Here is a 57,671-nt window from a genome sequence, read left to right on the forward strand (position 1 = left end):
CAGGCCTGCAAGTCGGCTTCGTGATTCGAAACCATCCGGTAGCCCAGAGTGAGCACCGGATTAAATGGATGTCCCCTACAGGACGGGATGACAACAGATATTCAGGCAAGACAGGTGGGTGTCTGTTAACAACAATTGAAATCCAGCTCGCCCAGAGGACGCTGAAGAAACTTGTCATACAAAAATACCAGAGCTCGCTGGCTATTCTATGACGCATGCTGGCGATGACACATGCTGGCCAGATGCCAGGTATTCCAGAAAACCCATGACCTCAACAGGCCCTCAGATCCGGCTGTTGGCATTGCTGAAAGCGTATGTAGGCTTTGATCCAATAGAGGTAAGTTTTTTCTGTTCGAAGGCTGTATCCATTCAGCCGCATGAAACGAGAGATCTGGTTCAAAAACGGACTTTTACCCATGGTCCTACTTCTCGCGAAATGACTGTATGGATAAACAGCACAATAAAATCGAAGATAAAATCCATGCTCGTATCTCCAGAGAAGTTGCGCATTTTTTCGGTTGCTGTTAGCGTAACCTTATGACGTTCAATGGTTTTGCGCTTTTGGCGTAGAATTAATGCGTACGTTAAAACAGAAAAACGCGCATGCGCATAAATAAACTGTTAGCTTTTCAAAGGGATAGCCTAGTAAATGAGCAGGTTCTCTATAACTATTGGGAATAATGTGTTTCCATCAAAGACAGCTGCTTTAAAGTTCTACAAACAAATATTTGACAAGTATAGTTTTGGCGAAAGCCTTAATGATGAGGATGCTAAGCATATAATTTCTTTAGCATTTAAAGATACAGGATCGTCAGATGAAGTAGATGAGTTTGCAGAGGGTGTTGTATCAGGCCTTGGTATTTTTCCTGATGAATTAAATGAAAATAAAATTTTAAATGTAATGGTAGTTCGTCACCCAGAGTTCAGAACTACAAAATGCTTTTGTTTTGTTGGTCAGCTTGATGGGGAAAAACATGAACAACTTTTCAGTTATAGGATGGCAATTAGTGGTGTGCCTTCAGATTTACGTTATTTTTCCAGTGTTTGTAGATTTTCTGTACGTAAAAGAACTAGGAATTTTAAAATTGAACAGTTTAAAAACAGACCTGTTCAATGTGCGGTGTCAGGTAATATTGTTGAGTGGGAGGAATGCCAAGTAGACCATAAAGCACCACTGACTTTTTCAGTTATTGTTAAGGCATTTATAGCAGCTAATGACTTAGATGTTTCTAGTATTGATTACGCATTTGAAAACTCAATGGGAGTTTTTTCTGACCCTGCTCTTACAGAAAAATTTGATGAGTTTCACAAGAAAATGGCAGTTTTAAGAATTATATCCATTAATGAAAACCTAAAGTTATCAAGCTCTGCTAGAGTTAAGCCAACTAGAAAAGACGGTACTTTAAATAATTAAGCTAACAAGTTGCTGCACGCGGAAAAACTACTCGCTGCACTCCCAGTTTTCCTGCGAGCAAGGCGTTATGTCGCTCACTTTTTCATTCCGCGATAAACCGTATAGAATGGAATCTAAGCCGTTTAAAGGAGTCAATCAGTCAATGCCTGTCATTAGTCGATTCTATGGAGTTATTATCGCAATGTATTTTAACGATCATAATCCTCCTCACTTTCATGCTAAATATTCTGGTTACGAGGCACTTTTTGCCTTTGACGGCTCAATACTTGAAGGGGAGCTTCCTAATAGAGCCACGAAATTCGTTCAGGAATGGCTTTCAGAGCATCGCGCCGAACTAGAGGAAAATTGGCATAAGGCTCAGAATGGCGAACCACTAAACTACATTGCCCCATTGGAGTAAAACCATGCTTCACGTTAGAAACGCAAAATATCTGGACGGCTTTAAACTGTGGGTAACATTTGACGACGGTACAGCTGGAGAAGTCAATCTAGAAAACAAGCTATCTGGCAGTGTCTTTGAACCTCTCAAGGACTCTTCGTTTTTTTCTAAAGTTGCAGTAGACCCAGAATTAGAGACAGTAGTTTGGCCGAATGGTGCCGATTTAGCACCTGAGTTCTTAAAACGTCACATAACAAAGCGCTAAAGTTCACTCCCTTGGCTTAAAGTTAAAGTGCGCACCTACGGATAACGTCGGCATCAGAGATGCCTTCTTCTCGGGAGACTTCCGGCACCGAGCGATGATGAGGTGATGTAATCCCCCCATTTTTAATCGCTCGTTTGAGTAGAGGGTTAAGCTACCTTTCGTAGCCTGGCTGGAGGTGTACGCATTCTGAGTGGGCTTGCCCGGCTGAATGTAGATCAGAGTAATCCGGTTTCTGTTGGCCCAGTCTATCAGCGACTGTGAGATATATTCTGGGGGGATTACATACCGACCCATTGGCAGGAGAAAAGCACTTTGTGCTGCACGGCATGGGAACCGGCCTGCGCTACCCATTATTTCCCAACCTCAACGCCCAGATCAGTTATGGCTGGCAACTGCGCGACAGCGGCAGTAACGACTCCGGCGACCATGGCCGCCTGCATGTTTCGCTGCAAGCGAGTTATTAGAATAACCCAACGGAACGGATGCAGCAGACAGCGGGAGCTTCCGCTTTCTGCTGGGTTTCGAGAAAAAGAACGTCATGTTTGCCGTATCGTTCACAGGGAACGGCGCTGTCCGTATCCCTGTGTTACAAACCGCCACAGAGGGCGTCCCTACTACACTTCTACACTTCGGTTGCCTTGCGGTAATTCCCCTGATAATCAAAGATCTGCACCTGCCAGCAGTGTTTTTGTTTGCGGGCTATAACAAGGTCCGGTGCCGATCAACCTTGAGGCAATGGGATAGCTGGCCAAGGTCTCCCCTACGAATAATCGCTATCAGGTATTCGGTAGAATATGGCATAAAGCGCCGGTACAAATACCAGCGTGGCCACGGTGCCCAGTGAAACGCCACCAATAAGAACGTAAGCCAGGGGGCCCCAGAAGCTATCGATGGTCAGTGGTACAAACGCCAACACCGCAGCCAGAGCGGTCAGAATAACGGGCCGGGATCTCTGCACACCCGCTTCAATGACGGCACTTCGAATCAGCATGCCCTCTTTCATATTATCTGAAATTTGCTGGGTCAGGATTAGGGTGTTACGCATCAGAATACCGGCGAGACCAATAATCCCCAACGTTGCCACAAAGCCAAATGGCTGGTTAAAGATCAGCAGCGCGGCCACAGCACCAATCAAACCCAGTGGGGCCGTCAATATCACCACCAGCGTACCTTTGAAGGAGCGCATCTGCAGCATCACAAAAACAAGCATCAACACGATCATAAGGGGTTGTAGCACTTGAATGGAGTGCTCGCCTTTCGAGGATTGCTCAACTGAACCACCGATTTGCAAAGAATAGCCAACGGGCATTTGTGCGCGCAGCTCCGCTAGCGCTGCCCATACGTCGGCCGTAACATCTTTGGCCTGTGCTCCTCGAACATCAGCATTAACCGCCACAAACGGTTCCCGGTTATAACGCCGGATGACGGGTTCTTCGTAGACGACCTCCGCTTTGCCAACCTGGTTAAATGAAATGCGTCGCCCCTCTTCACTGACAATTTCAAGATTCTGAATCTGTGTAATATCTTCTGCCTTGGCCCGACCAACCACCGGGGTCAATCGAATACCATCCCTTAACGTTGTAATGGCCAACCCGGATAGTTGAAATTGCAGCTGATAAGCAACTTCTTCTGGCGTCAAGCCAAACAACCGGAGCCGGTCTTTGTCGAAGCGAATATCGATACCAGGTGTGCGTTCATCCCATTCCAGATGACTGTTTTCAGTGTTGGCATGGCTCGCGATAATATCCCTCACCTTTTTACCAATAGTACGCAGCTGATTGGCCTCTGGCCCCATCACTCGAATACTGACTGGCCAGTCAACCGGTGGGCCGTAAAGGAGTGTTTCAGCTCTGACTCGTGACTCCGGAAAATCACCGGCCGCTACCCGGTTACGAATCAATCGGATCAAGCCGTCTCGGGCTGCGATGTCTTCTGCCACGATAACCAGCTTGGCGAAAGCACTGTTCGGCTGCTCCGGGCTGGCAGAGATAAAAAACCGGGGAGCCCCTGCTCCAATATAAGCCGACATGGACTTGATGCCGCTGGTGCCCTCCATCAGTCGTTCTATTTTTTGGACGGTAGCGTCGGTGGCTTCAATCGAAGTGCCTTGTGGATGATAAATGCTGACCAGCACCTCAAGACGATCAGAGACGGGGAAAAACTGCTTCTGGACCGGACCAATCATGCCCACTATAGATATAAACAATAATGCAAACGTACTCAGAACAACGATTTTTCGATGCGCCAGGGTGCCGATAATAAGCTTCCTGAGCATACGGTAGGGACGTGAGGAATAGGCTTCCTTGTTGCTATGAGAGCTGTGATACAGGTTATCTGGCAAGATTTTCACCCCCAGATAAGGAGTAAACACAACGGCAACCACCCAGGAAAGTAACAACGCAATGGCCAATACCCAGAAAATGTTGCCTGCGTACTCACCGACACTGGAGCGGGCAAATCCTATAGGTACAAAACCGGCAACCGTTACCAGAGTCCCGTAGAGCATTGGAGCGGCGGTCACATTCCAGGCATGAGACGCCGCCAGTAGCTTGTCCCATCCTTCTTCCAGTTTCACAATCATCATCTCGATGGCAATGATGGCATCATCAACCAACAGCCCCAGTGCAATAATGAGCGCCCCGAGTGTAATACGATCAAGATTAATGCCCATTGCGAGCATCACAATAAATGAGAGTCCAAGAGTGACTGGAATAGCAATTCCCACCACGATCCCGGCCCGCAGGCCAACCGCCAGCATTGTAACGGCCATCACCACGAGCACGGCAACCAGAAACTTAACCTGGAAAAGGTTGACCGCACCGATAATGGCTTCTTCCTGGTTTGTCAGCAGGTCAAGCTCCATTCCCAGAGGCAGCATTACTCTTTCGTTTTCCCAGAATGCTCTCAACCGTTTACCAAACGCCAGGCCATTCTCTCCACGCCGCATGACCACACCAATCAGTAGAGCGTCCTCTCCGGATGAGCGAATGAGATAGCTGGGAGGATCTTCGTACCCTCTGGATATAGTGGCAATATCACCCAGTCTGATCAGATGTTCATCAATTCGGACAGGTACCTCTTGCAAAGCCTCCAGGTTCGATAAATCATCGTCCAGGCGGAGGTAGACTTTAGGGCCTGCCGTGGAAATATGGCCCGCAGGCAAGAGTCGGTTATTGGCTTGAATAGCCTCGATAATATCGGTAAGAGACACTCCTAACCCTTGTAACTTCGTCATGTCGAAATCAACAAATACCTGTTCTGATCGCTCACCTAAAATCTCGGCTTTTTCAACTCCCTGAACGCGCTGTACCCTGTCCCGAATCGCCTCGGCATCCTGGATCAATTCTCGCTGCGCGACACCTGATGCCGTCAGCGCAACCAGGGTGAAATACACATCACCGAAGTCTTCATTTACGATAGGCCCGATAACCCCGTCCGGTAACTGGGATGCTTCATCCTGCATGCGACGCCGGACCTGATAAAAGCGATCGGGGACATGCTTGGCGTCGGTGTAATCCTGGAACTCAACCTGCAAGTCGGCCCGCCCCGCCCGCACCGTTGTCTCAATTTTGTACAAATCCTCCACTTCCTGAATGCGTTTTTCCAACCGATCAACCACACTATCTTGTAATTCATCAGCGGCAGCACCCGGCCACAGAACAGTCACCATCATGACTCTTACCGTAAAATCAGGATCTTCGGCCCGACCCAAAGACGTAAAGGCGTAAAGGCCTGCAACCAAGGAAAGCGTAATAAAAAAGAGCGTAACCGAGCTTTCTCGCACAGCGATTCTGGAGAGATTGGGAAAAGCCATCACGCCCCCCTGGCATCAAGTGATTGCACTGCCATGCCGGGCTTGAGCAGGTGTGTACCGCTAGAAATAACAATCAGCCCCTCTTCCAGAGTTGAACCAGTGACCCAGGCATGATCTTTGTCGATACGCTGGATATCAACGTTGAGCGGCACTGCTTCGCCATCCACTATTGTCCAGATAAAGGGGGTCTCACCACGTTCATCCAGGGCAGAAATGGCCATTTTATAAAGTGGTATTGAATCGTTGCTGACCAGGAACCGTGTTCTGACAAGCTGGCCATACCTTAGGTCTGACAGTGGTTGATCTATCGTGTAGCGTGTTTTCCAGGTACGGCTTTCCGGGTCGGCCGCCCCGGCCATCTCTCTCCGCGTCAGTGCTATGGCCTCTCCGTCATGCAGTAACCCTCCTTGCTCTGGAGGATATGCGCCAGAAGGGTAATCCACCTCAACTTCCCGCTCTCCCGATTTAGCCAGTTTTGCAACTGGCCGCCCCACACTGACCACCTCTCCCGGTTCGATAAACACATCCAGTATAATGCCGTCGCTCTCTGCTCTGAGTACCCCATATTCCAACATATTCAAGGCCTGGGACAGCTGGGCCTCAGCAACATCACGACGCGCTTGCGTCTCTTCCTGGGTCAGTAACGCCCTCTCGTATTCCTGCCGACTGGTATAGCCCTGATCTACCAATTGATAGTCACGCTCCAGATCTTTTTCAGCAAGTTTCAGCGTTGCTTCTGCTGCCCTCAGGTTGGCACGTGCAGTCACAACAGACTCGCGCAGGTCTCGCAGATCGAGAGTGAACAGCACCTCCCCTTTTTTAACAGACTGCCCAGCATCGACCAGCCGCTGATCAACCTTGCCTCCAACCTGAAAAGCCAACTCGACCTCGTGGCGCGCTTTGACTGTCCCGGTCAACTCATGGCCGGGTTTTGTAGCCTCGACCAGGTTTTCTATTTTTACCCAGCGAGCAGCATCAGAGGCTGCCTCGACCGTGCTCTCGGTAGACTGTGAGCACCCAGACAAAACATAAGTGGTTATCAGAATAGTAAAAAAACGATTCATTAATATTTCCTCAGCAAGCAGTTTGGGCAGGCGTCACAGCAACCAGGGCTGTCCAGCCTGGATTACAACTCACTCGAATTCCCTTTTGCAGAGTAAGTTAATCTACAGCAGAAAGATGACAGCATGCTGTCATTGTGACTATTATTAGTCTCAAGAACAACGTCAAATTGTATGCCTCCCCAAAAAATCGAGGCTTAAGGCAGAAGTTTTTTATCATGCTAGACCAAGGGATCTCCCACGAAACCATCGCAATTCACCAACCGATCAGTATCAGTGCCCATCCTCAAGTAGAATAAGAGCGGTGTACTGGTACAGAGAACCTGGCGTCAGTACTATCCGCGGCGCTCCGAATACAGTGGCATTACAAAATCGTAAAGGAAATCAACCAATGACTCAGCGCGTGAAGCGTAGTGAAGTACTTACCGATCTTATTCTTGAAATCTTCCGATTTAATGGCACATTGCGCGAAACAGGTGACAACCTGGTACGCGGTTTGGAATTAACAAGCGCTCGGTGGCAAGTGCTTGGCGCAATCACAATGGAAGAACACAACCCCACTGTTGCCAGCATTGCTCGCCGAATGGGTCTGGCAAGACAGTCCGTACAACGGGTCGTAAACGATCTGGTCAAAGAGGGTCTTTTAATATGCAAAGACAACCCGGATCACAAAAGAGCAAAACTGATTGTCATGACAGAAGCAGGTAGCGAAAAATACCGGCTGGCGGGTGTACGGCAACACCACTGGGTTGAGGCCTTATCCGACAACCTGACGGCACAAGAGCTGCAACAAGCGCTTGATTTGATTCGACAGTTAGATCAACGCTGCCGCAAAGACCTGGGCAAGTAACCAATCACCATCTTCAATCTGCAGCGAGCTTCTTGAATTATATAGCCAGACACCGGCATCCTTGCGCTTTTATCTGTTCCAGGATATTGCCACGGCGCTGTCCGTATCCCTGCGTTACAAACCGCCACAGAGGGCGTCCCTACACTTCGTTTGCCTTGCGGTAATTCCCCTGATAATCAAAGATCCGCTCCTGCACCTGCCAGTAGTGTTTTTGTTTGCGGGCTATAACAAAGTCCGGTGCCGGTAGCTGGGCCTGCACCTCAAGCACTTCTTCGATCCGGCTGAACTCTTTCGGGGTCTGACTATTGCCGCAACGCCGACCAAACAATCGGTTAAAGACGTGGCGTTGTGCTGGCTTGCTGAAATCGAAGGACTCGCCCAACTCCTCCCCGTCTTCACCGTGGTAGGTGATCTTCAGCTTGCTATCGGGTTTGTCTCTGTGGCTGCTCAGGGTGATCCCGGCACAGCGGATCACCATGGCATTTTTCAGTTTCAGGGCGTCCCTGAGCTGATCATCCGGGTCGATAATGGCTTGTTTACACTGGTGGCAGTTACGGGCGGCGATGTCATTCTCGCTACCGCAATGAGGGCACTCCTTGAAGCGGAAGCGGTAATCACACTGCTGCGGACGCTCGTACTGCGCTCCCGGCCCATCCTCTTCCTCAGGTTCCAGCAACCCCTGACAACGACGCCCGTAGTGTTCAATCACATGGCCGTGACCATCGGTTTTGCCCCAGAAAATATTGGCAAACCCACAGGCCGGGCAGAACACCTGCACCGGCTCACTATCCGGATTGGGTTTCTTCTCCCCCACTTCCGGGTGGTACAGATTGACCCGGTTGCCAGCGTAATCAATCACCAGGCAATCCTGCTTGCCTTCATCCAGCCGCAGACCCCGGCCCACAATCTGCTGATACAGGCTCACCGACTGGGTCGGACGCAGAATGGCAATAACGTCCACATGAGGTGCGTCAAAGCCAGTGGTGAGTACGGATACATTCACCAGATACTTCAGCTGCCGCTGCTTGAAGCGCAGGATCAAGGAGTCCCGCTCATTCTGCTCGGTAGCGCCGGTAATCAAGGCAGTTTGCTGTTCCGGCAGATAGCCGGTGATCTCTTTGGCATGATCGACCGTGGCAGCAAAGATCATCACCGCCTGGCGCTCAGCAGCCAGTTCCATCACCTGTTCGATAATGGCCCGGGTCACACGCGGGTGCTTGCCTAACAGCTGGTTTACGTCTTTTTCGGCGTATTCACCAAAGCGGTTTTGCGTCAAGGCGGAGAAATCGTATTGCGCCACAGCGGCGTCCACCAGTTCCGGGCGGGTGAGGTAGCCGTTGTTAATCATGTACCTTAACGGCAGCTCATAAATGCAGTGGACAAAGGGTTTGTTCTGCTCGCTGCGAACAAAGCCCCGGTAGTGATAACGGTAGATCCAGCCCATGCCTAAACGGTAGGGCGTGGCGGTCAGCCCAAGTACCTTGAGAGCGCGGTTCCGTTGCCGTAGCTGATCGATGATTTTTTGATACTGACTGGTTTCCTCACCACTGACCCGGTGACATTCGTCGATAATCAGCAGGGAATATTCATCCCCGAACTGATCAAGGTTGGCGGAGACGGACTGCACGCTGGCGAAAGTGACCTGGTGCCGATTCTCCTTGCGTTTTAACCCGGCGGAGAAAATGCCAGCCGTCACCCCGTAGCTCTGGTATTTGGCGTGGTTCTGCTCAACCAGCTCTTTGACGTGGGCCAGCACCAGAATCTTGCGCCGAGCCAGGCGGGTCAGCTCGGCAATGACCAGACTCTTCCCGGCACCAGTGGGCAACACAATAACCGCCGAATCGTCGGTTTTTCGGAAGTGTCTCAAGGTGGCATCGACGGCTTCCTGCTGGTAGGGGCGGAGCTGAAAAGGGGTTTTCATATATAGAGCTTGATCGCTGTCAGTGGATGTCTCTCAAACTTCGGTTTGATAAACAGCTTAATGGATAGCCGGTAGTTGGAAAACAGCACAATCAGTGGGCTGGGCACTTGGATTGGGGAATATGCCCTGAACAGGGGGGAAGTCGTATTGCCAGCCCGGTCGTCTCTGACATCGCACGCGCACGGATGAAGTGCCTTTCACCCTTCCGCACACCAGATCACATCAGCGCTGATATACCAACAACCCTCTCTATATTCTCCGAGGGCGGCACCGATACCTCGCTGTTGGTGAAAGTAAACATGGAGTCGCGACTATTTTTGGCATCAATTCGACAGGCTAGTCTTTGCCGGGTCACGTTAACCCAATCAATTTATACAGGATGCCCCCATGATTACTGATATCGACAAGACTCATCTTGAGCGCACTGTCGTACTGGCAGAAACGGCCTTGAGCAAAGGCAATGAGCCTTTCGGCTCTGTATTAGTATCGGAAACAGGTGAAGTGCTGTTTGAAGATCACAACCACATCGGCACCGGTGACGATACTCTGCACCCTGAGTTTGCAGTTGCCCGCTGGGCGGCCAGCAACATGACAGAAAGCGAGCGTGCAACAGCAACCGTGTATACCTCTGGCGAACATTGCCCGATGTGTGCTGCCGCTCATGGCCTGGTTGGTCTGGGACGGATTGTCTACGCCAGCTCTGCAGAGCAATACGGCAAATGGCTGATCGAAATGGGGGTTCCTACTCCTACGGTAAATCCAATGCCAATCAACGCTATCTCTCCATTCATTCCGGTCGAAGGCCCAGTGCCTGAGCTGGCTGAGCGGGTTCGGGGTTTGCTGCAAACGTTGTATACATCACGCGGCCTGTAATGTCCTTGTTCGTCTGACCAGAGATCGGAAGCCAGAAGCTCCGAGGTATCTCCCTTGGCGGGTTGCGCGATGACCCGCCAGGGAAGCTGGCACAAACGGAATGACCATCTACACTCATGCCCACTAAGACAGTATTTTTCTTATAGTCACTTTCATTTCCCAGTCTTTTCCAGGCTTGTGGTCGCGATATTGCTTCGTCCTCTTGCGATTCTGTTTACCGAGAGCTGAGCATGAACCTTTCTGATATTGACCTTCGACTACTACGAGTATTTCAAGCCGTTGTAGAAACCAAAGGATTTCACAGCGCTCAGGAAGAGCTGAACATCAGTACATCCACCATTAGCAACCATATGAACCAATTGGAAGCACGGGTTGGATTCCGCCTCTGCCAGCGTGGCCGTAGTGGCTTTCGCTTGACGCAAAAAGGTGAAGTTTTTCATCAGACCATGGTGGAGTTTTTCGCCGCCGTAAAAAGTTTTCAAGCCAAAACGCAGCAGCTGCGCAACAGCCAGAAGGATGCCATTCATCTTGGCATTATCGATAACCTGGCAACGGATGACACCTGCCCATTACACCGGGCATTATCCTGGTTTTACAGTACCTACCAGCCAGACAAGCCCACCAATTTGACAATCGAAGTGCTTTCGCCCGAAGCCATCGAAAAAGGCTTGATCAACAATAGTCTGGATATTGGCATTGGTATCTTTGATCAACACCACAGTGATCTCACTTATGAACCGCTGTATTTCGAGCGGGATGTGCTGGTATGTCGGCCAGATCACCGACTGGCAGGAGTGAAAGATCGTCGGGAACTTGCCAACACGATTGTTAATGAGAAAAAAGTGGTGCGCCATTTTATGCAGAAGCGCGAATTCGCCTTTATTGCCCAAGATCATGAGAGTGTGATTGCGACGGTCTGCAATGTGGAAGAATCCGCGATGATGATCCTGCACGGGCCGTTTATTGGCTTCCTTCCCGAGCACTATGCCCGCCCCTGGCTGGAGGAAGGACGACTGGTTGCGCTGATGCCAGAGCATTTTGTGCATTATTCTCAGGTGTTCATGGCCTACCGAAAAGATAACCTCGAACAAAAATCGGCGGCTAGAATGCTGGCCGACCGCACTAATAAAGAGCGCTTGATTACAGACTCGCTCTCGATTGAGGCGTAAGTATTTAAATCCCGCCTATACCCTCCAGTTCGTGAAAGTAAACATGGATTCACGACTATTTTTAGACCCTATCCGGTGGACTAGTCTTAATTGGTAACTTCAACCCGATTCATACTTAGTAAACCGGAGAAATATTATGGTTATTCGAAGCACTATTACCGCGCTGGCCACTGCCATTGCATTAAGCACCGCGTTACCAGCCAACGCAGAGTCGAACCTGACTCCCGTAACGGTCGGACATTTGGTGGCTCTGGATATGGCTCCGTTGTTTGTCGGTGTTGAGAGTGGTTGTTTTGAGCAGCAAGGTCTGGCGGTCGATACCCGTTTTTTTGCCAACCCTGGCGATAACAATGCCGCGCTGGCTGGTGGCTCTCTGGATTTCAATATCAACCCTTTCACGTTGCCATTCTTTGCCGCCAGCAGTGGTGTACCGATCCGAGTGGTGGCTGCCGCTGGCGGTTGGGGTGTGATGGAAGTCATCGCCCAGAGCGGGCTTGATCTGAACTCAATGGAAGATCTGAAAAAACATGTGGATTCCGGCGGCAAGAAACTGAAAATTGCCGTGCTGCAGGGCGATACCCTGGAGCTGATCATGATTACCGAGCTACAACGTGTCGGCTTGTCGGCCGACGATGTCGAGTTCATTTACTTCGATGACCTGCTAGCCATGGTGCAAGCCTTCCGCAGCGGCGTCGATATTCTCAGTCACATCAAACCATACACCTCCGAGATGATCGAAAAGGGCACTGCGACCCGCCTGACTGACAACGCCACCGCCTGGGCTGAGAGAGCTCCGAATACTGTAGTCAGCGTGCTGCAATCGACCCTGGATGAAAAACCTGAAGTCGTGGAAGCCTTGCTCAAAGGAATGATCTGCGCAGCCGATATCATCAACACCGACGTCGACAAAGCCATGTCTCTACTGCAGGGCGGCAATTACTATCGCGTGCCAGATGCAGTACTGAAAACAGCCTTTAACAGCGCGCCGTCACCTATTTCGTTCTCGCCGGATGTTGAGTCCATACAGTACGTTGTCGATGAAATGTCCAAGCTGGGTTATATCGACGGCAAGATTGCCGCAACCGATATTTTCCGCACAGGCATGATTGAATCTCTGGAGCAGTGAGCATGAAGTCCATTGCCTGGGAACGAGTGGCCCCTTGGGGGGTTGGCACTCTGTTTTTCTGCCTGATCATTGTGCTCTGGGAAGTGGCTGGCCATAACGAACTCACGTTCACCACCGTTATGCCGCCCCCCAGCGAGTTTCTCTCAATGGTTGTGGAAAGTGGTTTCCGGATTGGCCTGGGTTCCCAGGCTGCCTCTCTGGATGAAGCGATTCTGGCTACCTTCGGGCGTGTGTTTGCGGGTATGGCGCTGGCGTTTGTCGCGGCACTGATTACCGGCATGCTGATTGGCCTGTCTCGCTTCGTTACCTGGTGCATCTCACCGCTGCTGTATGTGCTGGCACCGATTGCACCGATCGCCTGGATCCCTTTGGCTATTGTCGTCTTTGGGATCAACAACGGCACCGCGGTATTCATCGTCTTTATGGGGGTCTATTTCATCCTCACCATTGGTACGCTGGCAGAGATTCGCCGGGTGCCGGAAGAATACATCACCGTGTCTGGCAACCTTGGAGCCAGCAAGTGGCAGCGCTGGGTCTGGGTTGTTTTTCCCGCCATTCTACCGGGGGTATTTACCTTACTGCGCACCAACTTTATTGCCGCCTGGATGGCAGTCCTGGTTGCAGAGATGGTTGGCATGCGAGATGGCCTCGGGGCAATCATCATGATGGGACGTAACCTGTTCAACAACGAACTGATCATGTTCGGCATGTTGATTATCGGCGTATCCGGATTTCTGGTTGACCGCATTCTGGCCTTTATTGGCAAGCGTATCTTGTGGTGGAGAGTGTAATGAACAGCTTCAATACTGAGCCTCGTCAGGTGTTTTCGCTGGACAATTTGACGGTGAATTTTCCAACCCGAAAGGGTTCTGTCCCCAGCCCCCTGCAAAACATGAACCTGAAGATCGATGCCGGGCGTATTACCACGATTCTGGGTCGTTCCGGTTGTGGCAAAAGTACATTACTGAGAACGCTGGGCGGGTTTATCCAACCCGAGGATACCGGCGGTGTGTTGTACAAGCAGCGCTTTATGAATGGCCCGACGCCAGAGATCGTCATGATCTTTCAGGAGAACAACCTGTTCCCCTGGCTGACGGTTGAAGGCAACGTCAAGTTTGGCCTGCGGTTTCGCAAGGATGACACCCGCGACCAGGTAACAGCCGTGAAGGAAATTCTAGCCAGCGTCGGACTGACTGACGCTGCAAAACAGTATCCACACGAGCTTTCTGGCGGCATGAAGCAACGCACAGCCATCGCTCGGGCGCTGATTACTCGGCCCAAAGTGCTGCTGCTTGATGAGCCCTTCAGTGCTCTGGATATCAGCCTCAAACGCCATATGCACACCCTGATCCGAGAACTGCAAGCAGACACTGGCACCTCTATGGTGATGGTGACTCACGATGTGGAAGAAGCCATTACCGTGGGAGACCGGGTACTGGTTCTGGGCGGCAATCCGGCCGATTTTCTGATTGATGCAAACACAACAGCGTCGGCCATGCTCGACCGTTATTCATACGACTACCTCGAACTGCAAAAAAAGGTCGAGCGCGTCATTTACTAACAGGAGCACTTGATGAACGGCATTCATGATATGGGCGGTTTACATGGCTTTGGTCTGGTGAACGTTGACCCTAACGAACCGGTATTCACCACCGAATGGGGCAGTCGTATTTTCTGCATGGTACAGGTGATTGACGGGCTAGGCGTCTGGAATCTGGATGAGCATCGGCACGAAATCGAGCTGATGCAACCGGAAGACTACATCAGCCACACCTACTATGGGCGCTGGATGTTTGCCATGGAGCGGATTCTCTATCGGCGTAATATTCTGAGTTTGAACGAAGTGGAACAGCGAGTCGCCGAAATCGCTGCCGACAAGCGCGAGTTTGCACCACTCCATTCCGAAGGCCGCAACTGGCCGCTGGCGGAAGCCGACAAAATCCCCTGGGGCGCCTGGCGCAAAGAAGTCACCGTTGAACCGATTTTTGCGGAAGGGCAATGGGTACGGGTGCGCAATATCCATCCACCCGGCCATACCCGGGTGACGGGGTACACCCGAGGCAAGTCAGGGCAGGTGTTCCGAGTAAATGATCAGGCCTGGGTGTTACCAGATACCCGCGCGCATCATCAGGGTGAGAACCTGCAGGCGGTCTATACGGTGCGGTTTGAAGCACAAGTGCTCTGGGGAGAAGCCCATGCCGAACCCAATTCATACGTTTATATCGACCTCAGTGAAGACCATCTGGAACCAGAGCAGGAGAAGCAACAATGAGCCATAACCACGAACATCCGAAAAAAGCCTGGCAGGCCATTCGGACTGAAGCGATCGAGAGCCTGTTGAATGAAATCAACGTGCTGTCGTCAGACGACGTGGACCAGGTAGTCAAGCACTACGAAGAAAATGTTGGCCCCAAAACCGGGGCCAGCGTCATTGCTCGCGCCTGGGTCGATCCCGCCTTCAAACAGCGACTGCTGGCCAATGGTCTGGATGCCTGTAATGAACTGGGCATCGGTGGCCCGGAGACCGAGATGCTGCATGTGGTGGAAAACACACCCACAGTACATAACGTGGTGGTATGTACGCTCTGCTCCTGCTACCCCTGGCCGATTCTGGGATTACCGCCGGTGTGGTACAAATCAAGCGCTTACCGTTCCCGCTTGGTGCGCGAGCCACGCAAGGTGCTGACCGAAATGGGGGTCACGCTGACCGACGATATCGAAGTCCGGGTTTGGGATAGCGTGTCTGAAATTCGTTATCTGGTCATGCCCGAACGCCCGGCCGAGACAGAACACCTGAGTGAAGAGGAACTGATCGAGCTGATCAGCCGTGATCATATGATCGGGGTTTCCCGCACCATCGCCATTTCACCCAACAGCCAGGACAATTAAGATGCAATCAGACTCTCTGGTAACGGCCCTGCGCCAGTCTGGTTTTGAAAACCTGACCTTTAACACCCCTTGGTCCGCACGTCTGTTTGGCATGACGCTGGCGGCCAGTAAAAAACAACTGTTCACCCTTCCACAATTCCAGCAGTCATTAATCGAACGTATCCAACGGCAAGAGAAAGGCGGTTGCATAACCACCGATGACGACTACTACAGCTGCTGGCTGGAAGCTCTGCAAAGCCTGCTGGAAGCGCGCAATTTATGGCAGCCAGAGCAGCTCAGTGCGCGAGAAGTTGAAGTCTTCGAAGCCGGTGAACATCGACAGGAACTGCAACGTCAGGCCCACTCCCATACCCACTCCCACACATCCGTTCGGCCGGAGGTGGTGCAATGATGATTCCAGGTGATCCATACGATTTCCCGATTGAAGGGCCGTTACTGCCAGGCAAAACCGCCTTGATAATTATCGATATGCAGCGGGATTTCTGCGCCCCTTCCGGCTACATGGATACTCGCGGCGGCGACCTGCGACCTGCTCGGGCGGTTATTCCTCACATCCAGGCAGTCCGTAAAGCTTGCCAACAGATCGGCATCGAAGTGGTTTACACCCGCGAAGGGCACCGCCCCAACCTGTCTGACTTACCCCGTTGCAAGCGAATGAAAACCGCCCTGGCGGGTGCCGAAATAGGCAGTGACGGCCCGCTGGGACGGCTATTGGTACGCGGCGAGCACGGTTGGGATTTTATCGACGAACTGCAACCCGGTGCCGACGAAGTCATCATAGACAAAGCAGGAACCGGCGCATTTCATGGCACCGACCTGCACGACATTCTTCGCCACAAAAAAATTGAGAACCTGGTCATCACCGGCGTAACTACGGGCGTTTGCGTTAGCTCCACCGTACGAGAAGCTGCCGATCGGGGCTATAACGTACTGGTACTGGAAGATTGTTGCGCCGAGCCGGACAAGCACACTCATGACATTGCCATTGAGCTGCTGAAGATCGAGGGTGGTTATCTGTCGACGATCTCTGATGCTGCGCAATTTCTGACAACTATCACGTCAATAGCTACCCAAGTGAACACTCAGAACACTCTACTTTCGGAGATGCCAAAATGAAATATCTACCGCTCAAACTGATGTTGCTAGTATTGCCATTATCTGCGCAAGCTCACCACCCCATGGGAGGACAGACCCCGGAAACGGCCGTACAGGGGCTGTTATCCGGGATCGGGCACCCAATCATCGAGCTGGATCATTTCCTGTTTGTGGTCGGCTTTGCCGCGCTGCTGGCGTTTTGTAGCCGCCATGTATTTTCTCAGGTGAGTCTGTTCCTGGGGTTGGCGATTATCGGCACCCTGAGCCGGATGGCAGTGCCTGAAATCCACTTTTTTGAAATTGGCATTGTTGCCACCAGTGCACTGGTCGGAGTGTTTATGATCGTGCAGAAACTGGACCGCACCCAATTGCTATGGGCTTTGGCGACCGTTGCCGGGCTGTTGCATGGCTACGCCTACGGTGAAGCGATTGTCGGTGCCGAAGCCACGCCGGTGCTCTCTTATCTGGTGGGTTACTGCCTGATTCAGGCAGCTCTGATACTGGGTATTGTCTTCGGCCTGAAGCATCTGGCAGGCGATCGCCTTGCCACCATCGCCGCAAACTATCGCACCGCCGCTGGCTCTCTTTTAATCGGACTAGCACTGATCGTCTAGGTCGTACCTGACCTGGATCAACGATCCAACAAAGGCGCTGAATCAGCGCCACAACCATCTGCGCGACGCGACTGGGCTCATGAAGATTGGCATGCACAGCGGTTGCTCGCGCCAGCAATCTGACAATATTGAGTGGCCGTGTCTCAACACGTGCCCTGTTTTTTTACGCCCGTCGTAATGATAGTGCCACGGGCGATATGACTCGGAGAAAAACATGAGTGGACTTGGTGGCTTGAACAAATCACCGTCAGGAGTGGTTATTGGTTTGGTGCAACTGCAGTTGCCAGACGTGTCGACGCCAGCGCAACTGGCAAAACAGACCCAGCGAGTGTGTGAACTGGTCGGCAAGGCTCGGCGCCAGTCGGCCGTAATGGACTTGGTCGTGTTCCCGGAATACTGTCTGCACGGACTGTCGATGGATACCAACCCCGAGATCATGTGCAATCGGGACGGGCCAGAAATGGCCGCCTTCCGGACAGCCTGCCGGGAGCATGATATCTGGGGCTGCTTCTCCATTATGGAATTCAACCCCGAAGGTAATCCGTACAATACCGGCGTGATTATTGACAACGAAGGTGAAATCAAACTCTTCTATCGCAAGCTGCATCCCTGGGTGCCGGTCGAACCTTGGGAACCGGGCAATCTGGGTATCCCTGTGTGTGCAGGACCCAACGGCAGTACACTGTCACTGGCGATCTGCCACGACGGCATGTTCCCTGAGGTGGCCCGAGAATGTGCCTACAAAGGTGCCAACATCATGCTACGGACAGCAGGCTATACGGCACCGATTCGCCATTCCTGGAAAATCACCAACCAGGCCAACGCCTTCTGTAACCTGATGGTAACGGCAAGTGTTTGTCTGGCTGGCAGTGAAGGCACCTTCAACTCCATGGGCGAAGGTATGTTCGTGAATTTTGATGGAGTTCCCATAGTGGAAGGCAACGGCCTGACGGACGAGATTATCAGCGCAGAAGTACGTCCTGATCTGGTCGACGAAGCCCGCATTCACTGGGGTGTCGAAAATAACATCTACCAGTTTGGCCACCGGGGTTACGTCGCGGTCAAAGGGGGCGCACAGGATTGCCCTTATACCTTTATGCAAGACATGGTTAACCACCGTTACCAACTGCCTTGGGAAAACGATGTGCGGGTGACTGACGGCCGGGATTTCAGCTTCCCGATCCCAGAACGAACGTACCAGCCATAAGCCTTGGCAAATCGTGACGCGAGTGTTGTCAGTACAGGTCTCACATGACTGAACGCTCGTCAGGCGGCTCGTACCGAATCCAGGCTAGCCGCCGATCCTCTATAAAGCCCATTCCGTTTGGTTTTTCAACGCCTCGTACCCGCTGCCGCTGCGGATAGACGCCTTGATCCTGATCCATTACAAATGGTCATCAGGATCATGGTCAGCCTTTCTGTTCCTGTTGAGAGGCCAAATACTGCTCGCTGATTTTGAAAGGGCCAAAGAGTCCCTGATCGCCGACGGAAAAACACGCCATTTTTTCGCTCCCGAACAGCAGAGACTTTATCCACTGAATAAATAGAGTAACGGTCAATATCACGCCAAAGATAATCTCCCTGCAACGGTGTTATTTGAAGCCGACCCCACCACACCAGCCAGGCACGATGAATTTTCGCCTCTCATTATAGTCAGATGCCTCGTCGCCTCCGCCTGTATCCATCATCTGTCGTACACATATCGTCGTACATTCATCGTAGCGTTTTATTCGTAGACAAGGCGACCACCTCTGGTACAAGGCCTGCGGTCCTATTCTGAGACATCGGGATCATTGCCCACATGAACAACAACAGACTATGGTACGTCCGTTAGGCTCCACCTTTTCCCGACCCGTTTTTCACCTTTTTACCTTTTCACAGGAGCGGACATGAACACAAACAACACCCACCCCCCCAGCAACAGCTTGCAGCATATCGTCATCGTTGGCGGGGGTGCCGGAGGGCTGGAACTGGCCACGCAACTGGGCCACACCCTCGGGCGCAAGGGCAAGGCCCGTATTACCCTGCTCGACCGCAATCGCATCCATATCTGGAAACCTCTGTTACACGAGGTGGCCACAGGCACGCTGGATACCGGCACCGAGAGCGTGTCGTACCACGCCCATGGCGCGCGTCACGGCTATCAGTTTGAACTGGGCGAGTTGACCAATGTGAATCTGGCCAGCAAGACGCTGACGCTGGCACCTCGTCGTAACGCGGAGGGAGAAACCCTGATGCCACCGCGCAGCCTTGAGTACGATACGCTGGTGTTGGCGGTTGGCAGTATCAGCAACGATTTCGGTACACCGGGCATTCAGACCCACTGTTATATGCTCGATTCCCACAAGCAGGCGGGACGCTTTCATACCGCGCTGATCGATCAGTTCACCGATATTCACCAGAACCGTCCGGGAGACAGTTTGCGCATTGCCATCGTCGGTGCCGGAGCAACGGGTGTTGAGTTGTCTGCCGAGTTGCATCGGGTAACTGAGTTATTGCGCTCTTACGGAATGGCGGGCATGTCGCGGCATCAGCTGGAGGTAACGCTGGTCGAGGCCGGGCCACGGGTACTGCCTGCTCTGCCGGAGCGTATATCCACCGCCGTCACTCGGGAGTTGCGCGAGCTGGGGGTGTCTATCCAGACTGCGGTGATGGTCAGTGCCGCCGATGAACAGGGGCTGCAAACCAAGGACGGCAGCCGTATCGATGCCGACCTGATGGTCTGGGCCGCGGGCGTGAAGGCACCAGATTTTATCCGTCAGATTGAAGGACTTGGGCTGAACCGCGCCAATCAGATTATTGTGAACGATTTTTTGCAGGCCAATAATCCGGATGGCGAACCACTCAAGGATGTTTGGGTGATCGGCGACTGCTGTGCGTTCACCATGGAAGACGGCAGTCAGGTGCCACCCCGCGCCCAGTCTGCCCATCAGATGGCCAGCTGCGTCTATAAAAATATTCTTAACGAACGCGAGAACAAGCCGCTGAAGGGGTTCAAATACCACGACCATGGTTCCTTGGTGAGCCTCAGCCGTTACAGCGCCGTCGGTAATTTGATGGGCAACCTCAGCAGCAAGTCCATGTTTGTTGAGGGTAACCTCGCCCGCCTGTTTTATGTGTCGTTATATCGCATGCACCAGCTGGCGATTCACGGCAAATTCCGGGGAGCCATTATTGTGGTTCTGGACTGGCTGACCCGGGTGATCAAGCCGAAGATGAAATTGCATTAGCCGCCATGGATACCGGGTTTTATTGCGGATAATTGCGTAAGGCCCGGCTCCGGCCGTATGGTGGGTGTCCGCGTTGGCTCCTACAAATCCCCGCCTACAAATCCCCAAACAGGTTTTTCAGCCCGGCCAGGGTTTCTTGGCCGCGCTGTTTTTGCTGTTCCGGGGTGGTTTCGGTTTTGCCTTCCCATTCAATATCGTCCGGCGGCAGTTCGTCGAGGAAACGGGAGTGGGTGGTATCGGAGACATCGCCATACTGGCGGCGCTTACCGGCGTAGGTGAGGGTTAACGAACGTTTGGCGCGGGTGATGCCTACGTACATCAGGCGGCGTTCTTCTTCGATGGTGTCGGCTTCGATGGCGTTGCGGTGCGGCATCAGTTCTTCTTCCATGCCGACGATGTAAACGTGGGGGTACTCCAGACCTTTGGAAGCGTGCAGGGTCATCAGCTGCACCTGATCGGAGTCGTCGTCGTTTTCCTGCTGTTCCAGCATGTCACGCAAGATCAGTTTGCCAACGGCGTCTTCGATGGTGACTTCGTCACCGACTTCTTCGGCTTTGTCGATCATTTTCTGGATGGAGTCCACCAGAAACCAGACGTTTTTCATCCGCCGTTCTGCCTGGTTTGGCGTTGCGGAGCTTTGCGCCAGATGGCCTTCGTAATCGATGTCTTCGATCATTTCCTTGATGGCAGCAATGGCGTCGTCACTGTAGGCATTACGGGTGATGCCTGCCAGCCAATGACCAAAACGGCGCAACCGATCCACGGCTTTGGGAGTCAGCAGTTGCTCAAGGCCCATTTCAGTGGTGGCCGACAGCATGCTGGTGCCACGCTTCATGGCGTATTCGCTGAGCTTTTCGATAGTGGTCGGGCCGATTTCCCGGCGCGGGGTGTTGATGATGCGCAGGAAGGCGGCGTCATCGCTGGGGTTAATCAGCAGCCGCAGATAGCCCATGATGTCTTTGATTTCGTTGCGACCAAAAAACGACTGGCCACCACTGATCTTGTACGGCACCTGAAACCCTTGCAGTTTCATTTCCATCATCCGGCTTTGGTGGTTGCCGCGATAGAGAATGGCGAAGTCTTTGTAGCCTGCGCCGTACCGCAGCCGCCGTTCGACAATTTCAGAAGCAATACGCTCGGCTTCGATTTCGTCGTTGCGGCATTTGAGAATACGGATCGGGTCGCCGTAGCCCATATCGGACCAGAGCCGCTTCTGGAACTCGTGGGGGTTATTGTCGATCACGCGGTTGGCGGCGTTCAGAATCAGGCCGGTGGAGCGGTAGTTTTGCTCCAGCTTGACGACCTTCAGGGTCGGAAAATCCTGTTTCAGCAACGACAGGTTTTCCGGCCGTGCACCACGCCAGGCATAAATCGATTGGTCGTCGTCGCCAACCACGGTCAGCCCGGTGCGATGCCCCACCAGCGACTTGACCATTTCGTACTGGGAGGTGTTGGTGTCCTGGTATTCGTCCACCAGCAGGTAGCGGATTTTTTTCTGCCAGCGCGTTAGTACATCAGGAAAATCGCGGAACAGCAGCGTTGGCACCATGATCAGGTCGTCAAAATCCACCGCGTTGTAGGCTTTCAGCATGCGCTGGTAAATCGAGTAGGTCTGGGCAATCAGCATTTCTTGCTGGCTTTGTGCCTGCTGGATGGCGTCGGCCGGAGCGATCAGGTCGTTCTTGAGGTTGGAAATGGTGCTTTGCACCAGCTCGACCATATCGCCGTCATCACCGTGTTCGCGTTGCATCACGTCACGGATAATACCCCTGCAGTCGTCCTGGTCGAGGATGGAAAAGCCAGCCTTGTAGCCCGAAGCGGCCAGCTCCTGGCGGATAATATTGAGGCCCAGGTTGTGGAAGGTCGAGACCGTTAATCCGCGCGCGCCACCTTTGCCGGTCAGGGCGGTGACCCGCTCTTTCATTTCGCGGGCGGCCTTGTTGGTAAAGGTCACGGCGGCAATATGGTGAGACTTGATGCCACAGGCATCGATCAGGTAGGCGATCTTGCGGGTGATCACACTGGTTTTGCCGGAACCGGCGCCTGCGAGTACCAGTAGCGGGCCGTCGATGTATTTGGCGGCTTCGCGTTGGCGGGGATTGAGTTGGGTTAAATCGACCACGACATGTCCTCTGAATCAGGCCTGCATTCTAGCTCAGAGACACGACAAAATCAGGCTTCGCTGTCGGCTTTGCGTACCGCTCGCGGGAGGCGGGGTTGCGCCCACCGCTACCGGCGATGACCGCCGGGCAAACTTTTTTATGCCTGGGCAGGCACCGACTGCTGTTCTGGCTCCAGCCAGTGCGTCAGCAGTAACAGCGCGATGCCCATCGCCATAACGGCGGTGGTCGTCAGCAACGCGGACTGATATTGGCCGGTAAGCATCATCACGTAACCGGTCATGGCCGGGGCCACCATTTGCGAGACGCTGTAGCTCAAGGTCAGCCCAGCCATGGCACCGGACGGGTTGTGCGGAAAACGGCGACCAATCAAGGTCAGTGTCAGGTTAACGATCCCGACAAAGGTGCCTCCCCAGAGGGCGGCGCTGATCAGATTAACCACCAGGTTGTCGCTGATGGCTGGCAGCAACATCGACAGCATTTGTAAACCATACGCCAGTAACAGCGCGGGAATTTGCCCGATCCGGTGAGCGACGTTGTCCCACAAAAACGTTGAAGGCGTCGCCGCCAATCCCACAATCACCCAGACCCAGGCACCGTTACCCGACAACAAGGGCAAGGCTTCCAGAATATCGACAATAAAGGTCGCGCCGACCACATAACCACAACCGGCACAAAAATAAGCCGCCGCCATCAATACCAGCCAACGCCGGGAGCTGGCAGCTACAGGGGCATGACTGGCGGTCTGGCCAATCGGCAATACTTCCGGACGTGGCATCCAGCACCAGGCCGGTATAAAAAACAGCAGCCCCAACAGCCCCAGACCGATCCATTGTTGCTCCCAGCTTAACCAGTTGCCCATCAGGCTGACGCTGATCCCGGAGACGATAATACCCAGCCCGGCACCGGTAAAATGCAACCCCAGTCGTGGCCGGTGACGATGCCGAATCAGCCAGTTCAGCACCAGCCCGGAGGCCAGCAACATCCCGGCAATACCCGACAGCCCGCCAATAAACCGCAACAGCATCCAGACGATGGCGTTGGTGACAAACCCCATGGCCAGAGTACTGGCCAGCGCCAGTATCAGGCACAGCCGGTAGAGGCGATAGCGGCGCAACGGGTCTTTGATCAGCATCGCCATCAGCGTGCCCGTGGTGTAGCCGATATAAATAAAGGTCGCCAGCCAGCCGCCGATCAAGGGCGACATGCCCGCTTCTTGCTGCATCACAGGTAACATCGGGGTATAGGCGAAACGCGCCAGGCCGACACTGAGAATCAATGCACACACCCCCGCAAAAACAACCCGGTATCGTTCTGCGTCGGTGGTAAGTGGTGTTTCATGATCCGATGATTGCACGGAGCCTCCGCCTTGATGACCAGCAAGATAACGGCATCACCCCGATGGTGGAAACCGCCCGCAGCGACAGCCAGCGCAACGGACTGGCCAGTATGGCGATGGAAGCCGTCATGGGCGAGAGGGTAAAAGTTGCATTATGAGCCATTCACCCGTCCTTGGCCGTTTGATAGCGCTTGGTGGGTGTCTCAACGAATCAGGTGTCCCGACGAATTATCCCGACGAATCCGAGGCCCGGATAAACCGATCCAGACTGCGATAACCGACCGCTTCCAGCAAATGCGGCCGCCCTATCAATTCGGCCCCATCCAGGTCGGCAATGGTGCGCGCCAGCTTGAGCATTCGGTGATAACCACGGGCGCTGAGATTGAGTTTTTCCACCGCCGCCAGAAACCAGGCGCTGTCGGTCTCCGTCAGTTGGCAAACCCGGTCACGCTCGTTGCCACTCAATTCTCCATTGCAGCAACCCTGCCGTTGTAACTGTCGTTGTCGGGCTGCCAGTACCCGTTGTTGTACCTCGGCGCTGCTTTCCCCCGGTGCCGACTGGTGCAGCAGCGCTGCCGGAATCGCGGGCACCTCGACATGCAGATCAATACGGTCGAGCAAGGGGCCGGATGCCTGGCCCTGATAACGCCGTACCTGTTCTTCGTTGCAGCGGCAGCGGCCAGACGGATCACCAAAATAGCCACACGGACAGGGATTCATTGCCGCCACCAGCTGAAACCGGGCCGGAAAGGTAACGCTGCGCTGGGCACGGCTGATCACAATTCGGCCACTTTCCAGCGGCTCGCGTAATACATCCAGCACCTTGCGGCTGTATTCAGGCAACTCGTCGAGGAACAAAACGCCGCCGTGGGCCAGTGAGATTTCACCCGGTCGCGGGTTGCCGCCACCGCCGACCAGCGCCACCCCGGACGCCGTATGGTGCGGTGCCCGGAACGGCCGTTGACGCCAGCGTTCCAGCCAGTCTTCTCCCGACGTTGAGATGGAGTAAACCGAGGCCGATACCAGCGCATCTTCCTCGTTCATTGGTGGCAGAATGCCGGGCAAACGGCTGGCCAGCATGGTTTTGCCGGTGCCCGGCGGGCCGATAAACAACAGGTTGTGTTGCCCGGCGGCGGCGATTTCCAGTGCCCGGCGGGCTTGCGGCTGTCCCCGGACATCAGCCAGATCCGGAACATCCAGCAGCCCTCCGCTACCTCCTGGCGTCGGCAAGACGTCCGTCAGGACTCCCTTGCCAAGCAGATAATTAACCACCTCTGTTAACGAGCGAGCCGTCAGCGCCCGGCCGGTATGAGTCAGCGCCACTTCACCGACATTGCCGTCACTGAGCACCAGCGTTCTTTGTGCCTGTCCGCATTGCACCGCACTGGGCAAAGCGCCACTGATCGGTCGCAATTCACCGTTCAGTGCCAGTTCGCCCAGAAATTCATGGTTGGCCAGTGCGGCCGCAGGAATCTGCCCGGATGCCGCCAGAATGCCCAGCGCAATGGCCAGATCAAACCGCCCGCCGTCTTTGGGTAAATCGGCGGGTGCCAGATTAATCGTGATACGTTTGGAGGGAAATTCGTAATCGCAGGTGAGCAGGGCACTGCGGACCCTGTCCTTGCTTTCTCTTACCGCCGCTTCCGGCATACCAACAAGACTGAGTGATGGCAGTCCACCCGACAGGTGCACTTCGACCCGAACTTCGGGAGACTCTACGCCCAACTGGGCGCGGGTAAATACCGACGCAAATGACATACGCGTTCCTTGCCTGTCAGATAGAGACGTCAAAGACTAGCGCGAGTGCAACCAGGGGAACAACCTCGGACGTCAAAAAATGCCATGGTCTGACCGGCATTGACAGCAAACAGCCAAGCTTAAATCAACAACCGTATAGAACAGTACAGGCAGGATGACAATGAACGGTATAAATTCGATATTATCAACCGTGCCTGATGAACCGTGCCTGGTGTGCAGGTTTATCCATCCAGCACTATGCTTGATGACTTGATATCCCGATCCCAGCGTTCACGCCCGACCTGTTGCCCAATCACCAGCCAACGCACCACCCCGGAGAAAGTTATGCAGCCCCGACGTTTATCCCTTTATTTGATCACGCTGGTCGCTGCCATCGCTTCCCTGCCGGGCTGCGGTATCAGTGAAGACAGCACAACGAGTACTGACACAGGAACAGATACAGCCACCTATGCGGTCAGTGGTACCGTCAGTGCTGCCAGCAATACGGCGGTCGATAGTGACATCAACGATATCTACGCCGATTACAGCAGCAATAATTCGCTCGAGACTGCACAGGCCATCACCAACCTGGTGACAGTCCATGGCTTTGTTACCCGTTATGGGACCCGTGGCGCGGTATCGGGAGAGTCTTCACTGGAGCGTTTCAGTAACAGCGGCGACCAGAACGACTATTACAGCGTCAGCCTGCAAGCCGGCCAGCGTATTGTTGTCCATGTGGTCGATGACAACAGCAACGACAGTGCCTACTACAACGGGGATGTGGACCTCCAGCTGATTGATGAAAACGGCGATAACGTTGCCTCCTCCATCACAACATCAACCTACGAGACCCTGACGGTACCCGAAAGCGGCGACTACTATATTCGTGTGTATGCCTATTCCGGCACCAGTAAATATGTGATGTCGATAGCCACTTCGTCGACGTCGACCGGAGCCAGCACCGCCATCGGTAATGATTTTGTCAGTGGCCAGATGCTGATCCAGATGCAGCCAGACAGCCAGCTTTCCGCCAGTAACCTGATCAGCAACAAACTGCCCAGCAGTGGCCTCAAGACCTTGTCGACCAGCACCGAGGGCAAGCAACGTCCGGCGCTGATGAATTTTGATGCTTCCGACAGCAGCGTTATGACGCTCGCAGCCAACGCTTCGCAGCACCCGGCCGAAAGTGGCAACTACCAGGAAAAATTTGCCACTCTGATGGCGGTCAAACAGGTCGCTGAACAGGATGATGTCTTACTGGCCGAGCCAAACTACTGGCGCACCGCCTTCGCGACGCCAACCGACCCTCGCTACAACGAACAATGGCACTACACCGCCATCGACCTGCCGCTGGCATGGGAGCTGACCACTGGCGAACGCAGCGATGGCATCGATGTGATTGTTGCCGTCGTGGATACCGGCGTCTATCTCAGTCACAGCGATCTGAGCGATCAGCTGACCAGCGACGGCTACGATTTTATTTCCTCAAGCAGCAATTCGAACGACGGCGATGGCATCGACAACGACCCGGATGATCCCGGCGATAGCACCACCACCGGGTTCAGCTCCTGGCACGGCACTCATGTCGCCGGTACGCTGGCCGCAGCGACCAATAACGACCTCGGTGTCGCCGGTATTGCCTGGGATGCCAAGGTCATGCCGATCCGGGCACTGGGCCTTGAAGGCGGTACCAGCTACGATATTCTGCAAGGGATGTATTACGCCGCCGGGCTCAGTAACGACAGCGGCACCGTGCCAGACCAGACCGCCGATATTATCAATCTCAGCCTTGGTGGCAGCAGTTATTCAGTGGCAGAGCAAAGCGCCATCACTACCATTCATGATGCTGGCGTTATTATTGTGGCCGCCTCGGGCAATGATGGCAGCTCCAGCGTGAGCTACCCCGCCGGTTACGACAATGTGATCGCTGTCGGTGCCACCAATGCCGACGATGACATTACCTATTATTCCAATTATGGCAGCCACCTCGACCTCGCGGCACCTGGCGGTAACATTAATCAGGACCTCAACAACGACGGCTACCAGGACGGTATCCTCAGCACTCTGGTCAACGACAGCACTGGCAGCCGCCGAAGCAGCTACGGTTATTACAACGGTACTTCCATGGCGACCCCACACGTTGCAGGTGTGATCGCCCTGATGAAAGCTGTTTATCCGGATTTGAGCCCTGACACGCTCGATACCCTGATCAGCAGCGGCAGTATCAGTGATGACCTTGGTGACAGTGGCCACGACAACTACTTTGGTTATGGCCGCATCAATGCCCTGAAAGCCGTCAACGCCGCCTGGGAACTGGCCAACAATGGCGTCGTCTCGCTCCCGGCCTTGCTGCAGACCAGCCCGTCAGTACTGGTGATTGGTACGGACGACAGCGCCAGCTTTACCCTGTCCAATGTTGGTGGTGGCGAACCCAATATCACCAGCGTCAGCGCCACCAGCAGCTGGCTGACCGTGACTCCGGACAGTGTTGATGATCAGGGCTTTGGCAGTTACCTGGTGAGCGTAACGCGCACAGACCTCGCCGACGGCTACTACACCGACAAGATCACCATCACCAGCGATACCGGCAGCAGTACGACGTTAACGGCCAATATGACCGTTGGTACCGTCACCGGGGATGGCGAGCTGACCATTCAATACGTGCTGTTTCTCGACAGCAGCGGCGAGGTGATCGAAGAAGCCATCACCAACAGCGATGGCAGTTTCTCGGCCAACGTCAGCGCAGGGGATTATCTGCTGTACGCCGGTTCGGATGTGGATGTCGACTACGTTATTTGTACCGATGGCGAAACCTGTGGTGCCTATCCAACCCTCAACAACCCGGAAACCGTGACCGTGAGTGATAGCCCGGTGAGCGGACTGGCCATGACGGTATCGATTCAGGCTCCGACCGTGACCAGCACCAGCACCGACAGTACCAGCACCGACAGCACCAGCTCGGCATCCACCTTGCTGCAACGCAGCAGCAGCCCGGCCCGTCAGCGATCCCTCACGCTCCCGTGAGAGCAGCGCAACCGCAGAGGCCCTGTCCTCTGCGGTTGGCGGTTGGCGGTTGGCGGTTGGCGGTTGGCGGTTGGCGGTTGGCGGTTGGCAGGCTTTATGGCTGTTGCGGTATTCCAGTAACCCCAGGTACAGCCCGCGTTGCCACGCCAGAACGTGGCAACGCAAGGCCGACTACACAGCCAATGCTACCTTGACCATCTCTGCCAACGGTGTGGTCGGACGTCCAATCAGTTGACTCAGGGTTTTGCTGTCATCAAACAACCCGCCTTTTGATGCGCCAGTATCCGACTCCGCCAGCAGGGTCGCGATATAATCGGGCAGACCAGCCCCCATCAGGGCCGCAGCGTAGTCTGCTTCGGGCATATTCTGATACACAATGGTCTTACCAGTCTGGGTTGCAATCTCACTCGCCAGCGCGGTCAGCGTGTAGGCATTATCACCCGCCAATTCATAGACCTTGCCTGCCTGCGACGCAGCGGATGTCAACACAGCAGCGGCAGCAGCGGCGTAATCCGCTCGTGCTGCCGAGGCAATACGCCCCTCCCCGGCACACCCGAAGACTGCGCCGTGCTCCAGTGCCGTCGGCACGCTGGCGGTATAGTTTTCGGTGTACCAGCCATTACGCAGTAACACATACGGCACATTGGACTCGGCCAACGCCTGCTCGGTCTGCTGGTGCTCCAGAGCCAGCGGTAACGGTGACTCGGCAGCATGCAGAATACTGGTGTACGCCAGTAATCCAACCCCTGCCGCCTGTGCAGCAGCAATCACATTCTGGTGCTGGGGGAAACGCTGCCCCACTTCGCTGGAAGAAATCAGCAGTACCTTGTCAGCACCTTCAAACGCCGCTGTCAGTGCCGCTGGCTGGCTATAATCTGCCGCTTTCACGACCACCCCCAGAGCTGCCAGGTCGGCCACTTTTTCAGGGTTGCGTACCGCCGCCACAATCTCTGCCGCAGGCAGTGTTTGCAGCAATGCGTCGATCACCAGACGGCCCAGCTGGCCAGATGCACCTGTTACAACAATCATGATTATTCCTCTTTTTTGGTTGGCGATTATTCATCGAGTGACAACAGGCTAGCCCCAATGCTAACTTTAAGTAAGTACCAACAAAAAGGTAAGTATGGAAATACATCATGACAAATACAGAACCGAGCACCTCTATCGACCAGGATCTCCCCCTTACCGAACAGTTAAGAACCGGCAACCTGTTCGCCAGCCCTTGCCCGTCAAGGGATGTACTCAAACACGTGTGTAGCCGCTGGGGGGTGTTGATACTGATCTCCCTGCGCGATGGAACACACCGGTTCAGTGAACTCCGCAAACGCATCGGGGGCGTCAGTGAAAAAATGCTGGCCCAGAGCCTGCAGGCACTGGAGCAGGATGGCTTTATTGAACGGATTGCCTATCCGGTGGTACCGCCTCATGTAGAATACAGCCTGACAACCAGCGGCGAAGAAATCGCACGCCTGGTGGCCACGCTGGCCGACTGGATCGAAGTGAATATGTCGCAAATTACCGCAGCACAACAGCAACACCAGAGCCGCCAGATCACCACTGACGAGAGTTCACGATGAACAAACGCCTGCTCATTATATATACCGGCGGCACCATTGGCATGGCGCTGGGGGAACAGGGTTACCACCCGGTCACAGGCTTTGGCGACCAACTGGGGCAATACCTGCCTGCCCATTGTTATCCGGCATTACCACTCTATGACGTACTGGAACTGGACACCCTGATCGACAGCGCCAATCTGACGCCGGCCGACTGGCTCCGGATCGCTCGGCCGCTGCAACAACACTGGCAGCAATACGACGGTTTTGTAATCTTGCACGGCACCGACACCATGGCTTATACCGCCTCTGCCCTGTCGTTTATGCTGGATGCCATCAACAAACCGGTGGTTATTACCGGCTCTCAGATTCCTTTGGTTGAAACCGATAGCGACGGCGTGGATAACCTCTGCCACAGTCTGTTACTGGCCGCCTCGGATGCCTTGCCGGAGGTTTATATTTGTTTCCATGGCCGGATTTTACGGGGCAACCGCAGTGTAAAGGTCAGCGCCACCGCCATGGCGGCCTTTGATTCCCCCAATTATCCCTGGCTGGGCACCGTCTCTTGTAGCGATAACGAGAACCAGGGTACCAGCACCGGCTGTCAATTTTCTCCGGCATCAGCACTTGTATCAGCACCGCTATCAACCTCTGGCATAACACCCTCAGCCACCCCGTTACCGCTCCACAAACCAACAGGGCCAACAGCACAGTCCTTGCCAGAATTTCAGCCCGACGCTGTTACGGTGCTGACGCTGTACCCCGGAATCAGCGCCGGGATGGTTCAGGCCGTTGTGGATTGTCCGGCGGTAAAAGCCGTGATCTTACGCAGTTACGGCATGGGAAATCCCCCCGACAATAATCAGGCTCTGATCGATGCACTGGCAGACGCCAGCCAGCGCGGTGTGGTGATTCTGAACCTGAGTCAGTGCCAGCATGGTCGAGTGATCCAGGGCACCTACGCCACCGGGGCAACACTCAATCGCATTGGGGTGATCAGTGGTGCCGATCTGACGCTGGAAGCGGCCTTTGCCAAATTACACTGGCTGCTGGCAAGCGGTTGCAGTGCCGACACCATTCGAGCTCACATCGCGGTTGCCATTTGCGGTGAATGTAGCGAAGCCTGAACCCCTGTGAACTGACGGGGTACTGGTCAATCACCAGGTATCCCGGCCCTTATGCTTGATACAGGCACAGTCCTCTCGATCCTCTTAACAGATAGCCCGGTTTGCAATCAAAGTGATCGAACGATCAGTTCATCAAACCGTCCTCCATGCAATAAAAACCACACGGTTTTATACGAACATAGATCAATAAATGACATATGTGGCCATTTTTGAACACTTGATCACTATCTTCGTCATACCGATCGCAGCTGCTCCATGCCATTTCTGTCCGACTCGCCATGGCGCCTGACCAGCGTGTAAAGCTCACTGTTTTTAATGAACTTGTATAGGGACCCAGCATGATCTCTCTGACCATCAATGGCACACCACAACAGCTGGAGGTAGCGGCCGATACGCCGATTCTCTGGGTGTTGCGCGATACATTACAAATGACAGGCACACGGTTTGGTTGTGGCATGGCGCTGTGTGGCGCTTGCACCGTCCATCTCGATGGTAACCCGATTCGATCCTGCGCAACGCCGGTCAGCTACGCGGCGGGCAAACACATCACTACCATCGAAGCGATGGAAAATGATGCCGTTGGCCAACGAGTGCAGGATGCCTGGATGGACGAAGCCGTTGCCCAGTGTGGCTACTGCCAGTGTGGTCAGATCATGAGTGCGGTAGCCTTGCTGAAGTCCAACCCCAAGCCCACCGACAAGGACATCACCAATGCCATGAACGGCAATATCTGCCGCTGCGGCACTTACCCGCGTATTCGCAAGGCCATTCACCGTGCAGCGTTATACACGGAGGTAAAGGCATGAGCACCTCAACCACAACCGACCCGTTATTGCTCGCCAATGTCAGTCGTCGAGGTTTACTCAAAGGTCTGGGAGCCGCTGGTGCACTGGTACTCGCTGCCCGCTGGGATCTGGCCGTTGCAGCCGAGGACGAGGCCCCAAAATACGGTGCCGATGCCATGCCTCATGGCTGGGTCGACAACCCCAATGTGTTTATCAGCATCGCTGTGGACGGCTCAGTCACTATCATTAACCACCGGGCCGAAATGGGTCAGGGTATCCGCACCAGTCTGGTGATGGTAATTGCAGATGAAATGGGCGCTGACTGGTCCTCTGTCAAAGTTATGCAAGCCGATGCCGACGAAGCCCGTTACGGCAACCAGAATACCGATGGCTCACGCTCCATGCGCCACTTTTTTGAGCCGCTGCGCCTCTGTGGTGCTGCCGCCCGTACCATGCTGGAACAGGCCGCCGCACAACATTGGCAAGTCCCGGTCAGCGACTGCACGACCACCGTCCATCAGGTAATTCATACCCCGAGCGGCCGAGCATTGTCGTTTGGTGAGCTGGCAACCACGGCCTCTGAGCTGCCGGTTCCGGAGCGCCAGTTCCTGCGCTTGAAAACCCGGGAGCAGTGGCGCTACATCAACAAACAACCCGATCAGTTGCCACCGGGCACTACGGAAAAAGCCGGTCAGCCAATGGCCATTGATGGCCGCGATATTGTCTCTGGCAAAGCCATTTACGGTGCCGATGTTATCCTCGACAACATGCTGTTTGCGGTGATTGCCCGACCACCGGTATACGGTGCCAGTATCCAATCAGTCGACGATAGCGCCGCCTTACAGGTGCCCGGCGTGGTCAAAGTCGTGCAGCTACCCACCGCCAGCATCGCTTCGGCCTTTTCGCCATTGGGTGGTGTGGCCGTCATCGCAAACAGCACCTGGGCGGCACTCAGTGGCCGCAAGGCGCTGACGATCACCTGGGACAACAGCAGCGCCGGTGATAATGCCGCTTACGACTCCGTTGCCTTCAAAGCAGCGATGGAAGCCGAGTCATTAAAACCCGGCAAAGTCGTCCGTACCCAAGGAGATATCCAGCAAGCACTGAACAGTGCCGACCAGCGCTTTGAAGCCAGCTATTATTCGCCGCATATGGCGCAAGCTCCGATGGAACCACCTGTTGCCATTGCCCACATCAAGGACGGTCGGGTCGAAGCCTGGGGGCCGGTTCAAAACCCGCAAGCGGCCCGTGATGGCCTTGCCAAACGTTTGTCTCTGGAAGCTGACAACGTCACCGTACACGCCACCTTGCTGGGTGGGGGCTTTGGCCGCAAAGCCAAGCCGGATTTCGTTTTTGAAGCCGCCGACCTGTCGCAAATCATGGACGGCCGTCCAGTCCGGGTGCAGTGGAGCCGGGAAGACGACTTGCACCACAGCTTTTTCCATACGGTATCGGTCGACCGACTCGAAGCCTCATTTAACAAAGAGAGCGAGGTCACTGGCTGGTTACATCGCTCGTTGTCACCCAGCATCAAGTCACTGTTTGGCCCCGATAGCGGCCACATGTCCGATATTGAGCTGGCCATGGGTGTGCGCAATATGCCGTTTGATATTCCGGCGATCCAGCAAGAAACCGGCGAAGCCATGGCCCACGTGCGTATTGGCTGGTTCCGCTCGGTGTATAACATCCCCCATGCTTTTGCGATCCAGAGCTTTGTTGCCGAGCTGGCTCATAAAGCCGGTAAGGATCACCGTGACTTTTTGCTGGAGTTGTTAGGGCCAGACCGTCAGATTGACCCGCGCAATCAGAATGAACCCTGGAACTACCGTGAAGACCCGATACGCTACCCGATCGATACTGCCCGCTACCGCGATGTCATCAAAACCGCAACCCGTAAAGCCAACTGGCCTGGTGGCACCCGTATTGCGGCACGCCGCGCCTTGGGGCTGGCGGTGCACCACAGCTTTATGTCGTACGCGGCGGTCGTGATGGATGTTGAGGTCAGCGAACAGGGTGAAGTCATCATTCACCGCGTCGATATCGCCTTTGACTGTGGCCCACAGGTCAATCCGGAGCGGATTCGTTCGCAGCTGGAAGGCGCCTGTGCCATGGGGGTCGGCATTGCCATGATGACGCAAATCACCGCCGGTGACGGCAAGGTACAACAGGATAATTTCCACAATTATCTGGTGCCTCGCCACAGTCAGGTGCCGAAAGAGATTCACATCCATGCGGTGAATGACCGCCTCGATGTGCCTATTGGCGGTGCCGGTGAACCTGGCGTACCACCGATTGCTCCGGCCTTGTGTAACGCCATTTTTGCCGCAACAGGCCAACGTATTCGCACCTTGCCAATTGCTGGCCAGCTGCGTACCGGCAACAGCTGAGGCGGCGCTTAATACCATGGTGATGCCGTATCTTGATCAACAGGTAGTGGCGCAGGCGCTGGACTGGTTACACAGCGGTGAACCTGTCTGGCTCTGTACCGTGTTATCAACCTTTGGCTCGTCGCCACGAGAGCCAGGGGCGATGATGACAGCCCGTATCAATACCACCCAACGGACCGAGCATCTCGGTTCGTTATCGGGTGGTTGTGTTGAAGAGGACTTTCTTGAACGTTTGTTCGATGGTGAGTTTACGCAACCGGCGACTGTACTGACCTACGGTGCCGGTGCTCAGGCTCATGCCAGCGCTACGAATACCAACGCGACTAATGCCAGTGCTGGAACCGAAGCCAAAGTCCAGTTGCCCTGTGGTGGCACCCTGCTGGTACTGGTCGAACACTGGCAACCCGATAACCCCCATACTCTGGCCCATGCTCAGGCGATGCTGGCGTGTTTGTCTGGTAGCCATCAAGCCATTCGTGAAGTGTGCCTGGACGCTGCCCGACCACCCGCTCTGACGCCTATTCCGGACACCCAATCAACTCCGGATACCCACTTAACTCCCCTCCTAACTATGGACACCCATCGCTGTATCACGCCGCCGCCAGCAATGGTCGGCCGGGTGCAACAGCTCGACCAGCTCATACGCCTCCACATCGGCCCAAGCTCGCGCCTGATTATTGCCGGGTTATCCAGCGTCGCCCATTGCTGCGCTGAATTTGCGGTCGCACTGGGTTATGAAGTGATTGTCTGTGAACCACGGGAAGAAGAACGCCTCGGTTTTCAGCTGCCGGGGGTTATCCTAGACACCCGTATGCCATCGGCGTTTATCCGCCAGGCCGGGCAGTGTCATGCCGCCACTGCGGTGGTGGCGATGACACACGACCCTCGTATTGATGACCTCGCCATGATGGCGGCGGTCAAAACCCCGGCTTTTTATATTGGGGTAATGGGTTCCCGCCGCACCTCTGATGCCCGCGCCGCCCGGCTGATGCGCTCAGGTGGCTTGAGCAGCCAACAGGTGGAACGCTTGCATATGCCCATCGGCTTGGCGCTGGGCAGCAAAACTCCGGCTGAAATCGCCCTGGCGGTGATGGCCGATGTGGTGCGAGTGCAAAAAGGCCAGTCCCGTGACCAGCTCTGACCCAGCGGCCGTGCTCGGAGTGGTCATGGCTGCTGGTTACTCCCGCCGCTTTGGCGCGGAAGACAAACGCATGGCCTACTGGCCCATCACCGGCAGAACCTTGCTGGGCGAGACCCTCCACCAGCTGCAACAGGCATTAGCCAACCTGGTGGTGGTGATTCGGCCGGAAGACTCACCCCAAGCGCTGGGGATTCCTGGCGCTTGTCAGATCATCCATGCCCCCCATGCCGCACAAGGTCTGGGGGCCAGTATCGCCGATGCGCTGGACGTCATTCAGAGATCCGGCCAATGGCAGCAATCACACAGCCTCGCCCTGATGCTGGGGGATATGCCGACGCTGCAACCCGCCTCGGTGCGCCAGTTGCTGCCGTATGCCAGCGAGAAACAGATTGTGCGGCCGATCTATCAGGGCCAGCCGGGTCACCCGGTGGTGTTTGGTCGTGACTATTGGCCAGCGCTGCAGCAGTTATCCGCAGACAATGGCGCTCGGCAGGTGCTGCAGCACCATCAACAGCAGGTTCGCCGGGTTGTCGTAGCAGACCCCGGGGTGGTTCACGATATCGACACTGCAGCCGCATTAACCGCAGCCTTCACCGCAGAAAATCCGGCACCACGGTCATGAACCGCAGAATGATACGGAGCACGACAGAACACACTATTTGCCACAAAGCGGCATCTGACCGAATGGAATACACCTTTTTGCCGCAGTACCCCTGCCGTCCTGTTTTCTTGTGGGCGGTTATTGCATAGTCCTATCCGGTTATTATTTACCGCTTGTTCATCTCCACTTTGCAGGAGCATCACACCATGTCCAGCCTGTTCGACACCATCCAGATGGGTGATCTGGCACTCAACAACCGTATCGTTATGTCACCCCTGACCCGCTGTCGAGCACCAGGCCGTATCGCCAACGCCCTGATGGTCGAGTACTACCGCCAGCGGGCCAGCGCCGGGCTGATCATCAGCGAAGCCACCGCCATTTTGCCCATGGGGGTCGGCTATCCGGACACCCCGGGGATCTGGTCGGATGAGCAGGTCAAGGCCTGGCAACCCATTACCGAGGCCGTACATCAGGCAGGCGGTAAAATAGTTTGCCAGCTGTGGCATGTCGGACGGGTATCGCACCCGCATTATTTGAATGGTGAAACGCCGGTATCTTCCAGCGCCGTCGCCTTGCGCAGCCACGTGCGATTACTGCGGCCCCAGGTCGATTACCCGGTACCGCGGGCACTGGAAATCAATGAAATTCCCGCCATTATCGAGGCCTACCGGACAGCCGCCCAAAACGCCAAAGCCGCCGGGTTTGATGGTGTCGAATTACATGGAGCCAACGGCTATCTGCCGGATCAGTTCCTGCAGTCCAGCACCAACCAGCGCACCGATGCCTATGGCGGCTCGATTGAGCACCGCGCCCGCTTTATGCTCGAAGCCACCGATGCCCTGATTTCGGTATGGGGAGCCAGCCGCGTAGGGGTTCACTTGTCGCCCGGATGCGACACCCAGGATATGGGCGATGACGACCCGGCAGCCACTTTTGGTTATCTGGTTGATGCCCTCAACCAGCGGGATATTGCTTTTATTTTCAGCCGCGAAGACCTCAACCAGACCGATGCTCTGACTCCCCAACTACGCAAACGCTTCAACGGCACCTGGATTGGCAATATGAACCTCAGCCCGGATAGCGCCAGCCAATTACTGGCCGACAACACGGTTGATGCTGTCGCCTTTGGCCGTGACTACATTGCTACCCCGGATCTGGTGGAGCGGTTACGCAACGGCAGCGCCTTGAACGAAGGGGACCACAACACCTATTACAGCCCCGGCAGTGCCGGTTATACCGATTACCCGACACTGGATACCGCGGACTGACGATTAACTGGCCCGATGCACGGTCGATAATAACGACGCAGCACCCACAAACATCACCGCAAAGCTGCGATTTAACAAACGCTGCTGACGCGGTGATTGCAAGTAACGTAATACTTTCGCAGCCAGGCCGGTGTAAATAGCCATCACCACCAGATCTACCGCCACCATGGTGATCAGCATAACGCCATACTGAAGTGGTAAAGCCGCCTCTGTATTCAGGAACTGCGGCAACACCGCCAGTATAAATACGATGGCTTTGGGGTTACTCATATTCACCAAAAAACCTTTCAGAACCAGTCTGGCTGGTGATTCACGCCGGGTGTCCCGGGCATGCTCCACCTCGTCATCCAGATTTGCCGGAGTGGCGTGCCATTGCAGCCAGCCCAGATAGACCAGATAGCCCACCCCAAACCACTTGATGAACTCAAAGGCCCAGGCAGACGTCGCCAGCACCGCACCAACGCCAGCCACTACCACCCCGATTTGTACAACCAGCGCCAGCTGTAACCCAATCACATTCCAGTAACCGTAACGAAACCCATACTGCAAGCCGCTCGACATCGACGCCACTGCCCCGGCGCCAGGAGAAAAACTGATCACCCAACAGGCAGTAAAAAACGTTAGCCAAATATCCAGTGCCATAACAACCTCTCAAACAAAATAACAAGCAAAACAGCCAGCCCAGACACAGAGTCCCTGCCCAGGTGACAAGACAACCCACGGGGTGCAGGATGATGACGCCAACGATCGTCGAGTGGTAGCATATCCCGTCCCGGAACAACACGCGCCAGCGCCCGCACCCCCCGCTGACACGGCTTATTGCACAGGGTAACCATCATTGGAATGTCTTTTACAGGCAATACGGCAGCACGAAGCAGAACTCAGGGCTTTTTTACAGCAACGAGTCACCGACAAAACGATCGCAGATGACCTGCTGCAAGAAGTACTGCTGCGTACACTGCAACAAGGTGCCAGGTTCTGCGCCGTACAACAGCCCCGTGCCTGGATGTTTCGTGTTGCCCGCAACGTCATTATTGATAATCATCGCCGACAACATCCACTGAGCGAGTTGCCGGAAGATATACCACAGCCGGACTCGACCCCGGAGCTGGATGATATCGATCTGCTCTCGGAATGTCTGAGCCGTAATCTCGCCCGTCTGAATACCACAGACAGGGAGATACTGGAATATTGCGACCTCAATAACCAGACGGTGAAATCCTACGCCACCAGCGCAGGGATCAGCCTGTCGGCAGCCAAGGCCCGCCTGTTACGCGCACGCCAGCGACTGCGTCACTCGCTGGTTGAACACTGTCATGTCCAGTTTGATGAACAGGGCAAGGTTTGCAGCCATCGTCGGCCGTCGTCCTCCAACTGACGGCATCCGGCTTGAGCCAGAAGCCACAATCTGACCGCGGCATGATCCATAAGATATCAACCATAAACAGTTATAAAAAAAACCTGCATCCTTTTGCTGGCCCATGCGTCTTCAGTAACAGACACACGCAAGAGAGCGCACGATGTTCCAGATATTCACCGATTTCGCCAGCTGGTTGATCTACGACCTGCTGGGCTTCCTGCCCGAGACCAAACTCGGGGATGCGTTACATTTCTTTGTCGAAGACGTCAGCAAGATCTTTGCACTCTTGCTGGTGCTGATTTACATCATCGCCCTGTTACGCGCCTCGCTGAATGTCGAGCAAGTGCGTGATTATCTGGCGGGCAAAAATCGCGGCATTGGCTATCTGCTGGGTTCCGGCTTTGGAGCGATTACCCCGTTCTGCTCCTGTTCCAGTATTCCCGTGTTTCTCGGCTTTACCTCCGCCGGTATTCCGGTCGGGATTACCATGTCGTTTCTGATTACCTCCCCGCTGATCAACGAAGTCGCGGTTCTGTTACTGCTCAGCCTGCTGGGCTGGAAATTCACCGTCCTTTACGTCGTGGTTGGCATGATTGTGGGTATGCTCGGCGGGCTGTTTCTCGACAGCATCCGCGCCGAACGCTGGCTGCAGTCCTTTGCTGCCAAAGCGCTGGCAAATGGCCGCGCCCAGCAAACCGGCAACGACAACTCAGCTGAAGTTCAAGTCATGTCATTCCATGACCGCCACCTGTTCGCCAAAACCGAGACCCTGGAGATTTTTGCCCGAGTCTGGAAATGGGTGATTATCGGTGTCGGTCTGGGCGCTGCGCTGCACGGTTTTGTCCCCGATGGCTGGATCGAACAGCACCTCGGCGCTGGCCAATGGTGGACAGTGCCTGCCGCCGTGCTGGTTGGCATTCCATTATATTCCAACGCCACCGGCGTCATTCCGGTGATGGAAAGCCTGATCACCAACGGCTTGCCGATTGGCACAACCCTGGCGTTTTGCATGAGCACCGTGGCTGCCAGTTTCCCCGAATTTGTATTACTCAAACAGGTCATGCAGTGGCGCTTGCTGGCGATTCTGTTCGCTATGTTGCTGGTGTCTTTTACTGTCATTGGCTGGATTTTTAACAGTGTGTTATTTCTTTTATAAAAGAGGTTGTCGATGAAAAACATCAAAGTACTGGGCACCGGCTGTGCCAAATGCAAAAACACCGTACAAGTGCTGGCAGACAGCGCCCAGGCGCTGGGAATAGAGGTCAAGATTGAGAAAATTGAAGACCTGCCACAGATTATGGCTTATGGCGTTATGTCGACCCCTGCGGTCGTTATCGACGAAACAGTCGTACACAAAGGTGGCGTACCCACTCAAGACCAGGCCACCCAGTGGCTGCAGGGCTAACCGCCATCAAGGCCTGCCACGCATCACAGCCTATCTGATGGGTTCACCAACCCCAGATTAACGGCCTTGAGCGTGGCTTCGGCACGGTGACTGACCTGCAGAAACCAACTCCTGTGTCAGTTCACCTTCCTGAATAGCATCCATATAGATAGATACCAGCGCGCGCAACCAGCCAGCTCAATGCATAAGCCAGCGCATTCAGCATGGTGATTTTACCAGCACCATTGTTACCAACCAGAACCATCACGTTGGACGACCGTTTTTCTGTCGGGGCTAACGGAATATCCAGCAGCTCGAAGCTGCCCAATGTTGCGTAAATGTTACCCGCCGATTACCAGAGTCAGCGGCTGCATCCGGGCTTTCCAGTGAGCAATGGATTAATATCCGTCATCAACATTGTCTGTTGTCAGGGAAATACCCTGATCCCTTAACCACTGAATGCCTTTTGCCGTGGTCTGATAGGCCTGCTCTGGGTGGTTCACTACCTCGGGGAATCGGTAATCAATCAGTCCTTCTTTTTCCCTGAGTTCTCTCAGGTGATTATGTTTGAGAGACCGTTCTTCACGACTCAGTAGCTGAGCCAGTTCGTCTGCTTTATAGGGACGCAAGCCACATAGCCAGACAAGAATAAGCCAAAGTTTGTCTTTTCTTGCTTTTGGAGAAAGTTGTTTGATTTTCCCCTGAAGTGCTTCAGCCAGATCCAACTCACTTGTATTTGCCTCGAGGTCACTTGTATTTGCCTCGAGGTCACTTGTATTTGCCTCGAGGTCACTTGTATTTGCCGCTTCCTGACTTCCAAATAGAGACAATTCATCAGCATCAGATGTCCAATCAGCCAGCTGATAATAGGTTGCTGGTCCTGCGCCTCCCTTCACCAACAAGCAATGCTGATGATGCAACCTACCTAGCACCTGACTGGCCGCCAATGTATCCAGCCCGGTTACAGCACGCAGACCAGCGTTATCGACCGCACCGGTTTCCTTCGCCAGAATCAGGGCTCTGGCTTCATCATTCGTCAGTTGCAGCTGTTTGAACTGGCTAAGCCACGCCAGCTGGTCTTCACCCAACAGGTGATGCAGCAGGTATGTAGCCTGAAACTCATTGGCAATCACATGGCTGGAGAATACCGGAGCTGTCAATCCAACCTGCTGCAGCAGATTACGCATGGTACGAATCCCGGAGCCTTTGGTCTCCGCAAAACTCAGATCGTATAACACGGCAGCAATCACAGGGTTTCTCAGCTTTGAACCCATTTCACCTAACATGGCTTCTGGTTTGAGTGAATATCCTGCGTTACGGATGTCGATACGGTTACTGTAGCGCACCACCAGAATGGGCTGCTGCACCTGATAATCCCGATGCATCAGGGCGTTTACTACGGCTTCCCGAACAACCTTTTGCGGTAACAGTGGCTGATCACTGCGCTGGGTACTGCCTTCCGGTAGACGAAAGTGTTTGGGCAGATCATCCAGAATGGCGGCTTCCAGTTTGGGAATCAGACGCAGCAAGGGTTCACGCAGATCCAGTGTAGTCTGAAACCGCTGTTCCGGGTCTTCAACCCATTGAACGCCACTGCTGCGAACGTAATCAACCCGCACCGACGGCAACAAGCGGCGCAGTGCCAACGGTTTTCCCATCATTAACAAACCTGCCACATTCGGCAGCCACTCGCCGTTTTGTTTCTTGACCAGATTCAGTGCCCGCAGCATCTCTTGATCGTTAGCCTGTAACTCCTCAGCATAAGGACGCACACGCGCACGCAACTGGCGATACAGTGCAATTACATCCGGATCGAGGTCATCCCATTCGGCATCAGGCAGAATTACCTGCTCAAAACCCAAGCCACTTTTGGCCAGCAGTAAAGGTTCCAGCTCGGACTGGGTACATTCGTAATCGCCGTTCAGACCGCGCCGCCAGACACCGGTTTTGCGCTTGTTCTTGCTATCGAATTTACCCTTGAAAGTACTGGGTTTGGCTGCTGGCTCCAACTCGGGCACAAAGACCAGAATCAAGGTTTTTCCTTCAAGCTGAACAGCTTCTGCAGACACCGGGATACTCTGCTCAAACTGTTCACGGCAGTTGTTTTGCAACTGCCCTAACAGCTGATCGGTATTGCTGACACCGCACACATAAAACCGGTCGTGCTGTTGGTCTGGCTCCGATACCCCTAACAGCAGGTAACCTCCACCCAGGCCCGGCTCGTTAGCAAAGGCGCAGATAGTTTGCATCACGGAACTGCCAATGTCCGAGCCGCGCTTGGCTTCAATACGCGTGCATTCATCCAGCAGTTGCAGCTGCTCCAGTAACTCTTCAGCAGTAAATTCGTTCATGTGTAATCCGTCTCCCTGTTACTGGGTTTTTACCCACCGCTTGTCCGTTAACCACTCGGCACCCGGGATTTTCCGAAAAGTAGCGAAGGGCTGACTGTCGTACCGGGTTGGTGCCCTCTACACCACCCCTATCACTCCACCGTCACGCTTTTGGCCAGGTTCCTCGGCTGGTCGACGTCGGTGCCTTTGATAATGGCGACGTGGTAGCTGAGCAGTTGCAGTGGCAGGGTGTAGACAATCGGGGCGATCAGGTCGTCGCAGGCGGGCATCGACAGTACGATCATGTTGTCGGCGGGGGTGATTTCGGTGGCTTGTCCGGCAAAGACGTAGAGTTCGCCGCCCCGGGCGCGGACTTCTTCGATGTTGGATTTGAGTTTTTCGACCAGGTCGTTATGGGGCGCTACCACCACAATGGGCATTTCGGCGTCGATCAGTGCCAACGGGCCGTGTTTGAGTTCTCCGGCGGCGTAGGCTTCGGCGTGGATGTAGGAAATTTCCTTGAGTTTGAGCGCGCCTTCCATGGCAATGGGGTATTGGTCGCCACGGCCAAGGAACAGGGCGTTGTGTTTGTCGGCGAAGCGTTCGGCCAGTTGTTCGATCTGGTCGTTCATTTTCAGTGCTTGCTGGATCAGTCCTGGCAGTTGGGCCAGGGCGGTGGCGATGCGCTGCTGAATGGCATCGGCATCGGGGTGTTGTTGTGCCAGCCCGGCGGTGAGCAGTAACAATGCGGTGAGCTGGGTGGTAAAGGCTTTGGTGGAGGCAACGCCAATTTCGGCACCGGCGCGGGTCATCAGTGCCATATCGGATTCACGCACCAGCGAGGAGCCGGGTACGTTGCAAATGGAGAGGGTTTTGCGAAACCCCAGTTGTTTGGCCAGTTTCAGTGCTGCCAGAGTATCTGCTGTTTCACCGCTCTGGGAGATGGTTACCAGCAAGGTGTTGGGTCTGACGACGGGCTGGCGATAGCGGAATTCGGAGGCGATTTCGACGTTGCAGCTGAGTCCGGCCAGGGCTTCGATCCAGTAGCGGGCAGTTACGCCAGCGTGGTAGCTGGTGCCGCAGGCGATGATCTGGACGTTGTCGATGTCACTGAGGTCACCCAGGGCTTCAAGGTTGAGCTGGCCGTTGTGCAGGCGTCCTTCGAGGGTGTTGGCGATGGCTTGGGGCTGCTCGTGGATTTCCTTGAGCATGTAGTGGCGATATTCGCCTTTGTCGCCGGCGTCGTGTTCGACTGAGGTTTCGCGGGTCTCTCGTTCAACGGCTTCGTTGTCGATGTTGAATATCTGCACACTCTGGCGGGTGATCTCGGCCACGTCGCCTTCTTCGAGAAAGGCAAATTTGCGGGTTACTGGTAGCAGTGCGAGCTGGTCGGAGGCGACGAAGTGTTCGCCAATCCCGAAACCAATCACCAGCGGGCTGCCGGAACGGGCAACGACCATGCGGTCGGGAGTGGCGCGGTTCACGGCGACCATGCCGTAAGCGCCTTCCAGGCGTTGGCGTACCTGTTTGACGGCGGCCAGCAAAGACTCGCCGGAGGTTACTGCTCGGGCGATCAGGTGGGCGATCACTTCGGTATCGGTCTGGGACTCAAAGTGGTAGCCGTCGGCTTGTAATTCCCGGCGCAGACTGGCGTGGTTTTCAATAATGCCGTTATGAACGACGGCAATATCCCCGGAGATATGGGGATGGGCGTTGGCTTCGGAGGGTTCGCCGTGGGTGGCCCAGCGTGTATGGGCAATGCCCAGTCCTCCGGGCAAGCCGGTTGCCGCGATGGCATTGGCCAGTTCCTGCACCTTGCCCAGTCGTCGCACCCGGGTCAGTGCCGGTGCCGGTTGGGTGGCGTCGAGAATGGCGACGCCAGCAGAGTCATAGCCCCGGTATTCGAGACGACGCAGGCCTTCCAGCAATATTTCGACTACATCCCGCTGGGCTACTGCTCCGACAATGCCACACATACCATATACTCCTGAAGATAATCCGACGCGCTGAACTGGAAGGCGAAAGATTACCACACTCCGCTATATTCGCTGTGTCAGGTTCGTCTGGAATACCAGTATCCGGGCGCTGGTTCTGGTGCGTGAGGGCCACGCGAAGAAGAGGAGAAAGCATGGTGATGGTGGTTGATCGGGGAGCACCGCGCACCAGCGGCTATTCTGCCGGTGCGCGGGTTGTTATCAGTTACGGTTATTTGGCGCTGCGTTCTTTTTCGACCAGATAATCCACAACGGATGTCATTTTATCCTGGCCACCGGCAGTACTGGCAGACACAACGTATTTACCTTGTACAATCAATGCCGGTACACCGCTGATGTTGAATGAGCGGATACGTTTGTCACCCTGGCTCATGCGGGATTTGACGGCAAAGTTGTCGTACGCCTTGTCAAACTGGGCTGCGGTAATGCCGCCGTTTTTGACCAGAAAATCGCGTTGGTCGTCTTTATCCAGCAGGCGTTGTTTTTCCAGATTGATGGCTCGGAAAATCGGCGTGTGTACCTGGTCGAGAATACCCAGCACATCGGCTACATAGAACAACTGCGCGTGTGCAACCCAGGCACGACCGAACATGGCAGGAACGCGGGTAAATTCAACATCTGCAGGCAAGGTGCTTTCCCATTTGCCCAGAAAGCTGTCCAGGTGGAAGCAGTGTGGGCAGCCATACCAGAAGGCTTCTTCCACGTGGACTTTGCCATCGGCCATAACCGGCACAGGCTCGGCCAAAACGTCGTAATGCACTCCGGCTTCGTATTCTGCCGCCAAAGTGAGTGAGCTAATCAACAGCAGGGGTACTGCTATCCATTGTTTGATCAGCGAAAGCATAGAAATCTCCAGTCAGGGTTAAAGTCGCGATTCAGATTTGCCAATTAGGTGCGATTTTGAACAAAGGTTCAACTACTGTCTGGCAAAGCAGGATATTCATTCCGCCGTTGGCGTTTTTTGCTCAGATGGCCTGCTGTGGTTCCCCAACCCAGGCGCAGAAAAAAAGCGGCCGAAGCCGCTTTTTTTCGTTAGCATGCTTAACGCAGGCCCTGAATATAGGACGAGACCGCTTCGATTTCAGAATCGTGCAATCGGTATGAGGTAGCTCGCATCATACGGCTGTCACCGTCGTTGGTACGGGCACCGGAGCTGAAATCATGCAGCTGTTTGGAGATATAGGCCTCATGCTGACCTGACAGCATGGGGAAGGCTGCCAGTTCGATGCCCTTGCCGCTTGGGCCGTGGCACGCCATACAGGCTGGTACGCCTTTTTCTTCGATGCCGGCGCGGTAGATTTTTTCGCCCAGTTCAACCAGTTCTTCTTTGGCTCCGCCACCGCTAGGTGCCTGGGAGTTGAAGTAAGCGGCCAGGTCGGCAATGTCGTTGTCGCTCAGTCCGGCAACAAAGGCTGTCATTTCAAGCACCTGACGACGTCCATCACGAATATCCTGGAGCTGCTTGGCAAGGTACACCTTGCCCTGCCCAGCCAGTTTGGGGAATGTTGGCACCATGCTGTTACCGTCTGCCCCGTGGCAAGCAGCACAGGTAGCAGATTTTGCTTTGCCGGCATCGGCATCGCCCTGGTAGGCGGAGGCCGCTTCACCAGCTTGGGCCGCGGACATCAGTCCGGCTGAAACAATCAGGCTAATCAACAGGTTTTTCATCGTCAGATCCAGTTAGTAAGTTAATTCTTGTCGTCGCAGTCGACGTTTGTCACTGCTGCTTTATTTGGGCGTCGACATGTAAGTAATCAGCGCTTTATAGTCTTCTGCGGAACAATCCATGCAAAGTCCGCGTGGAGGCATGGCATTAAAACCGTTGGTTACGTGGCTTACCAGTGTATCCATACCTTTTTCCAATCGAGGAGCCCAGGCTGCCGCATCAAAAGCGGTAGGTGAGCCGATCATTGGCGCAACTTGTGGAGCATGGCACGCTCCACAAGAGGTATTGTATTTGGCTTCCGCATCAAATGCGTTAACGTTGGCAGACATGGCGGCAGCTGATACCGCAAGCAGGGTCAGAAGTTTGGTCATTGTGACGTTCTCTCTCATCAGTCGTTATAATATCAGGCTAATTTTTTACTCTGCTCGGCGTGCATCAGAGACTCCGCCCGGAATGTTACACCCTGTGCTAGACTGGCTGCGCCATTCAAAGGCCCAGCATTATATATCATCAAAAACCGGACGGTCATTACGTTTACCCTATGCCAAATCAGGATTCATTGACTTACACCAAGACCAACTACCTTCGTAGCGCCGCCACATTGAGCCAATGCCCTGGCGAAATCACGCGTGAAGTCGCCTTTGCAGGCCGCTCCAATGCAGGGAAATCCAGTGCACTCAACCGGCTGACGGGGCAGAAAAAACTGGCCCGAACCAGTAAAACACCCGGTCGAACCCAGCTGATCAACTATTTTCAGCTTGGTGAACTGCCGCTGGCCCTGGTTGACTTGCCAGGCTATGGCTATGCCAAGGTGCCTATTGGCGTCAAAAATGCTTGGCAAAAAGAGCTCGGCAACTATTTGCAAAAACGCGAAGCGCTGGTCGGCCTGGTACTACTAATGGATATACGTCATCCACTGACCGATTACGACCAGCGCATGCTGGAATGGGCCAATGATAACGGTATGCCTCTCCATCTGGTACTGACAAAATCCGACAAACTCAAACGAGGGGCTGCCAAAAGCACGTTGCTAAAGGTCCAGCAAGCGGTACGTGACAGCTCAACAGATGTATCCGTGCAGATGTTTTCATCGCTGAATGGCGATGGACTGGAGGAATTGAAACGGCGTCTTAACCAGTGGTTCTTGCCACCGGGCGATACGGTTGGCGCTGATCCTGAAGATGATATCGACCCGGGCATTACTGACCTGCCTGCGGCTGCCCCAAACGATTCTGATTCCGGTGATGACTGAGCATCCAGATAGCCTGGCTGCACTCGGAAACGGTTGATCTGAGTCACATCTCACTGTAAACGCAGTATGGTGGCGGCCAGTAACCGCACTATCTGTGTGCTTATGCAGTACAGTGGGACAGTTCCCCGCACGGAATACTGGAACAGGCGACTGGTTTCCAGTCTTCGGTCATTCCTCCAGAATCCGAAGTTGACCCGGTCGTGATTTCCATAACGCCCGGGTCTTTTTTACCATCTCCCAGAACCTCTGGCCGCCAGGCTGGAGCACAGCATGGAATAATCACCTCGACACAATCTGGCCATGCTGCAGCCAAACCGTACGATCTGCCAATACCTGCGCTTCAGTTTCATCATGAGTGACCAGTAACAAGGTCATTTGCGACGGCTGTCGCAGTGCATTCAAGTCACGCCAGATGGTGTGTCGATTCCCCAGATCCAGGCTTGAAAACGGCTCATCCAGCAACAGCACTCCCGGTCGCCGGGCGAGACAACGGGCCAGAGCAGCCCGTTGCCGTTCGCCACCAGACAGCTGGGCGGGATAACGGTTGTGCAAATGTTGCGCGCGGGCCAGACACAGGGCCTCTTCAATCCGCTCGGCGCGAGAACCCTGATGGTCAAACCCGAATGCCAGAGACAGCCAGACATTCTGCCGTACCGTCAGATGCGGGAACAAATGCAAATCCTGGCTCAGATACCCCAACCGTCGGCGGTGAGGTGCCCAGCCATGTACCGCGGTATCATCAAACAAGACGCGCCCCTGATGGGCAACCAAACCGGCCACCACTTTCAGCAAGGTACTTTTTCCAGAGCCGGACGGCCCTTGGATCGCGACCGCTTCTCCATCGGCCACATTCAGGGAAACCTCGTGCAGAATCTGGCTGCTGATTTTTTCAAGCGCCACGGCCGACATATTCCACCTCCTTTGGCGTATCCCTGTCCACCAGGCGGGTTGCCAAAAGCAACAGAAACGCCAGCCCCAGCAAAATCAGGGCACAGGCAACCGCCAGACCGGTTTCACCGCTGGCAATATTCAGATACACCGCCATCGGCAGTGTTTCGGTATACATCCGTGTCGCTCCGGCCACCATCAAGGTGGCTCCAAATTCACCCAGAGCCCGTGCCCACCCCAAGACTGCCGCAGTCACCAAGCCTCGGGCTGCCATCGGGATTTCTACCAGTAAAAATGCCCATCCGGGTGATAGGCCAAGCGTCCAGGCCATACGCGCGTAATCCTGATCCACGCTGGCAAATGCCGCTCGCGCCGTACGCACGATAATAGAAGCCGCGACGTACGTTTGCGCCAGCACAATACCGGCAGGAGAAAACAGCAGATTGATACCCGCCGCCGCCAACGCAGCTCCGACCGGGCTTTGGTAGCCCAGCAAAAACAACAAGCCGACCCCGGCAACCAGCGGCGGCGTTACCATGGGTAAATCCAGTAAGGTCTCCACCATTGCTTTGCCGGGAAATGCCTGTCGTGCCAAACAATGAGCCGCCGGTACCGCCAACAGCAATGCCAGCGCCAGCGATAATAACGAGGTTTGCAGACTCATCCCGACGGCAAACAGGGTTTCTTCCGACAGCAGCGCACTCTGCAAGTCGCCCGGTGACAAATAGCTCACCAGGGCTCCCACAACCCCAATAATTACCAGCGCCATCAGCACCAGCGGCAGTGCAAACAGCAGCCCAAGCCAGTTCATTTTGTTGCTGCCTGCGAAGCTTGCCAGGTGGATTGGATGGGTAAAAACCCGACCTTTTCAAACCCGGCAACCCCCTCTGCGGAGGTCAGAAAATCCACCAGGGCCTGGGCCTGATCCGGGTGTTGGCTGCTTTTCAGCACCCCGGCAGCAACGATTTCGGGTTGATACAAATACTCTGGAATGGCCACCATGCGGATATGCCCAGCGTTCAGAAAGGCTTCGGTACGTCCAATGATGGCAGCGTCCACCTCCCCTTGAACCAAGTACATCGCCAGTTGCTTGACCGTCCCTGCCCGCATCACCGTGTTACGACGAATGGCGTCTCCCTGTCCGGAAGCATTCAGAATATGTTCGGCAGTGCGCCCCAGTGCCATGGCTTTCGGGTCTCCCAATGCCACTCGAAGGCCGGGCTGGGTCAGGTCATCCAGGCGCTGGACATTGGCACCTCGGCGGAGACTGACGCCAATCACCGGAGTGTGCGCCACAATGTCGTGTACCGAGAGCACCTCTCCCGCCAGTTTATCGAAGTACATTCGTGAGCCGGGGATAAACACATCTCCCTGATGGCTGAGTTGATAACGCGTCAGGATTGCGCCCGAGCCTCCGTATTCCACTCGTACCTGATCACCGCTTTGACGTTGGTACTCCTGTACCAGAGCATCGATGGCCGGTCGTAAACCGGCACCTGCGTAAACTTTCAGCTCGACGGCCCATATCCGGGCAGAACCCCCCAACATCAGCATGGCAACCAGTGTCGCTGTCAGGCGGTGAGTCCATTTCGATGAAACCATACAATATTCCTACCGTTATATAATTTTATATATAACGAAGCACAAGTCAGACCAACCGGGCCAGTCAATCCAAAACCGTCAGAACCTCACGTCAGCAGCGCCATCTCACTTCCAACAGCCAATCTCTGCGGATGGCGGTGGCAAGGTTTGGCAGGAGAGAAACCCGACATTGTCGTGGATAAGACAAAATCGCCCACAGAGAGTGAGAGGCGAGTTCAAAGGCGAGTGCACGGGATTCCATTCGGTATCGTTCGGTCGAGCCTTGGCATGACAGGTTTTCGCAGTCGATACCGTCAAGCCAGTGCAGAACGATGGCGCCTGCTGATCACCGCTCTCCTGATGACTCAGACCACAAGCGCCGTAGAACAGCGAGGCTCAGTGAGCCTCATCCCAGTTGTCACCGATCCCGGCTTCCACCAGCAGCGGTACCCGTAATTCAGCCGCGCCCTGCATTTGCTGTTTCAGGGCTTCAGCAAATACATCCGCTTCTTCTGCGCGTACTTCCAGCACCAGTTCATCGTGCACTTGCATGACCATGCGGGCATCAAACCCGGAATCCGGTAGCCAGTTGGCGACCCGAATCATGGCGCGCTTGATAATGTCGGCGGCGCTGCCCTGCATCGGCGCGTTGATCGCGGTACGTTCTGCGTGTTGACGACGCTGGCCGTTGCGGGATTTTATTTCCGGCAGGTACAGACGACGGCCAAAGATGGTTTCGACATAGCCCAGGTCTTTGGCGTGTTCACGGGTGTTGTCCATATATTCCCGCACACCGGGGTAACGTTCGAAGTAGAGGTTGACGTAATCCTGGGCTTCGCCACGGCCAATGCCCAGCTGCTTTGCCAACCCAAACGCCGACATGCCATAAATCAAACCAAAGTTGATCGCCTTGGCGCTGCGGCGCTGGTTGTCGGTGACGTCGGCTTCATCAACACCAAAGACTTCTGCCGCGGTAGCCCGGTGTACATCCCGGCCTTCGCTGAAGGCTTTCAACAAACCGTCATCACCCGACAGGTGCGCCATGATGCGCAGTTCAATCTGGGAGTAATCTGCCGCCACCAGCCGGTAGCCTGGCGGCGCGATAAATGCCTGACGAATACGGCGACCTTCCTCAGAGCGGATCGGAATATTCTGTAAGTTCGGATCACTGGACGACAAGCGCCCGGTGGCAGCCACAGCCTGATGGTAGGAGGTGTGCACCCGCCCGGTCGATCCGGCAATCATGGTGGGTAACTTGTCGGTATAGGTGCTTTTTAATTTCGCCAACCCCCGGTTTTCGAGGATGATTTTGGGCAGTTCATGGCCTTCTTCCGCCAGCTGCAGCAGCACTTCTTCCGCCGTTGACGGTGCCCCTTTCGGGGTTTTCTTTTTCACGGGCAAGCCGAGTTTCTGATACAGGATTTCGCCCAGCTGCTTGGGCGACCCAAGGTTAAAGACTTGTCCCGCCACGTCGTGAGCCTGCTGCTCCAGCTGCTGCAGTTTTTGCTCCAGCTCGGCGCTTTGCTCATGCAGTTTGTCGGCATCAATCAGTGCCCCGAGGGATTCCATCGCCGTAAGGATCGGCATAACGGGCATTTCAATGTCAGTAAAAACCTTCGCCAATGCGCCCTGATTTTGCAGTTGGGGCCACAGGGTCTGATGCAGACGCAGGGTGATATCGGCGTCTTCGGCGGCGTATGGCCCGGCCATATCGAGTTCAACCTGATTAAAGGTTTTTTGTTTGACGCCCTTGCCCGCCACGTCTTCAAACGAGGTGGTTTGATATTCCAGATACTTTGACGCCAGGCTGTCCATATCATGACGGGTCGCGACGGAATCCAGCACATAGCTTTCCAGCTGGGTATCGAACTGCACCCCTTGCAGGTGAATACCGTGGTTGGCCAGTACGTGGGCGTCGTACTTCATGTGTTGGCCGACTTTTTTGTGGTTGTTATCTTCCAGCAGCGGCTTGAGTTGTGCCAATACGGTGTCGCGGTCGAGCTGTTCCGGTGCGCCGTCATAATCATGTGCCAATGGTACGTAAGCAGCCTGGCCGGCTTCCACCGCAAACGAGACGCCCACAATGCGGGCGTCCTTGTAGTTAAGCGAGGTGGTTTCGGTATCGAAGGCAAACAGTTCACTGGCTTTGAGCTGCTCAACCCAGCGGTCGAGGTCGGCCTGCGTCAGCACCAGCTCGTATTCACCCGGTTCAGCACTGACGGTCGGGACATCCACTTCCGTGGCGGTGTCAGCAGCGGTTGCCAACGGCTGTTCAGCGCTGGCACTTGAGGGTCGGCTGTCAGAGCTGTTGGCTTCGGGCGGGTTACTGGATGCCTCCGATAACTCGGCGATCCAGGCTTTGAATTCCATGCTCTGATACAGCGCCAGCAAGGCATCGGTGTCGGTTGTCGTACTGTGCAACTCTCCCAGCGATTGCGGCAGCTCGACATCACATTTGATGGTGGCCAGCTCTTTCGACAGAAAGGCCTGGTCCTTGTGTTCTTCCAGCTTTGGCGCCAGGGTTTTGGCACCACGGAAGCTGAGGGTCTTGACCTGATCCAGATTGGCGTAGATGGTTTCCAGCGAGCCTAATCCAGCCACCAGCCCGACGGCGGTTTTTTCACCAACCTTGGGCACGCCGGGAATGTTATCGACCTTGTCGCCCATCAGCGCCAGGTAGTCGATGATGTGCTCTGGAGGTACGCCAAATTTTTCTTTTACCCCGTCGACATCCAGAAAGGTGCTGGTCATGGTATTGATCAGCGAAACGTGCGGGTCTACCAGCTGCGCCATGTCCTTGTCGCCAGTGGAAATAACCACCTGACACTGGCTGGCTTCGGCCTGGGCCGCCAACGTGCCGATAACGTCGTCGGCTTCCACACCGTCGACAATCAGCAGCGGCAGGCCCATGGCGCGGATGATGTCATGGATGGGGGCGATTTGTTCGCGCAGCTCGTCCGGCATTGGCGGGCGATTGGCTTTGTACTCCGGGTACATATCGTTACGAAAGGTTTTGCCTTTGGCATCAAACACCGCCACCATCTGGGCATCGGGATAGTCTTTTTGCAGTCGTTTGATCATGCTGATCACGCCTTTCACTGCATTGGTGTGCACACCGCGTGAATTGGTCAGCAGTGGAATGGCATGAAAGGCACGGAACAGATAGGAAGATCCGTCGATAAGAACAACAGACTTGGGCATAACAGAATTCCTGTAGACTCGGCAAAATCCGGCCGCTGGCGCTGGGGTTCACGTCCGGGTCGGCATACAATAAGGAAGAATTGAAATTGAAAGGCATCCTAACATGAAGACCCCGACTCGTCTGAACCTCCGTCGTGCCACCGTGATGCTGGGTGTTACTCTGGCTTCAGCGCTGTTTTCGAGCGTTGGCTTTGCGGCCGACCCAAGTGGAGAGTCTGTTACCATCCGTAATGATGGCGACAAAACCTTTTATGAGTTCCGGGTCAATGGCGAACTGGTTGAAATCAAGGTCGAGCCCAAAGTAGGCAAGCCGTATTACCTGGTACCAGAATCTCAAGGGGATAACTTTGTCCGCAAAGACAATCCCGATATCGTCGTACCCAAATGGGTTATCTTCCGCTGGTGATATAATCACGTTATGTCTGTCTATACGCCCGTCCCACAATCCACTCTGGCCGTCTGGCTCGAACAATTCGAGCTCGGCTCGCTGCTGTCTTTGCGCGGCATCGCCGGAGGTATTGAAAATACCAATTACTTTGTCACTACCACGGCCGGTGAGTTTGTGCTGACGTTGTTTGAGCACCATGCTGCCGATGAAGTCGAGCAATTTGTTGCGCTGGCCAATCATCTTGGCCGCGCCAATGCTGCCGGGCAATCGTCATCGTTACCTGTGCCCGCACCCATCGCCAATCGTGATGGCCAGTGGCTGTTTTCCCTCGAACACAAACCGGCAATTCTGTGTCCGCGTCTGGCGGGCGAGCATGTCGAGCATCCAACTGCCAGTCATGCCCGCCAGGCCGCCGCCGGACTGGCACAATTGCATCTGGCGGCAGCAGACCTTGATGTCCAGCGCCCCAACAGTCGCAGTCTCGACTGGTGGACTTATATGGCGGGCACACTGACCCATGTCCTGAATGAAGCCGATATGGCCCTGTTGCGAGATGAGATCCAGCAGCAGCAACAGATCCGGGGAGACTGGCTGTCGTTACCCCATGGCTGGATTCACGGTGATCTGTTCCACGATAACGTGTTGTTTGAAAATACCGCTGCTGGCCCGAAACTGGGGGCCATTCTGGATTTGTATAACGCTTGTCAGGACGCCTGGATTTTTGACCTTGCCATTGCTGCCAACGACTGGTGTTGCGACAGCCATGGTAACTGGCAGTACAACTTGCTGGAGGCCTTGCTGGAGGGTTATCAGTCGGTACGGCCGTTCACTGAAGCCGAACAGGCGCTTTGGCCAATGGCCTTGCGTGGCGCGGCATTGAGATTCTGGCTCAGCCGGATATTGACCCAACAGCTGCAGTCAGCCCAGCTGACCGCCGCCGACGGGCAAATGGCGATCAGCAAGGATCCGGCGGAATACCGCGACAAACTGTGCCGCAGACGCCAGCCCGCCGCTTAATACGACGGGCCATGGAACCCGGCTTGCTGCGGGTCAGTCCAGTTGGCGAGCCGCACGATGCAGCTCGTCGAGCTCGGCCACCAGCCGGGGCTGGTCGATCATGCCCTGTACGCCATACCAGAGCACCGCAAAATAGTGCTCTTGCAGCAAGGCCCGTTGCCAATCCTTCCCCATGACATCAATGCCAAACAGAGCGCACCACTGCTGTTGCTGCTCTGCTTTCATGTTGGCTGATACTGCCAACCCGGCGATATCCCAACAAGGATGACCCACCGCGGCATATTCCCAATCGATCAGAATCCAGCGTCCCTGATGTAAGCGCCAGTTAAGCGGGTTCGGGTCCATATGACACAGCGCCCGTTCTGGCCCTGGCGCCTCGGCCAGCAAGTGCTGCAACGGTAATCGCTGCTGGCTCCAGTCTCCGGGCCAGCGAGCTTCAATGGCACGCCAGTAGTGCTCGGCCTTGACCGCCACATGCAGCTCAGGCAAATCTGGACCGAAGGGCAAGGTATGAAGCCGGATCAGTTGTTGCGCCAGTATGGTCATCAGTTCAGTGCTGATGCTACCGCGCATACACTCCGACAGTTCCGGGCCATCGGCCCGGTCGACGATCCAGTAACTGTCATCGGCACTGCGGTAACGTATCCGGGGTGCCAGACCAGCCTGGGCGGCCCGCTGTTGAATGCGGTATTCGGTTTCACGACAAATATCCAGCGACTGGCTGTTGGCTGCACTGAGCCGTACCACGTATTCGCCAGAATCCAGTGTCAGTGCCCAGCTACGATTGGTCAGGCCGCCGGTCATCAACACCATGTCATCCACACCAGGGGCGTGATCACACAGGTCCCAGTTCTGCCATTCCGCCAGAATATGCTGACACTGAGCGTCGTGTGGCGGCTCAGTGCAGGGGAGAAACAGCCAGCTCAAACTTGCTGCCAATCGGGTGCATCCCGATGGTTGTGCCGCACACTCTGGTCACGATAATCCTTATGCCAGACAAACCAGCCGATGGCAGCCAGCACCACATAAATAGCCATCAGGGTGGCGGTCAGATACAACTCACGGTCGATATACAGATAAATCGCCACGGCATCGATCACAATCCAGTAAAGCCAGTTTTCCAGCACTTTACGAGTCACCATCCAGGTAGTGATCACCGCGCCCCAGGTGGTAAAGGAATCCAGATAAGGCATGACCGCGCTGGTATTGCTGTGTAACAAGGCACCACTCACCAGTGTCAGCCCAGCAATGGCCGCCAGTGTCAGCATATGCTGTGTCAGGTTCCAGCGCTGGATTGGCAGTTCTTCGGTGGTTTCATCCGCAGCGGAATGCTGCCAGGCCCACCAGCCATAGAGAGCCATCAGCAGATAATAGACATTCAGCGCCGATTCCATCAGCAAGCTGACATCCCAGAACAACCAGCTGAAAATGGCAGTACTGCCAAAGGCCGCATACCAGCACCAGTTACTCTGACGCATGGCCAGTACCAGATAAGCAAGCCCCAGCACCACGGCAATGACCTCGGGGAGGCTTTGGGCAGCCAGAGCAGCTGTCATCTGGCTCACTATGTTATCCATCGGATTGGATTACCTCGGAGTTGTCTCGCACAACCAGAGCAGCGCCTTATGGGCGTTACAGGGTCGTGGCGATGATTTGGTGTCTGTGGTTCTGGTCTTGGTCGTGCTGGTCGTGCTGGTCGTGCTGGTCGTGCTGGTCGTGCTGGTCGTGCTGGTCGTGATGTCAGTACGGCGGTTGATCACCGCCGCCGAGGCATCCAATCCTGTTCCCACGACACCCCTTAAACCTGGCCCTCAAACCCAATCCCCAAGCCTAGCCGTGTGGCTTGAGCGCAGGGTCCAGATTCACACCCGGAATCATCTTATAGACAAAAATGGCTTTGCCATAGGTTTCGAACGAGTGTTTCATTTCTGCGGCAATGGTATTCATGACCAGATCGTAGTCACCAAACACCTGGGTGCACATGGTATTGCACACCACGGTCAGTCCTTCGGTCCCTTGCAGACGCTCGATAAAGTCTTTGATCGCGGGGATATATTTGTCTGCCAATGGGTATGCGCTGATATCAACGGAAAGTTCCATACGGTACTCCTGAGATTAGGATGGGATTACGGGAATAAAGCATAGGCCAGTCAGCAGTGACTGGCCTGAATAAACAACCGGTCAGAAATAGTATTTGCCTTCCACGCCAACCAGTCGCGGGTCGCCATACTGTACCCAGCGCTCGTTGGTGTAGCCGTCACGGGGGTCATTACCAAAGTGGAAACCACGGACTTCCTGCTCGACATCGGTCAGGTTACGGCCGTACACGGCCAGCTGGTAATTGCTACCATCATACGCCACCCGGGCATGCCACATGACATAGGCGGTGGATTCTTCATAATGACTGTCGGAAAAGTAGAAGCTGTCTTTGGCTTCGTTTTCCAGTACCAACGTCAGGCCGTTGCCAACCGCATAAGCCAGACTGTTGGCAAAGCTGTACGTCGGCGACTGAGCCTGCTCACGACCGTTCATGCTGAAGGTGCCATCGGCGGTTTCGTACTGATAGTCGATAAACTTGGTTTGTAACCAGCCACCACTGAAAGTCCAGTTCAGCTGTTCACTGAGTGCCCAGTCGGTTTCCAGTTCCAGACCGTAGTTAACCCCTTCGGCGGCGTTGGCCAGATAGTCCTGGAAGCTGATACCGCTGTTATCTTCGTTTTGTACCGCCAACGAACTTTTGACTTGCTGGTCTTTACGCTGAATATAAAAGGCCGCTACACGAGTGCGTAAGGTGTCGTCGAGCAGGCTGGATTTTAATCCGGCTT

General features: G+C 54.7%; 56 protein-coding genes and 1 pseudogene (1 of these 57 running past the window's edge). 33 read left to right on the forward strand and 24 right to left on the reverse strand.

Annotated elements, in window-relative coordinates; genetic code table 11:
• Positions 1-212 (forward strand): hypothetical protein (locus tag Q4551_RS00005; RefSeq protein ID WP_303431037.1); only part of this gene is annotated, 212 nt, incomplete at its 5' end.
• A gap of 59 nt (positions 213-271) precedes the next feature.
• Here Q4551_RS00005 and Q4551_RS00010 read toward each other — a convergent pair.
• Positions 272-418, reverse strand: a complete 147-nt coding sequence (locus tag Q4551_RS00010; protein ID WP_303431038.1) for a phage integrase N-terminal SAM-like domain-containing protein — start codon at positions 416-418, stop codon at positions 272-274.
• A gap of 231 nt (positions 419-649) precedes the next feature.
• Between Q4551_RS00010 and Q4551_RS00015 the strand changes: the two genes are divergently transcribed.
• The 3 genes from Q4551_RS00015 to Q4551_RS00025 all read left to right on the forward strand — a co-directional run bounded on the left by Q4551_RS00015 (position 650) and on the right by Q4551_RS00025 (position 2,058).
• A complete protein-coding gene (locus Q4551_RS00015; RefSeq protein WP_303431039.1) occupies positions 650-1,414 on the forward strand; it encodes a DUF3223 domain-containing protein in 765 nt (254 codons plus the stop codon).
• Between the two features lie 67 nt (positions 1,415-1,481).
• Entirely contained in the window at positions 1,482-1,814 is a 333-nt protein-coding gene (locus Q4551_RS00020; RefSeq protein ID WP_303431040.1) for a DUF4160 domain-containing protein, read from the forward strand.
• A gap of 4 nt (positions 1,815-1,818) precedes the next feature.
• On the forward strand, positions 1,819-2,058 hold the full coding sequence (locus tag Q4551_RS00025) for a DUF2442 domain-containing protein (RefSeq protein ID WP_196897248.1): 240 nt from the start codon (positions 1,819-1,821) through the stop codon (positions 2,056-2,058).
• Positions 2,059-2,061: 3 nt separating this feature from the next.
• On the opposite strand, the pseudogene Q4551_RS00030 reads toward Q4551_RS00025, so the two are convergent.
• Positions 2,062-2,331, reverse strand: a pseudogene (locus Q4551_RS00030) (hypothetical protein); the annotation flags it as partial.
• On the opposite strand from Q4551_RS00030, the gene Q4551_RS00035 reads away from it, so the two are divergent.
• Positions 2,316-2,522, forward strand: coding sequence for a hypothetical protein (locus Q4551_RS00035; RefSeq protein ID WP_303431396.1), 207 nt, complete (start codon positions 2,316-2,318; stop codon positions 2,520-2,522). The pseudogene Q4551_RS00030 and the gene Q4551_RS00035 sit on opposite strands and share 16 nt — an antisense overlap.
• 296 nt (positions 2,523-2,818) lie before the next feature.
• Here the strand turns inward: Q4551_RS00035 and Q4551_RS00040 are convergent, their stop codons facing one another.
• Together Q4551_RS00040 and Q4551_RS00045 are read right to left on the reverse strand one after the other, a co-directional pair.
• Positions 2,819-5,872 (reverse strand): efflux RND transporter permease subunit, encoded by a 3,054-nt coding sequence (locus Q4551_RS00040; RefSeq protein ID WP_303431041.1) that lies wholly within the window; start codon positions 5,870-5,872, stop codon positions 2,819-2,821.
• Positions 5,872-6,936, reverse strand: coding sequence for an efflux RND transporter periplasmic adaptor subunit (locus tag Q4551_RS00045; protein ID WP_303431042.1), 1,065 nt, complete (start codon positions 6,934-6,936; stop codon positions 5,872-5,874). Before Q4551_RS00045 ends, Q4551_RS00040 begins: the two co-directional genes overlap by 1 nt.
• A 388-nt stretch (positions 6,937-7,324) precedes the next feature.
• Here Q4551_RS00045 and Q4551_RS00050 point away from each other — a divergent pair, with 388 nt between their 5' ends.
• Positions 7,325-7,783 carry a MarR family winged helix-turn-helix transcriptional regulator gene (locus tag Q4551_RS00050; RefSeq protein WP_303431043.1) on the forward strand — a complete coding sequence of 153 codons (459 nt, stop codon included), beginning with the start codon at positions 7,325-7,327 and terminating at the stop codon, positions 7,781-7,783.
• A gap of 139 nt (positions 7,784-7,922) precedes the next feature.
• On the opposite strand, the gene Q4551_RS00055 is transcribed toward Q4551_RS00050, so the two are convergent.
• The gene (locus Q4551_RS00055) at positions 7,923-9,704 is read right to left on the reverse strand and encodes a DEAD/DEAH box helicase (RefSeq protein WP_303431044.1); all 1,782 of its coding nucleotides are present in this window, start codon (positions 9,702-9,704) and stop codon (positions 7,923-7,925) included.
• A 387-nt stretch (positions 9,705-10,091) separates the two neighbouring features.
• Between Q4551_RS00055 and Q4551_RS00060 the strand changes: the two genes are divergently transcribed.
• The 12 genes from Q4551_RS00060 to Q4551_RS00115 all read left to right on the forward strand — a co-directional run bounded on the left by Q4551_RS00060 (position 10,092) and on the right by Q4551_RS00115 (position 20,700).
• A complete protein-coding gene (locus Q4551_RS00060) occupies positions 10,092-10,577 on the forward strand; it encodes a nucleoside deaminase (protein ID WP_303431046.1) in 486 nt (161 codons plus the stop codon).
• Positions 10,578-10,807: 230 nt separating this feature from the next.
• Entirely contained in the window at positions 10,808-11,746 is a 939-nt protein-coding gene (locus Q4551_RS00065; RefSeq protein ID WP_303431048.1) for a LysR family transcriptional regulator, read from the forward strand.
• A 136-nt stretch (positions 11,747-11,882) separates the two neighbouring features.
• Entirely contained in the window at positions 11,883-12,872 is a 990-nt protein-coding gene (locus tag Q4551_RS00070) for an ABC transporter substrate-binding protein (protein ID WP_303431049.1), read from the forward strand.
• Positions 12,873-12,874: 2 nt separating this feature from the next.
• A complete protein-coding gene (locus tag Q4551_RS00075; protein WP_303431050.1) occupies positions 12,875-13,663 on the forward strand; it encodes an ABC transporter permease in 789 nt (262 codons plus the stop codon).
• A complete protein-coding gene (locus Q4551_RS00080; protein ID WP_303431051.1) occupies positions 13,663-14,433 on the forward strand; it encodes an ABC transporter ATP-binding protein in 771 nt (256 codons plus the stop codon). The genes Q4551_RS00075 and Q4551_RS00080 overlap by 1 nt, the downstream gene beginning before the upstream one ends.
• Before the next feature lie 12 nt (positions 14,434-14,445).
• Complete coding sequence (gene nthB, locus Q4551_RS00085; RefSeq protein ID WP_303431052.1) at positions 14,446-15,144, forward strand: nitrile hydratase subunit beta; 699 nt, start codon at positions 14,446-14,448, stop codon at positions 15,142-15,144.
• The gene (gene nthA, locus Q4551_RS00090) at positions 15,141-15,761 is read left to right on the forward strand and encodes a nitrile hydratase subunit alpha (RefSeq protein WP_303431053.1); all 621 of its coding nucleotides are present in this window, start codon (positions 15,141-15,143) and stop codon (positions 15,759-15,761) included. Before nthB ends, nthA begins: the two co-directional genes overlap by 4 nt.
• Position 15,762: 1 nt before the next feature.
• Positions 15,763-16,152: a nitrile hydratase accessory protein gene (locus Q4551_RS00095; protein WP_303431054.1), complete on the forward strand. Its 390-nt coding sequence runs from the start codon at positions 15,763-15,765 to the stop codon at positions 16,150-16,152.
• Positions 16,149-16,877 carry a cysteine hydrolase family protein gene (locus Q4551_RS00100; protein ID WP_303431055.1) on the forward strand — a complete coding sequence of 243 codons (729 nt, stop codon included), beginning with the start codon at positions 16,149-16,151 and terminating at the stop codon, positions 16,875-16,877. Before Q4551_RS00095 ends, Q4551_RS00100 begins: the two co-directional genes overlap by 4 nt.
• On the forward strand, positions 16,874-17,470 hold the full coding sequence (locus Q4551_RS00105; RefSeq protein WP_303431056.1) for a HupE/UreJ family protein: 597 nt from the start codon (positions 16,874-16,876) through the stop codon (positions 17,468-17,470). Before Q4551_RS00100 ends, Q4551_RS00105 begins: the two co-directional genes overlap by 4 nt.
• A gap of 214 nt (positions 17,471-17,684) precedes the next feature.
• Positions 17,685-18,677 (forward strand): formamidase, encoded by a 993-nt coding sequence (locus Q4551_RS00110; RefSeq protein WP_303431057.1) that lies wholly within the window; start codon positions 17,685-17,687, stop codon positions 18,675-18,677.
• Between the two features lie 682 nt (positions 18,678-19,359).
• Positions 19,360-20,700 (forward strand): NAD(P)/FAD-dependent oxidoreductase, encoded by a 1,341-nt coding sequence (locus Q4551_RS00115; RefSeq protein ID WP_303431058.1) that lies wholly within the window; start codon positions 19,360-19,362, stop codon positions 20,698-20,700.
• Between the two features lie 94 nt (positions 20,701-20,794).
• Here the strand turns inward: Q4551_RS00115 and rep are convergent, their stop codons facing one another.
• Both rep and Q4551_RS00125 read right to left on the reverse strand, forming a co-directional pair.
• Positions 20,795-22,822 (reverse strand): DNA helicase Rep, encoded by a 2,028-nt coding sequence (gene rep, locus Q4551_RS00120; RefSeq protein WP_303431059.1) that lies wholly within the window; start codon positions 22,820-22,822, stop codon positions 20,795-20,797.
• A 137-nt stretch (positions 22,823-22,959) separates the two neighbouring features.
• Positions 22,960-24,177 (reverse strand): YbfB/YjiJ family MFS transporter, encoded by a 1,218-nt coding sequence (locus tag Q4551_RS00125; protein WP_303431061.1) that lies wholly within the window; start codon positions 24,175-24,177, stop codon positions 22,960-22,962.
• On the opposite strand from Q4551_RS00125, the gene Q4551_RS00130 reads away from it, so the two are divergent.
• Entirely contained in the window at positions 24,168-24,317 is a 150-nt protein-coding gene (locus Q4551_RS00130) for a hypothetical protein (RefSeq protein WP_303431062.1), read from the forward strand. The genes Q4551_RS00125 and Q4551_RS00130 overlap by 10 nt on opposite strands.
• 70 nt (positions 24,318-24,387) lie before the next feature.
• Here Q4551_RS00130 and Q4551_RS00135 read toward each other — a convergent pair whose 3' ends face one another.
• On the reverse strand, positions 24,388-25,917 hold the full coding sequence (locus Q4551_RS00135) for a YifB family Mg chelatase-like AAA ATPase (RefSeq protein WP_303431063.1): 1,530 nt from the start codon (positions 25,915-25,917) through the stop codon (positions 24,388-24,390).
• Between the two features lie 324 nt (positions 25,918-26,241).
• Here Q4551_RS00135 and Q4551_RS00140 point away from each other — a divergent pair, with 324 nt between their 5' ends.
• Positions 26,242-28,920 carry a S8 family serine peptidase gene (locus Q4551_RS00140; protein WP_303431064.1) on the forward strand — a complete coding sequence of 893 codons (2,679 nt, stop codon included), beginning with the start codon at positions 26,242-26,244 and terminating at the stop codon, positions 28,918-28,920.
• 171 nt (positions 28,921-29,091) lie between these two features.
• Here Q4551_RS00140 and Q4551_RS00145 read toward each other — a convergent pair whose 3' ends face one another.
• The gene (locus Q4551_RS00145; RefSeq protein ID WP_303431065.1) at positions 29,092-29,949 is read right to left on the reverse strand and encodes an SDR family oxidoreductase; all 858 of its coding nucleotides are present in this window, start codon (positions 29,947-29,949) and stop codon (positions 29,092-29,094) included.
• A 107-nt stretch (positions 29,950-30,056) separates the two neighbouring features.
• Here Q4551_RS00145 and Q4551_RS00150 point away from each other — a divergent pair, with 107 nt between their 5' ends.
• From Q4551_RS00150 to Q4551_RS00180, 7 genes are all read left to right on the forward strand, one after another.
• Positions 30,057-30,497, forward strand: coding sequence for a helix-turn-helix domain-containing protein (locus tag Q4551_RS00150; protein ID WP_303431066.1), 441 nt, complete (start codon positions 30,057-30,059; stop codon positions 30,495-30,497).
• On the forward strand, positions 30,494-31,603 hold the full coding sequence (locus Q4551_RS00155) for an asparaginase domain-containing protein (RefSeq protein ID WP_303431068.1): 1,110 nt from the start codon (positions 30,494-30,496) through the stop codon (positions 31,601-31,603). Before Q4551_RS00150 ends, Q4551_RS00155 begins: the two co-directional genes overlap by 4 nt.
• A gap of 338 nt (positions 31,604-31,941) precedes the next feature.
• Positions 31,942-32,409 carry a (2Fe-2S)-binding protein gene (locus tag Q4551_RS00160; protein WP_303431070.1) on the forward strand — a complete coding sequence of 156 codons (468 nt, stop codon included), beginning with the start codon at positions 31,942-31,944 and terminating at the stop codon, positions 32,407-32,409.
• On the forward strand, positions 32,406-34,775 hold the full coding sequence (locus tag Q4551_RS00165; protein WP_303431072.1) for a molybdopterin cofactor-binding domain-containing protein: 2,370 nt from the start codon (positions 32,406-32,408) through the stop codon (positions 34,773-34,775). The genes Q4551_RS00160 and Q4551_RS00165 overlap by 4 nt, the downstream gene beginning before the upstream one ends.
• Before the next feature lie 16 nt (positions 34,776-34,791).
• Positions 34,792-35,916 carry an XdhC family protein gene (locus tag Q4551_RS00170; protein ID WP_368501338.1) on the forward strand — a complete coding sequence of 375 codons (1,125 nt, stop codon included), beginning with the start codon at positions 34,792-34,794 and terminating at the stop codon, positions 35,914-35,916.
• Between the two features lie 25 nt (positions 35,917-35,941).
• The gene (locus Q4551_RS00175; RefSeq protein WP_303431074.1) at positions 35,942-36,538 is read left to right on the forward strand and encodes a nucleotidyltransferase family protein; all 597 of its coding nucleotides are present in this window, start codon (positions 35,942-35,944) and stop codon (positions 36,536-36,538) included.
• Positions 36,539-36,723: 185 nt separating this feature from the next.
• Entirely contained in the window at positions 36,724-37,785 is a 1,062-nt protein-coding gene (locus Q4551_RS00180) for an alkene reductase (RefSeq protein ID WP_303431075.1), read from the forward strand.
• A 3-nt stretch (positions 37,786-37,788) separates the two neighbouring features.
• Here the strand turns inward: Q4551_RS00180 and Q4551_RS00185 are convergent, their stop codons facing one another.
• A complete protein-coding gene (locus Q4551_RS00185) occupies positions 37,789-38,427 on the reverse strand; it encodes a LysE family transporter (RefSeq protein ID WP_303431076.1) in 639 nt (212 codons plus the stop codon).
• Positions 38,428-38,623: 196 nt separating this feature from the next.
• Between Q4551_RS00185 and Q4551_RS00190 the strand changes: the two genes are divergently transcribed.
• From Q4551_RS00190 to Q4551_RS00200, 3 genes are all read left to right on the forward strand, one after another.
• A complete protein-coding gene (locus tag Q4551_RS00190) occupies positions 38,624-39,163 on the forward strand; it encodes a sigma-70 family RNA polymerase sigma factor (RefSeq protein WP_303431077.1) in 540 nt (179 codons plus the stop codon).
• Between the two features lie 142 nt (positions 39,164-39,305).
• Entirely contained in the window at positions 39,306-40,301 is a 996-nt protein-coding gene (locus tag Q4551_RS00195; protein ID WP_303431078.1) for a permease, read from the forward strand.
• Between the two features lie 12 nt (positions 40,302-40,313).
• The gene (locus Q4551_RS00200) at positions 40,314-40,550 is read left to right on the forward strand and encodes a thioredoxin family protein (protein WP_303431079.1); all 237 of its coding nucleotides are present in this window, start codon (positions 40,314-40,316) and stop codon (positions 40,548-40,550) included.
• 121 nt (positions 40,551-40,671) lie between these two features.
• On the opposite strand, the gene Q4551_RS16210 is transcribed toward Q4551_RS00200, so the two are convergent.
• From Q4551_RS16210 to Q4551_RS00225, 6 genes are all read right to left on the reverse strand, one after another.
• The gene (locus tag Q4551_RS16210; RefSeq protein WP_368501339.1) at positions 40,672-40,857 is read right to left on the reverse strand and encodes an ATP-binding protein; all 186 of its coding nucleotides are present in this window, start codon (positions 40,855-40,857) and stop codon (positions 40,672-40,674) included.
• Between the two features lie 70 nt (positions 40,858-40,927).
• The gene (locus Q4551_RS00205) at positions 40,928-42,880 is read right to left on the reverse strand and encodes an RNA-binding domain-containing protein (RefSeq protein ID WP_303431080.1); all 1,953 of its coding nucleotides are present in this window, start codon (positions 42,878-42,880) and stop codon (positions 40,928-40,930) included.
• 131 nt (positions 42,881-43,011) lie between these two features.
• Positions 43,012-44,835, reverse strand: a complete 1,824-nt coding sequence (gene glmS, locus Q4551_RS00210) for a glutamine--fructose-6-phosphate transaminase (isomerizing) (RefSeq protein ID WP_303431081.1) — start codon at positions 44,833-44,835, stop codon at positions 43,012-43,014.
• 229 nt (positions 44,836-45,064) lie between these two features.
• Positions 45,065-45,697: a thiol:disulfide interchange protein DsbA/DsbL gene (locus Q4551_RS00215; protein WP_303431082.1), complete on the reverse strand. Its 633-nt coding sequence runs from the start codon at positions 45,695-45,697 to the stop codon at positions 45,065-45,067.
• Between the two features lie 197 nt (positions 45,698-45,894).
• The gene (locus tag Q4551_RS00220; protein WP_303431083.1) at positions 45,895-46,521 is read right to left on the reverse strand and encodes a cytochrome c; all 627 of its coding nucleotides are present in this window, start codon (positions 46,519-46,521) and stop codon (positions 45,895-45,897) included.
• Positions 46,522-46,581: 60 nt separating this feature from the next.
• On the reverse strand, positions 46,582-46,890 hold the full coding sequence (locus tag Q4551_RS00225) for a cytochrome c5 family protein (protein WP_303431084.1): 309 nt from the start codon (positions 46,888-46,890) through the stop codon (positions 46,582-46,584).
• Positions 46,891-47,060: 170 nt separating this feature from the next.
• Here Q4551_RS00225 and yihA point away from each other — a divergent pair, with 170 nt between their 5' ends.
• On the forward strand, positions 47,061-47,771 hold the full coding sequence (yihA, locus tag Q4551_RS00230) for a ribosome biogenesis GTP-binding protein YihA/YsxC (RefSeq protein ID WP_303431085.1): 711 nt from the start codon (positions 47,061-47,063) through the stop codon (positions 47,769-47,771).
• A 279-nt stretch (positions 47,772-48,050) separates the two neighbouring features.
• Here yihA and Q4551_RS00235 read toward each other — a convergent pair whose 3' ends face one another.
• The 4 genes from Q4551_RS00235 to polA form a co-directional block, all read right to left on the reverse strand.
• Positions 48,051-48,680, reverse strand: a complete 630-nt coding sequence (locus tag Q4551_RS00235; protein WP_303431086.1) for an ABC transporter ATP-binding protein — start codon at positions 48,678-48,680, stop codon at positions 48,051-48,053.
• Complete coding sequence (locus tag Q4551_RS00240) at positions 48,661-49,470, reverse strand: ABC transporter permease (RefSeq protein WP_303431087.1); 810 nt, start codon at positions 49,468-49,470, stop codon at positions 48,661-48,663. Before Q4551_RS00240 ends, Q4551_RS00235 begins: the two co-directional genes overlap by 20 nt.
• Positions 49,467-50,261, reverse strand: a complete 795-nt coding sequence (gene modA / locus Q4551_RS00245) for a molybdate ABC transporter substrate-binding protein (protein ID WP_303431088.1) — start codon at positions 50,259-50,261, stop codon at positions 49,467-49,469. Before modA ends, Q4551_RS00240 begins: the two co-directional genes overlap by 4 nt.
• A 375-nt stretch (positions 50,262-50,636) precedes the next feature.
• Complete coding sequence (polA, locus tag Q4551_RS00250) at positions 50,637-53,441, reverse strand: DNA polymerase I (RefSeq protein ID WP_303431089.1); 2,805 nt, start codon at positions 53,439-53,441, stop codon at positions 50,637-50,639.
• Positions 53,442-53,544: 103 nt separating this feature from the next.
• Between polA and Q4551_RS00255 the strand changes: the two genes are divergently transcribed.
• Together Q4551_RS00255 and Q4551_RS00260 are read left to right on the forward strand one after the other, a co-directional pair.
• Positions 53,545-53,847 carry a DUF2782 domain-containing protein gene (locus Q4551_RS00255; RefSeq protein WP_303431090.1) on the forward strand — a complete coding sequence of 101 codons (303 nt, stop codon included), beginning with the start codon at positions 53,545-53,547 and terminating at the stop codon, positions 53,845-53,847.
• 12 nt (positions 53,848-53,859) lie between these two features.
• A complete protein-coding gene (locus Q4551_RS00260; protein ID WP_303431091.1) occupies positions 53,860-54,846 on the forward strand; it encodes a homoserine kinase in 987 nt (328 codons plus the stop codon).
• A gap of 33 nt (positions 54,847-54,879) precedes the next feature.
• Here Q4551_RS00260 and Q4551_RS00265 read toward each other — a convergent pair whose 3' ends face one another.
• The 4 genes from Q4551_RS00265 to Q4551_RS00280 all read right to left on the reverse strand — a co-directional run.
• On the reverse strand, positions 54,880-55,785 hold the full coding sequence (locus Q4551_RS00265) for a phosphotransferase (protein WP_303431092.1): 906 nt from the start codon (positions 55,783-55,785) through the stop codon (positions 54,880-54,882).
• Positions 55,770-56,402, reverse strand: a complete 633-nt coding sequence (pnuC, locus tag Q4551_RS00270) for a nicotinamide riboside transporter PnuC (protein WP_303431388.1) — start codon at positions 56,400-56,402, stop codon at positions 55,770-55,772. The genes Q4551_RS00265 and pnuC overlap by 16 nt, the downstream gene beginning before the upstream one ends.
• A 274-nt stretch (positions 56,403-56,676) precedes the next feature.
• Complete coding sequence (locus tag Q4551_RS00275; protein WP_303431094.1) at positions 56,677-56,946, reverse strand: hypothetical protein; 270 nt, start codon at positions 56,944-56,946, stop codon at positions 56,677-56,679.
• A gap of 81 nt (positions 56,947-57,027) precedes the next feature.
• A protein-coding gene (locus Q4551_RS00280; protein WP_303431095.1) for a TonB-dependent receptor crosses the window boundary here: on the reverse strand, positions 57,028-57,671 show its 3' portion. It continues 1,486 nt past the right edge of the window; the window shows 644 of its 2,130 coding nt (coding positions 1,487-2,130); the start codon falls outside the window, past its right edge — the gene reads right to left on this strand; it ends in the stop codon at positions 57,028-57,030.

Origin of the sequence: Oceanobacter sp. 5_MG-2023, assembly GCF_030548165.1 — a bacterium.
GTDB lineage: Bacteria > Pseudomonadota > Gammaproteobacteria > Pseudomonadales > Oceanobacteraceae > Oceanobacter.

Coding starts and splice junctions, on each gene's coding strand:
- Q4551_RS00165 (WP_303431072.1), top strand. CDS start 32,406: ATGAGCACCTCAACCACAACCGACCCGTTATTGCTCGCCAATGTCAGT.
- Q4551_RS00145 (WP_303431065.1), bottom strand. CDS start 29,949: ATGATTGTTGTAACAGGTGCATCTGGCCAGCTGGGCCGTCTGGTGATC.
- Q4551_RS00135 (WP_303431063.1), bottom strand. CDS start 25,917: ATGTCATTTGCGTCGGTATTTACCCGCGCCCAGTTGGGCGTAGAGTCT.
- Q4551_RS00260 (WP_303431091.1), top strand. CDS start 53,860: ATGTCTGTCTATACGCCCGTCCCACAATCCACTCTGGCCGTCTGGCTC.
- Q4551_RS00195 (WP_303431078.1), top strand. CDS start 39,306: ATGTTCCAGATATTCACCGATTTCGCCAGCTGGTTGATCTACGACCTG.
- Q4551_RS00240 (WP_303431087.1), bottom strand. CDS start 49,470: ATGAACTGGCTTGGGCTGCTGTTTGCACTGCCGCTGGTGCTGATGGCG.
- Q4551_RS00160 (WP_303431070.1), top strand. CDS start 31,942: ATGATCTCTCTGACCATCAATGGCACACCACAACAGCTGGAGGTAGCG.
- Q4551_RS00115 (WP_303431058.1), top strand. CDS start 19,360: ATGAACACAAACAACACCCACCCCCCCAGCAACAGCTTGCAGCATATC.
- Q4551_RS00010 (WP_303431038.1), bottom strand. CDS start 418: ATGGGTAAAAGTCCGTTTTTGAACCAGATCTCTCGTTTCATGCGGCTG.
- yihA (WP_303431085.1), top strand. CDS start 47,061: ATGCCAAATCAGGATTCATTGACTTACACCAAGACCAACTACCTTCGT.
- Q4551_RS00105 (WP_303431056.1), top strand. CDS start 16,874: ATGAAATATCTACCGCTCAAACTGATGTTGCTAGTATTGCCATTATCT.
- modA (WP_303431088.1), bottom strand. CDS start 50,261: ATGGTTTCATCGAAATGGACTCACCGCCTGACAGCGACACTGGTTGCC.
- Q4551_RS00110 (WP_303431057.1), top strand. CDS start 17,685: ATGAGTGGACTTGGTGGCTTGAACAAATCACCGTCAGGAGTGGTTATT.
- Q4551_RS00060 (WP_303431046.1), top strand. CDS start 10,092: ATGATTACTGATATCGACAAGACTCATCTTGAGCGCACTGTCGTACTG.
- Q4551_RS00050 (WP_303431043.1), top strand. CDS start 7,325: ATGACTCAGCGCGTGAAGCGTAGTGAAGTACTTACCGATCTTATTCTT.
- Q4551_RS00170 (WP_368501338.1), top strand. CDS start 34,792: ATGGTGATGCCGTATCTTGATCAACAGGTAGTGGCGCAGGCGCTGGAC.
- Q4551_RS00080 (WP_303431051.1), top strand. CDS start 13,663: ATGAACAGCTTCAATACTGAGCCTCGTCAGGTGTTTTCGCTGGACAAT.
- glmS (WP_303431081.1), bottom strand. CDS start 44,835: ATGTGTGGCATTGTCGGAGCAGTAGCCCAGCGGGATGTAGTCGAAATA.
- Q4551_RS00235 (WP_303431086.1), bottom strand. CDS start 48,680: ATGTCGGCCGTGGCGCTTGAAAAAATCAGCAGCCAGATTCTGCACGAG.
- Q4551_RS00275 (WP_303431094.1), bottom strand. CDS start 56,946: ATGGAACTTTCCGTTGATATCAGCGCATACCCATTGGCAGACAAATAT.
- Q4551_RS00155 (WP_303431068.1), top strand. CDS start 30,494: ATGAACAAACGCCTGCTCATTATATATACCGGCGGCACCATTGGCATG.
- Q4551_RS00220 (WP_303431083.1), bottom strand. CDS start 46,521: ATGAAAAACCTGTTGATTAGCCTGATTGTTTCAGCCGGACTGATGTCC.
- Q4551_RS00020 (WP_303431040.1), top strand. CDS start 1,482: ATGTCGCTCACTTTTTCATTCCGCGATAAACCGTATAGAATGGAATCT.
- Q4551_RS00200 (WP_303431079.1), top strand. CDS start 40,314: ATGAAAAACATCAAAGTACTGGGCACCGGCTGTGCCAAATGCAAAAAC.
- nthA (WP_303431053.1), top strand. CDS start 15,141: ATGAGCCATAACCACGAACATCCGAAAAAAGCCTGGCAGGCCATTCGG.
- Q4551_RS00150 (WP_303431066.1), top strand. CDS start 30,057: ATGACAAATACAGAACCGAGCACCTCTATCGACCAGGATCTCCCCCTT.
- Q4551_RS00185 (WP_303431076.1), bottom strand. CDS start 38,427: ATGGCACTGGATATTTGGCTAACGTTTTTTACTGCCTGTTGGGTGATC.
- Q4551_RS00255 (WP_303431090.1), top strand. CDS start 53,545: ATGAAGACCCCGACTCGTCTGAACCTCCGTCGTGCCACCGTGATGCTG.
- Q4551_RS00025 (WP_196897248.1), top strand. CDS start 1,819: ATGCTTCACGTTAGAAACGCAAAATATCTGGACGGCTTTAAACTGTGG.
- Q4551_RS00095 (WP_303431054.1), top strand. CDS start 15,763: ATGCAATCAGACTCTCTGGTAACGGCCCTGCGCCAGTCTGGTTTTGAA.
- Q4551_RS00070 (WP_303431049.1), top strand. CDS start 11,883: ATGGTTATTCGAAGCACTATTACCGCGCTGGCCACTGCCATTGCATTA.
- Q4551_RS00055 (WP_303431044.1), bottom strand. CDS start 9,704: ATGAAAACCCCTTTTCAGCTCCGCCCCTACCAGCAGGAAGCCGTCGAT.
- Q4551_RS00045 (WP_303431042.1), bottom strand. CDS start 6,936: ATGAATCGTTTTTTTACTATTCTGATAACCACTTATGTTTTGTCTGGG.
- Q4551_RS00130 (WP_303431062.1), top strand. CDS start 24,168: ATGATTGCACGGAGCCTCCGCCTTGATGACCAGCAAGATAACGGCATC.
- pnuC (WP_303431388.1), bottom strand. CDS start 56,402: ATGACAGCTGCTCTGGCTGCCCAAAGCCTCCCCGAGGTCATTGCCGTG.
- Q4551_RS00180 (WP_303431075.1), top strand. CDS start 36,724: ATGTCCAGCCTGTTCGACACCATCCAGATGGGTGATCTGGCACTCAAC.
- Q4551_RS00075 (WP_303431050.1), top strand. CDS start 12,875: ATGAAGTCCATTGCCTGGGAACGAGTGGCCCCTTGGGGGGTTGGCACT.
- nthB (WP_303431052.1), top strand. CDS start 14,446: ATGAACGGCATTCATGATATGGGCGGTTTACATGGCTTTGGTCTGGTG.
- Q4551_RS00225 (WP_303431084.1), bottom strand. CDS start 46,890: ATGACCAAACTTCTGACCCTGCTTGCGGTATCAGCTGCCGCCATGTCT.
- Q4551_RS00015 (WP_303431039.1), top strand. CDS start 650: ATGAGCAGGTTCTCTATAACTATTGGGAATAATGTGTTTCCATCAAAG.
- Q4551_RS00040 (WP_303431041.1), bottom strand. CDS start 5,872: ATGGCTTTTCCCAATCTCTCCAGAATCGCTGTGCGAGAAAGCTCGGTT.
- Q4551_RS00175 (WP_303431074.1), top strand. CDS start 35,942: ATGGCTGCTGGTTACTCCCGCCGCTTTGGCGCGGAAGACAAACGCATG.
- Q4551_RS00205 (WP_303431080.1), bottom strand. CDS start 42,880: ATGAACGAATTTACTGCTGAAGAGTTACTGGAGCAGCTGCAACTGCTG.
- Q4551_RS00100 (WP_303431055.1), top strand. CDS start 16,149: ATGATGATTCCAGGTGATCCATACGATTTCCCGATTGAAGGGCCGTTA.
- Q4551_RS00065 (WP_303431048.1), top strand. CDS start 10,808: ATGAACCTTTCTGATATTGACCTTCGACTACTACGAGTATTTCAAGCC.
- polA (WP_303431089.1), bottom strand. CDS start 53,441: ATGCCCAAGTCTGTTGTTCTTATCGACGGATCTTCCTATCTGTTCCGT.
- Q4551_RS00215 (WP_303431082.1), bottom strand. CDS start 45,697: ATGCTTTCGCTGATCAAACAATGGATAGCAGTACCCCTGCTGTTGATT.
- Q4551_RS00140 (WP_303431064.1), top strand. CDS start 26,242: ATGCAGCCCCGACGTTTATCCCTTTATTTGATCACGCTGGTCGCTGCC.